The 57,671-nt window shown below is 57.1% G+C and carries 51 protein-coding genes and 1 tRNA gene (1 of these 52 running past the window's edge); 18 read left to right on the top strand and 34 right to left on the bottom strand.

Features of this window, described 5'->3' with window-relative positions; genetic code table 11:
* Positions 1-239 carry the end of a class I SAM-dependent DNA methyltransferase gene (locus tag AC2FNR_RS12835; protein ID WP_496849342.1) on the top strand. The gene continues 394 nt to the left of window position 1, outside the view, so the window shows 239 of its 633 coding nt (coding positions 395-633); its start codon lies beyond the left edge, outside the window; it ends in the stop codon at positions 237-239.
* Here the strand turns inward: AC2FNR_RS12835 and AC2FNR_RS12830 are convergent.
* Genes AC2FNR_RS12830 through AC2FNR_RS12820 form a run of 3 tightly spaced genes read right to left on the bottom strand, consistent with a single transcriptional unit; the run spans position 236 to position 4,178 of the window.
* The gene (locus AC2FNR_RS12830; protein ID WP_170756133.1) at positions 236-1,015 is read right to left on the bottom strand and encodes a carnitinyl-CoA dehydratase; all 780 of its coding nucleotides are present in this window, start codon (positions 1,013-1,015) and stop codon (positions 236-238) included. The genes AC2FNR_RS12835 and AC2FNR_RS12830 overlap by 4 nt on opposite strands.
* The gene (locus tag AC2FNR_RS12825) at positions 1,012-3,021 is read right to left on the bottom strand and encodes an acetate--CoA ligase family protein (RefSeq protein WP_496849339.1); all 2,010 of its coding nucleotides are present in this window, start codon (positions 3,019-3,021) and stop codon (positions 1,012-1,014) included. The genes AC2FNR_RS12830 and AC2FNR_RS12825 overlap by 4 nt, the downstream gene beginning before the upstream one ends.
* Positions 3,018-4,178 carry an acyl-CoA dehydrogenase family protein gene (locus AC2FNR_RS12820; protein WP_480498489.1) on the bottom strand — a complete coding sequence of 387 codons (1,161 nt, stop codon included), beginning with the start codon at positions 4,176-4,178 and terminating at the stop codon, positions 3,018-3,020. The genes AC2FNR_RS12825 and AC2FNR_RS12820 overlap by 4 nt, the downstream gene beginning before the upstream one ends.
* A gap of 77 nt (positions 4,179-4,255) precedes the next feature.
* Between AC2FNR_RS12820 and AC2FNR_RS12815 the strand changes: the two genes are divergently transcribed.
* The gene (locus tag AC2FNR_RS12815) at positions 4,256-5,197 is read left to right on the top strand and encodes a GlxA family transcriptional regulator (RefSeq protein ID WP_480868791.1); all 942 of its coding nucleotides are present in this window, start codon (positions 4,256-4,258) and stop codon (positions 5,195-5,197) included.
* On the opposite strand, the gene AC2FNR_RS12810 is transcribed toward AC2FNR_RS12815, so the two are convergent.
* Together AC2FNR_RS12810 and AC2FNR_RS12805 are read right to left on the bottom strand one after the other, a co-directional pair.
* Positions 5,194-6,183, bottom strand: a complete 990-nt coding sequence (locus AC2FNR_RS12810; RefSeq protein WP_496849337.1) for a sterol desaturase family protein — start codon at positions 6,181-6,183, stop codon at positions 5,194-5,196. The genes AC2FNR_RS12815 and AC2FNR_RS12810 overlap by 4 nt on opposite strands.
* 10 nt (positions 6,184-6,193) lie before the next feature.
* The gene (locus tag AC2FNR_RS12805) at positions 6,194-6,949 is read right to left on the bottom strand and encodes a class II aldolase and adducin N-terminal domain-containing protein (protein WP_496849335.1); all 756 of its coding nucleotides are present in this window, start codon (positions 6,947-6,949) and stop codon (positions 6,194-6,196) included.
* A gap of 109 nt (positions 6,950-7,058) precedes the next feature.
* Between AC2FNR_RS12805 and AC2FNR_RS12800 the strand changes: the two genes are divergently transcribed.
* The 4 genes from AC2FNR_RS12800 (at position 7,059) to AC2FNR_RS12785 (ending at position 11,754) form a co-directional block, all read left to right on the top strand.
* The gene (locus AC2FNR_RS12800; RefSeq protein ID WP_496849333.1) at positions 7,059-7,934 is read left to right on the top strand and encodes a LysR family transcriptional regulator; all 876 of its coding nucleotides are present in this window, start codon (positions 7,059-7,061) and stop codon (positions 7,932-7,934) included.
* Between the two features lie 139 nt (positions 7,935-8,073).
* Entirely contained in the window at positions 8,074-9,876 is a 1,803-nt protein-coding gene (gene ade, locus AC2FNR_RS12795; RefSeq protein ID WP_496849331.1) for an adenine deaminase, read from the top strand.
* A complete protein-coding gene (locus AC2FNR_RS12790) occupies positions 9,873-11,336 on the top strand; it encodes an AMP nucleosidase (protein ID WP_496849329.1) in 1,464 nt (487 codons plus the stop codon). Before ade ends, AC2FNR_RS12790 begins: the two co-directional genes overlap by 4 nt.
* 130 nt (positions 11,337-11,466) lie before the next feature.
* Positions 11,467-11,754: an HU family DNA-binding protein gene (locus tag AC2FNR_RS12785; RefSeq protein WP_039533371.1), complete on the top strand. Its 288-nt coding sequence runs from the start codon at positions 11,467-11,469 to the stop codon at positions 11,752-11,754.
* Positions 11,755-11,814: 60 nt separating this feature from the next.
* On the opposite strand, the gene AC2FNR_RS12780 is transcribed toward AC2FNR_RS12785, so the two are convergent.
* Entirely contained in the window at positions 11,815-12,048 is a 234-nt protein-coding gene (locus AC2FNR_RS12780) for a hypothetical protein (RefSeq protein ID WP_496849327.1), read from the bottom strand.
* A gap of 194 nt (positions 12,049-12,242) precedes the next feature.
* On the opposite strand from AC2FNR_RS12780, the gene AC2FNR_RS12775 reads away from it, so the two are divergent.
* Positions 12,243-13,130 carry a DMT family transporter gene (locus AC2FNR_RS12775; RefSeq protein WP_496849325.1) on the top strand — a complete coding sequence of 296 codons (888 nt, stop codon included), beginning with the start codon at positions 12,243-12,245 and terminating at the stop codon, positions 13,128-13,130.
* On the opposite strand, the gene AC2FNR_RS12770 is transcribed toward AC2FNR_RS12775, so the two are convergent.
* Entirely contained in the window at positions 13,106-13,627 is a 522-nt protein-coding gene (locus AC2FNR_RS12770) for a glutathione peroxidase (protein ID WP_496849323.1), read from the bottom strand. The two genes, AC2FNR_RS12775 and AC2FNR_RS12770, sit on opposite strands and share 25 nt — an antisense overlap.
* Positions 13,628-13,767: 140 nt before the next feature.
* Here AC2FNR_RS12770 and msrB point away from each other — a divergent pair, with 140 nt between their 5' ends.
* A complete protein-coding gene (msrB, locus tag AC2FNR_RS12765; protein WP_170355545.1) occupies positions 13,768-14,214 on the top strand; it encodes a peptide-methionine (R)-S-oxide reductase MsrB in 447 nt (148 codons plus the stop codon).
* On the top strand, positions 14,214-14,723 hold the full coding sequence (gene msrA / locus AC2FNR_RS12760; protein ID WP_480506066.1) for a peptide-methionine (S)-S-oxide reductase MsrA: 510 nt from the start codon (positions 14,214-14,216) through the stop codon (positions 14,721-14,723). Before msrB ends, msrA begins: the two co-directional genes overlap by 1 nt.
* A 4-nt stretch (positions 14,724-14,727) precedes the next feature.
* Here msrA and AC2FNR_RS12755 read toward each other — a convergent pair whose 3' ends face one another.
* From AC2FNR_RS12755 to mtgA, 4 genes are all read right to left on the bottom strand, one after another.
* The gene (locus tag AC2FNR_RS12755) at positions 14,728-16,731 is read right to left on the bottom strand and encodes a hydantoinase/oxoprolinase family protein (protein ID WP_496849321.1); all 2,004 of its coding nucleotides are present in this window, start codon (positions 16,729-16,731) and stop codon (positions 14,728-14,730) included.
* A 71-nt stretch (positions 16,732-16,802) separates the two neighbouring features.
* Entirely contained in the window at positions 16,803-17,840 is a 1,038-nt protein-coding gene (gene queG / locus AC2FNR_RS12750) for a tRNA epoxyqueuosine(34) reductase QueG (RefSeq protein WP_496849319.1), read from the bottom strand.
* A gap of 75 nt (positions 17,841-17,915) precedes the next feature.
* Positions 17,916-18,581, bottom strand: coding sequence for an FtsZ-binding protein FzlA (gene fzlA, locus AC2FNR_RS12745; RefSeq protein WP_480868809.1), 666 nt, complete (start codon positions 18,579-18,581; stop codon positions 17,916-17,918).
* Between the two features lie 58 nt (positions 18,582-18,639).
* Positions 18,640-19,263: a monofunctional biosynthetic peptidoglycan transglycosylase gene (gene mtgA, locus AC2FNR_RS12740; protein WP_496849317.1), complete on the bottom strand. Its 624-nt coding sequence runs from the start codon at positions 19,261-19,263 to the stop codon at positions 18,640-18,642.
* Here mtgA and AC2FNR_RS12735 point away from each other — a divergent pair.
* Positions 19,199-19,417 (top strand): hypothetical protein, encoded by a 219-nt coding sequence (locus AC2FNR_RS12735; RefSeq protein WP_331252861.1) that lies wholly within the window; start codon positions 19,199-19,201, stop codon positions 19,415-19,417. The two genes, mtgA and AC2FNR_RS12735, sit on opposite strands and share 65 nt — an antisense overlap.
* Here AC2FNR_RS12735 and AC2FNR_RS12730 read toward each other — a convergent pair.
* The 4 genes from AC2FNR_RS12730 to AC2FNR_RS12715 form a co-directional block, all read right to left on the bottom strand.
* A complete protein-coding gene (locus AC2FNR_RS12730; RefSeq protein ID WP_496849315.1) occupies positions 19,414-20,364 on the bottom strand; it encodes a Hint domain-containing protein in 951 nt (316 codons plus the stop codon). The two genes, AC2FNR_RS12735 and AC2FNR_RS12730, sit on opposite strands and share 4 nt — an antisense overlap.
* Positions 20,365-20,543: 179 nt before the next feature.
* Entirely contained in the window at positions 20,544-25,076 is a 4,533-nt protein-coding gene (gene gltB / locus AC2FNR_RS12725; protein WP_496849313.1) for a glutamate synthase large subunit, read from the bottom strand.
* Positions 25,073-25,507, bottom strand: a complete 435-nt coding sequence (locus AC2FNR_RS12720; RefSeq protein ID WP_170355552.1) for a GFA family protein — start codon at positions 25,505-25,507, stop codon at positions 25,073-25,075. Before AC2FNR_RS12720 ends, gltB begins: the two co-directional genes overlap by 4 nt.
* A 22-nt stretch (positions 25,508-25,529) precedes the next feature.
* A complete protein-coding gene (locus AC2FNR_RS12715; RefSeq protein ID WP_496849311.1) occupies positions 25,530-26,963 on the bottom strand; it encodes an NAD(P)-dependent oxidoreductase in 1,434 nt (477 codons plus the stop codon).
* Between the two features lie 231 nt (positions 26,964-27,194).
* Here AC2FNR_RS12715 and AC2FNR_RS12710 point away from each other — a divergent pair, with 231 nt between their 5' ends.
* On the top strand, positions 27,195-27,998 hold the full coding sequence (locus AC2FNR_RS12710) for an undecaprenyl-diphosphate phosphatase (protein WP_170756114.1): 804 nt from the start codon (positions 27,195-27,197) through the stop codon (positions 27,996-27,998).
* On the opposite strand, the gene AC2FNR_RS12705 is transcribed toward AC2FNR_RS12710, so the two are convergent.
* Complete coding sequence (locus AC2FNR_RS12705) at positions 27,999-28,982, bottom strand: complex I NDUFA9 subunit family protein (RefSeq protein WP_496849308.1); 984 nt, start codon at positions 28,980-28,982, stop codon at positions 27,999-28,001.
* Between the two features lie 199 nt (positions 28,983-29,181).
* Between AC2FNR_RS12705 and AC2FNR_RS12700 the strand changes: the two genes are divergently transcribed.
* Both AC2FNR_RS12700 and AC2FNR_RS12695 read left to right on the top strand, forming a co-directional pair.
* Positions 29,182-29,268 (top strand) — tRNA-Leu (locus tag AC2FNR_RS12700).
* A gap of 84 nt (positions 29,269-29,352) precedes the next feature.
* A complete protein-coding gene (locus AC2FNR_RS12695) occupies positions 29,353-30,756 on the top strand; it encodes a DUF6538 domain-containing protein (RefSeq protein WP_170620976.1) in 1,404 nt (467 codons plus the stop codon).
* Positions 30,757-31,020: 264 nt separating this feature from the next.
* Here the strand turns inward: AC2FNR_RS12695 and AC2FNR_RS12690 are convergent, their stop codons facing one another.
* From AC2FNR_RS12690 to AC2FNR_RS12615, 16 genes are all read right to left on the bottom strand, one after another.
* Positions 31,021-31,590, bottom strand: a complete 570-nt coding sequence (locus tag AC2FNR_RS12690) for a recombinase family protein (protein ID WP_170620975.1) — start codon at positions 31,588-31,590, stop codon at positions 31,021-31,023.
* A 214-nt stretch (positions 31,591-31,804) separates the two neighbouring features.
* Complete coding sequence (locus AC2FNR_RS12685; protein ID WP_496849306.1) at positions 31,805-32,269, bottom strand: hypothetical protein; 465 nt, start codon at positions 32,267-32,269, stop codon at positions 31,805-31,807.
* Between the two features lie 1,128 nt (positions 32,270-33,397).
* A complete protein-coding gene (locus tag AC2FNR_RS12680) occupies positions 33,398-34,699 on the bottom strand; it encodes a PAN domain-containing protein (protein ID WP_170696503.1) in 1,302 nt (433 codons plus the stop codon).
* Positions 34,700-35,841: 1,142 nt separating this feature from the next.
* On the bottom strand, positions 35,842-36,201 hold the full coding sequence (locus AC2FNR_RS12675; RefSeq protein ID WP_170620973.1) for a hypothetical protein: 360 nt from the start codon (positions 36,199-36,201) through the stop codon (positions 35,842-35,844).
* Positions 36,202-37,189: 988 nt separating this feature from the next.
* Complete coding sequence (locus AC2FNR_RS12670) at positions 37,190-38,170, bottom strand: hypothetical protein (protein ID WP_496849303.1); 981 nt, start codon at positions 38,168-38,170, stop codon at positions 37,190-37,192.
* 118 nt (positions 38,171-38,288) lie between these two features.
* Complete coding sequence (locus AC2FNR_RS12665; protein ID WP_170755563.1) at positions 38,289-38,741, bottom strand: SRPBCC family protein; 453 nt, start codon at positions 38,739-38,741, stop codon at positions 38,289-38,291.
* Between the two features lie 97 nt (positions 38,742-38,838).
* Entirely contained in the window at positions 38,839-39,615 is a 777-nt protein-coding gene (locus AC2FNR_RS12660) for an XdhC family protein (protein WP_496849301.1), read from the bottom strand.
* Between the two features lie 12 nt (positions 39,616-39,627).
* Entirely contained in the window at positions 39,628-40,815 is a 1,188-nt protein-coding gene (locus AC2FNR_RS12655) for a vWA domain-containing protein (protein WP_496849299.1), read from the bottom strand.
* A complete protein-coding gene (locus AC2FNR_RS12650; RefSeq protein WP_480498461.1) occupies positions 40,815-41,681 on the bottom strand; it encodes an AAA family ATPase in 867 nt (288 codons plus the stop codon). Before AC2FNR_RS12650 ends, AC2FNR_RS12655 begins: the two co-directional genes overlap by 1 nt.
* A 103-nt stretch (positions 41,682-41,784) precedes the next feature.
* On the bottom strand, positions 41,785-44,202 hold the full coding sequence (locus tag AC2FNR_RS12645; protein ID WP_480868840.1) for an aerobic carbon-monoxide dehydrogenase large subunit: 2,418 nt from the start codon (positions 44,200-44,202) through the stop codon (positions 41,785-41,787).
* Positions 44,199-44,693, bottom strand: coding sequence for a (2Fe-2S)-binding protein (locus AC2FNR_RS12640; protein ID WP_170473684.1), 495 nt, complete (start codon positions 44,691-44,693; stop codon positions 44,199-44,201). Before AC2FNR_RS12640 ends, AC2FNR_RS12645 begins: the two co-directional genes overlap by 4 nt.
* Positions 44,694-44,707: 14 nt before the next feature.
* Positions 44,708-45,541: an FAD binding domain-containing protein gene (locus AC2FNR_RS12635; protein WP_496849297.1), complete on the bottom strand. Its 834-nt coding sequence runs from the start codon at positions 45,539-45,541 to the stop codon at positions 44,708-44,710.
* Positions 45,542-45,680: 139 nt separating this feature from the next.
* The gene (locus tag AC2FNR_RS12630) at positions 45,681-46,766 is read right to left on the bottom strand and encodes an MHYT domain-containing protein (RefSeq protein WP_496849295.1); all 1,086 of its coding nucleotides are present in this window, start codon (positions 46,764-46,766) and stop codon (positions 45,681-45,683) included.
* Positions 46,767-46,945: 179 nt separating this feature from the next.
* The gene (locus AC2FNR_RS12625) at positions 46,946-47,950 is read right to left on the bottom strand and encodes an ABC transporter substrate-binding protein (protein WP_480868844.1); all 1,005 of its coding nucleotides are present in this window, start codon (positions 47,948-47,950) and stop codon (positions 46,946-46,948) included.
* The gene (locus AC2FNR_RS12620) at positions 47,929-49,290 is read right to left on the bottom strand and encodes a sensor histidine kinase (protein WP_496849294.1); all 1,362 of its coding nucleotides are present in this window, start codon (positions 49,288-49,290) and stop codon (positions 47,929-47,931) included. Before AC2FNR_RS12620 ends, AC2FNR_RS12625 begins: the two co-directional genes overlap by 22 nt.
* Entirely contained in the window at positions 49,280-49,948 is a 669-nt protein-coding gene (locus AC2FNR_RS12615) for a response regulator transcription factor (protein ID WP_170355567.1), read from the bottom strand. The genes AC2FNR_RS12620 and AC2FNR_RS12615 overlap by 11 nt, the downstream gene beginning before the upstream one ends.
* Positions 49,949-50,056: 108 nt before the next feature.
* Here AC2FNR_RS12615 and AC2FNR_RS12610 point away from each other — a divergent pair, with 108 nt between their 5' ends.
* From AC2FNR_RS12610 to AC2FNR_RS12590, 5 genes are all read left to right on the top strand, one after another.
* A complete protein-coding gene (locus tag AC2FNR_RS12610; RefSeq protein WP_170355568.1) occupies positions 50,057-51,037 on the top strand; it encodes a Bug family tripartite tricarboxylate transporter substrate binding protein in 981 nt (326 codons plus the stop codon).
* Between the two features lie 66 nt (positions 51,038-51,103).
* Positions 51,104-51,586 (top strand): tripartite tricarboxylate transporter TctB family protein, encoded by a 483-nt coding sequence (locus AC2FNR_RS12605; RefSeq protein ID WP_170755555.1) that lies wholly within the window; start codon positions 51,104-51,106, stop codon positions 51,584-51,586.
* 1 nt (position 51,587) lies between these two features.
* A complete protein-coding gene (locus AC2FNR_RS12600; RefSeq protein WP_170755554.1) occupies positions 51,588-53,099 on the top strand; it encodes a tripartite tricarboxylate transporter permease in 1,512 nt (503 codons plus the stop codon).
* A complete protein-coding gene (locus tag AC2FNR_RS12595; RefSeq protein WP_496849291.1) occupies positions 53,089-54,276 on the top strand; it encodes a CaiB/BaiF CoA transferase family protein in 1,188 nt (395 codons plus the stop codon). Before AC2FNR_RS12600 ends, AC2FNR_RS12595 begins: the two co-directional genes overlap by 11 nt.
* Complete coding sequence (locus AC2FNR_RS12590; RefSeq protein ID WP_496849289.1) at positions 54,273-55,046, top strand: citryl-CoA lyase; 774 nt, start codon at positions 54,273-54,275, stop codon at positions 55,044-55,046. The genes AC2FNR_RS12595 and AC2FNR_RS12590 overlap by 4 nt, the downstream gene beginning before the upstream one ends.
* Positions 55,047-55,085: 39 nt before the next feature.
* Here AC2FNR_RS12590 and AC2FNR_RS12585 read toward each other — a convergent pair whose 3' ends face one another.
* Together AC2FNR_RS12585 and AC2FNR_RS12580 are read right to left on the bottom strand one after the other, a co-directional pair.
* Entirely contained in the window at positions 55,086-56,582 is a 1,497-nt protein-coding gene (locus AC2FNR_RS12585; protein ID WP_496849287.1) for a heme biosynthesis protein HemY, read from the bottom strand.
* A gap of 10 nt (positions 56,583-56,592) precedes the next feature.
* Positions 56,593-57,671, bottom strand: a 1,079-nt coding sequence (locus AC2FNR_RS12580; RefSeq protein ID WP_496849285.1) for a COG4223 family protein, incomplete at its 5' end; no start/stop codon positions are given.

Raw genomic sequence — 57,671 nt, 5'->3', positions numbered from 1 at the left:
GCCATCTGGGCCCCGAGGCTTTGATGCCCTTGCTGCGCGTCGCCCGCCCCGGAGCGCAATTCGCCCTGTCGATCAACGCGCAGCACTATGAAAAACTGGGGTTTGCCGAAGCTCTGCACAAACTGGCACAGGGCCAGATTAGGAATCTCGCCCTACCCGAGGTTCGAATCTACGGCGAACTTGCCAACGGCCCAAACAAGGACGATACGGCTTTGATCGCCCTGTTCGAACGAGTTTAGCGCCCCTTCCAGACCGGATCGCGTTTTTCAGCAAAGGCGCGAGCACCTTCCAGATTGTCCTCGGACCCGTACAGAGTATCCACGGTCGGCAACTGCCGCCGTGTGATCCGGTTCATGGCGTCCTGAAACTTGGAGTCTTCAGCCTCGCGCACAATCTCTTTGATCGCGGCATAGACCAGAGGCGGCCCGCTGGCCAGCAAACGCGCCAGTTCCCATGCGCGGTCCATCAGCTGATCGCCGGGCACGATCTCGTTGACGAGGCCCCAGGTCTTGGCCTCATCCGGGGTGAACCAGCGGCCCGTCAGTAATAATTCCATCGCGATGTGATAGGGGATGCGCTTGGGCAGTTTGACACTGGCCGCATCCGCAACGGTGCCGGATCGGATTTCGGGCAGGGCGAAGCTGGCGTGATCTGCGGCGATGATCATGTCCGCGCTCAGCGCCAATTCCAGCCCGCCACCGCAGGCAATACCGTTCACGGCGGCAATCACCGGCTTGTTCATATCGCGCAGCTCTTGCAACCCGCCGAACCCGCCCACACCATAATCGCCATCCACTGCGTCGCCATCCGCCGCAGCCTTCAGATCCCAGCCGGGGCAAAAGAACTTGTCGCCGCCGCCGGTGATGATCGCCACGCGCAGGTCCGGGTCATCGCGGAAATCCCGAAACACCTCGCCCATAACGCGGCTGGTGGCCAGATCAATCGCATTCGCTTTGGGGCGGTCCAGAGTGACCTGCAATATAGCGCCGTCGCGCTGGGTTTTGACCGGGTTCATGTGCGTGCCTTTCGGATCAGAGCATCCACTGCCACGGCACCTTCCGGCCCGCAGATAAGCGGATTGATTTCAACTTCGCTGACATGGGTTGCGTTGGCAATAACATAGGCCTGAACGGCCTCGACCGTATCCAGAATCGCGCCCATATCTGTGGCGGGCTTGCCGCGATAGCCCGTCAACAACGGCGCACAGGCCAGCTCACCCAACGCCTTTTCAACCACGTTCCGAGGCGACGGGATCAGCAGAGACACCGAGTCCCGAAGGATTTCCGTCAAGACCCCGCCCGCACCCAATGTCAGCACATAGCCATGGGCCGGATCGCAGGTGACACCGATTAGCAACTCGGCAACGCCTTCGGGCGCCATTTCCTCGATCAGAACTTCATGGGTGCCGATATGGGCCGCGACGGCCGGCAGATCGCCCGCGCTTACCCCTAACTGAACCGCCCCGTGATCCGACTTATGGGCCAGTCCAACGCCCTTGACGGCGAAAGGACCGGTCAAGTCACCCGCACAGGCGGCATCGGCCTGAATCACCAACCTTTTCGGAGTGGACACACCGAAGGCTGCAAGCTGGTCCTTGGCCTCCGCCTCGGTCAGCGTAACGTTTGGATTGGCAGTACTGGGAAGGACCACCGGATCAGAGTCCTGACCTGCAGGGCGCGCCGCCGCTTCGACAGCCGACAGTGCCTCATGCAGCCCGGCGAAGGGAATAACCCCGCCATCCATCAGTCGCTGCGCGACGTCCTTGGGCATCAACTCGGGCAGAGTTGCGGTCACTGCAAAGGGCCGCCCGGTTTGTGCCACGCAATTCAACGCGGCCTGCGTCGCACAGCTCCAATCCGTTTGATCGGTGTGCGGATAGTCCACAATGGCCATAGTCAGAGCCTGTTCCGGCCCCATCATCGCAGACCACGCGCGCGTCATCGCCTGCGTGTCGCGCCAGATATAGGTGTGGTAGTCCAGCGGATTCGCCAGCGCCACCATCGGCCCCAAAGCCGCGCGCAGATCGGTGCGTTGCGTATCCGTCAGAGGCGGAAAGTGCAGATCGCGACCCTCAGCCATATCAGCGGCCAAACTGGCCTCGCCCCCCGAGCAGCTGATCGTACCAAGCCCGTTGCTGTCCAGACGCCCGGTTACATGCAACAGCTTGAGGCATTCCAGAAAGCTGGGGATGTCATCCAATCGGGCAATCCCCAACCGATCCAGAAACGCCTGCGCACCCGCGTCTTGACCCGCCAGCGAGGCCGTATGCGAAATCGTTGCCGCTTGGGCATGGACCGACCGACCCATCTTCAGCGCGACAATCGGGACACCGCGCTGACGAGCCTTTTTAGCCAGCGCCTCCCATTTGCGCAGATCGCCAAACCCTTCGATGTGCACGCCGATGGCCGTAATGCGGTCGTCATCCAACAACGCCGAGGCAATCTGGGCTTGATGCGTCTGCGCCTGATTCCCACAGGTCAACATGAAGGCCAACGGTAAAGCGCGGCGCTGCATGGTCATGTTGATCGCAATGTTCGAGCTTTGCGTTAGGATCGCCACCCCGCGATCCACAGGTTGCATCCCGTGCTGATCGGGCCAGATCGCCACGCGATCCAACCCGTTGACGAAACCATAACAATTCGGCCCCAGAATCGGCATGTCCCCGGCGGCAGCGATCAACTGGTCCTGCAGGTCCGCGCCTGATTGGTCTTCGGCCTGCGCCTCGGTAAATCCCGAGGCGAAACAGATCGCACCGCCCGCCCCCATCGCGGACAAAACCGCAATCGCCTCGACGGTCGCGTGTCGGTTGATGCCGATAAAAGCCATGTCAGGAGCTGATGGTAAGGATTCCAGCGTCGGATAGGCCCGCTCTCCAGCCATTTCCGCCGCCTTGGGATGAACCGGCCAAATCGCACCCGTAAAGCCAAACTTGCGCGCCTGTTCGATGACCGCCGCACACCATGCCCCGCCGCCCACTACGGCAAGCGTCTTGGGGGCAAGCGCGCGCGATAGCGCCGTCATGCGCCCAGCGCCCGCAGCAAATCGCGGCTGATGATATGGCGTTGAATCTCGCTGGTGCCGTCCCAGATGCGTTCGACGCGCGCGTCACGCCAGAATCGTTCCAGCGGGTAGTCATCCATAAGACCCATGCCGCCATGCACCTGAATCGCCGCGTCCGTCACACGGGCCAGCATTTCCGAGGCGTACAGTTTGGCCGACGCGATCTCGCGGTTGGCGGGCAGCCCTTTGTCCAGACGATCGGCGGCGGCAAGGGTCAGCAGATCGGCGGCGTCAATCTCGGTGATCATGTCTGCGATCTGGAATGAGACGCCCTGAAACTTGCCGATCTTCTGGCCGAATTGCTCGCGCGTTGCGGCATAGTCCAGCGCATAGTCGAACGCCCGCCGTGCGCGACCGACCGACATGGCGGCAACGGTGATCCGGGTGGCATAGAGCCAAGTGTTCATCACCTGAAACCCGCCATCGACCTCGCCCAGAACCTGCGCATCCGGCAGGCGGCAATCGTCGAAGTCCAGCACCATGTTCTTGTAGCCGCGATGGCTGACCGACTTGTACCCATCCCGGATTGTGAAGCCGGGGGTGCCGCGATCGACCAGAAAGGCAGTGATGCGTTTCTTGGGGCCTTTCGGTGTCTGATCTTCACCGGTTGCGATGAAGACGATGATAAAGTCTGCATGTTCCGCGCCCGAGATGAAGTGCTTGGTGCCATTGACCACCCAGTCGCCCCCATCGCGCACGGCAGCGCATTTCATCCCCCGCACGTCCGAGCCCGCACCGGGTTCAGTCATCGCCAGCGCGTCCATTTTTTCACCTCGTACGGCAGGCATCAGGTAACGGTCGACCTGATCCCCCTCGCACGCCATTAGAATGTTCTGAGGCCGCCCGAAGAAATGGTTCAGCGCCATTGATCCCCGGCCCAACTCGCGTTCGACCAGTGCGAACTCCAGATGGTTTAGCCCGGCACAGCCGACGCTTTCGGGGAAGTTGCAGGCATAAAAGCCCAACTCGATCGTCTTGCGTTTGATCTCGGCGGCGATCTCGTGCGGAACCTCGCCGGTGCGCTCGACCAGCTCTTCATGCGGGTAGATTTCGTTTTCGACAAAGCTGCGAACGGTCGCGGCGATCATCTCTTGTTCGTCGGACAGGCCATATTGCATCTGGGGTCTCCACATCTGGGGTTGCGGATATCCTGACGTGGCTTGCCAAGCTGAACATGCAGAAATAGACCTAAATCATGCAAAAATGGATCAAATCGCCCGCTGCGCCGCAGCAATTCGGAGTGCTTCTGTTCGACGGCTTTTCCAACCACTGCCTGGCGAATGCGGTCGAACCCTTGCGGGCTGCGAATTCCATCGCGGGGCGCAAACTGTATGACTGGCAATTTCTGTCACTAGATCGTGCGCCCGTCACGTCATCTTCGGGGCTGCAAGTCGCACCACATGACATCTTGCAGAATGCACGGGGCGATACGTTGCTCGTCATGCCCTCTTACGGGTTTCGCGCCCATGGCGGGTGGCGGACGCTGGCGGGGTTGCGATCCGCAGCGGGGCGTTACAGTGCGCTGGCCGGGCTGGACACAGGAAGCTGGTTGTTGGCGCTGGCCGGATTACTGGACGGGCACCGTGCGACGATCCACTGGGAAGAATTGGGCAGTTTTACCGAGCGGTTCCCCGAGATAGACGCACAGCGCGAACGCTACGTGATCGACGGCGACCGCATTACCTGTTCTGGCGCGATGGCGGCGTTTGATCTGGTGCTGCACCTGATTGGGCGAGACCACGGGCAGGCTTTGGCGCTGGAGGTTGCGCAGCTTTTCATGACCCGCGATTCCGCCAGGTCTCATTCCGGCGGGGCGGGTGCGACCAGCAGCTATGTGAACAAGGCGCTGGCGCTGATGCAGGAACACCTGGAAACGCCCTTGCCCATCCCCGAGATCGCCCGCCGGGTTGGACGATCGCAAAAGGCACTGGCGGCCCGAATGCAAACCGAACTGGGCGCAGGCCCCGCACAGGTCTATCGCCGCCTGCGCCTGAACCTGGCCCGGAAACTGGCAGCCGAGACCGACCTGACCATCGCCGAGATCGCCCTGCGCGCAGGCTATGACGACCCCAGCGCCCTGACCCGAGCCTTTCGGACCGAGTTCGGGACCACCCCGCGCGCAATGCGATCCGGTTAGGTATACATCTGCTTTTTATAGGCCCGCGTCCGCGTCGTCGCCTCGGCAGACCCATCGTGATAGGTGCCAAACCACTTGTCGAAGGGGATCTCCGAGGTGCCATAGTTGCACTCGAAATACCGGTGATGAAGCTGGTGAAAAAAGTCCCCCGCACGGGCCGCTTCAGTTTCTCCGGCTTTCAGCTTTTCAAACCCTGAATGGGACAGAACCGGGCTGATCTGCTGGAAATACGTGTGAAACAGAAGATGCAGAGGGTGGGACGGCACGATCAGATGAATGAAATAGGTCGTGAAATACAGCAGGTTTTCATACCAATGGTTCGATATCCCCGACCACGGGCCGATATTGACGTTGCGATGATGCACGGCGTGGACGTGTTTATAGAGCTTTGGGTGATGCTCCAGCCGATGCACCCAATAGAAATGCAAGCCAGACCACATCGGGATGAACAACATCCAGACGATAAACCAAATCGGCGCGCTGGCCCAAGTGACTGTCGGCACATATCCGTTGGCCATCGCCCAATAGATCACCCATTGATACACGGTCGCCACGGTCATGGCGCTGCCCAGCGTCCACCAGATATTGTCCCAGACCTGATTGCGGAAGGTGAAATTGCCATTGTCTCTGGTCAGGTCGCGACGGTCGAACTTTTTGTACATGCCCTGCCCCTTGCGCATGTAAAGCCACCAATGCAGCCCGCCCGCCACAAAGATCTGAGGCACCATGTTCAGCAGCCAAATGCGGAACATCCACCCCGGAGCAAAGCTCTTGATTGACTCTAACCCAGGGAAAAATACGACATAGGCAATGACCGCCAGCCCCATACACAGGGTCAGTGAGGTAATCTGCAACCACGCCCCGCTATACCACTTCAGCACGGAGGCGGGGCGCGGAGGCCACGCGAACAGCGGGTTCAAACCCACAGGGCCTTCGGGGTGATAGTGCCAGCGGGCGGCTTCGGGGTCTTGTGCAGTATCAGTCATGGAAATCCCTTTAACTGGCGTAGTCCGAACCCTCTGCATCCAGCAGAGCCTTGATTTCCCGCAGATGCGCCTCGGCCTGATCGGGGTAGTCGTCCAGTTCCTGCGCAGTCTTTTCCGCAATCTCATCGGACAAGACACGCAGGGGCTGGCCGGTTTGCAAAGCGCGGATATATGTCTCGGCCGCACGCTCGAAGTAATAGAGGCGGTTGAACGTATCGGCCGGGTCGCTGCCAGTCACCAGCACGCCATGGTTGCCCATGATCATGACCTTCTTCTTCGGGTCCGACAGCATCGCGGCGCAACGCTCACCTTCGCTTTCGAAGGCCAGCCCGCCGAATTCCTGGTCCACCACATAGCGGTTGTAGAAGGTGGCAGTGTTCTGGTCGATCGGCGGTAGGCTGCTATCGGCCAACGAGGCCAGAACGGTTGCAAAGATCGAATGCACATGCATCACACAGCGCGCATGCGGGCAAAGGCGGTGGATCGAGCCATGCAAGCCCCAAGCGGTCGGGTCGGGCGCGCCCGGCTGATCCATCACATCGGGATCATTGGCATCCAGCAGCAACAGATTCGACGCCTTGATCCGTGCGAAATGCATCTGATTGGCGTTCATCAGGAACTGCGTTCCGTGCTCGTTGACGGCTAAACTGAAGTGGTTGGCCACGGACTCGTGCATGTTCAGGCGTTCAGTCCAGCGGAAGGTGGCAGCCAGGTCGACCCGCTCGGGCCAGTGGTCGATATTGGGACGCAATTCGGTGACGGTCATGGCGGGCTCCTCCATCTGGTTTCTCAAGAAGGTGGCGACGCAAGGCAGATTTGACCAACGAAAAATTCTCGCCTATCCCATAAGCTCAGCTAATGGTGAGGTTATGCCAATGCAGACATCGCTTCCTCCGCTGGGCTGGCTGCGCACGTTCGAGGCCGCCGCGCGACACTTGTCCTTCACGGGCGCGGCGCGTGATCTGAACATGACGCAAAGCGCGGTCAGTCAGCAGATAAAATCGCTTGAGGGCTATCTGGGCCAACCCCTGTTTCTGCGCCGTCCCCGCGCACTGGAACTGACCGAGGCCGGAATCACCTATCTGCCCGTAGTGCGTGAGGCGTTTCGCACGCTGGTGCGCGGCACACAGGCCGTCACCGGCGCGCAGCAAAACGCGGTGCAGGTTCAGAGCAACATCACCTTTGCGGTGAACTGGCTGGGACCTCGCCTGCCCCGGTTCCGGGCGGCGCACCCGGATGTGCAATTGAACATCTTCACCGAACTCTGGGAGCCGCGCGAAATGGCCGAGGGCGCTGCGGTCGAAATCCGCTATTCCCTGCGCCCGTCCGACACGGTGCGCACCGAGTTACTGCGCACCGATCACTATTACCCGGTCTGCGCGCCGGGCTATGAAGTGCGGCTGGAAGATATTCAGGAACAACCCCTGTTTGACTGCTCGAACCTGCTGTCGAACTGGCAGAACTGGATCAGTGAACAGGGTCTAAATTGGGAAAATTCGCCCATAACCTATTCAACAACCTATCTGGTTAGCCTGTCTGTTGCGATGGCCGGGGGTGGGTATTGCCTGACCCATGACACCATAGCTCGCGACCTGATCGAGCGCGGACAACTGGTGGCTCCGTTTGAGTATCGCGCGGAGATGCCCGAGGCTTATTACCTGCTACTGTCGCCTCAGGCCGAGGAAACGCCGGGTGCCGTCCTGTTCGCCGATTGGGTAAGGCGGGAAATTGCCCGCGATCTGTCGGGGTAGGCGCTCCCGCCCATCGTCAGGGGCGCTTGCGCGCCCCCTCCTTTGGTTGGGCCGGGCAGCGCTGACGCGCTGCGTGACGGTTTGATGATAGATGTTCGGCAGGGGTTGCACCTTCGGACACATTCAGAAAAGTTGAGCCATGGAATATACGCCTTTCCCAAGTTGGCCCGATACCGCCCCTCGATTGATCGCTGTTGCCGCTGGACGTGATCCAGCCGACATGGTCGTGCGCGGAGGAACTTGGGTGAATGTCCATACCCGCGAGGCACTGCCTGATCACGACATTGCCATCGCCGTAGGGCGCATTGCCTTTGTGGGGCGGGATGCCACGCATTGCATCGGTCCAAATACGCAGATCATCGAGGCCAATGGGCGCTATATGCTGCCCGGTCTGTGCGACGCGCATATGCATATCGAATCAGGGATGCTGACCCCGGCGGAGTTTGCCCGCGCGGTCATTCCTCATGGCACGACGTCGATGTTCACCGACCCGCATGAGATTGCCAATGTGCTGGGACTGGACGGCGTGCGCATGATGCATGACGAGGCGTTGATGCAACCGGTCAACATCTTCACCCAGATGCCGTCCTGCGCGCCGTCGGCCCCAGGGCTTGAAACAACGGGCTATGAAATCACCCCCGAGGACGTGGCCGAGGCGATGAACTGGCCCGGCATCATCGGATTGGGTGAGATGATGAATTTCCCCGGTGTGATCCACGGCGACCGCAAGATGCTGGCCGAGATCGCGGCGACTCAGAATGCGGGCAAAACCGTGGGAGGACACTATGCATCACCCGATTTAGGGCCTGATTTTGCGGCTTATGTTGCCGGCGGCCCCGCTGACGACCACGAGGGAACTTGCGAAGCCGACGCCATAGCTCGGGTGCGGCAGGGGATGCGGTCTATGATGCGGCTGGGCTCGGCCTGGTATGACGTGGAAAGACAGATCACGGCGGTGACCGAGAAAGGGTTAGACCCGCGCGGCTTTATTCTGTGCACGGATGATTGCCACTCGGGCACATTGGTGAATGAGGGGCATATGAACCGCGTGGTGCGCCACGCGATTGCCTGCGGATGTGACCCGCTGATCGCACTGCAAATGGCGACGATCAACACAGCCACCCATTTCGGGCTGGAACGCGAGATCGGGTCAATCACACCGGGCCGGCGGGCGGATATTATCCTCAGTTCTGATTTGCGCGAGCTTCCAATTGAGGTGGTGATCGCCCGCGGCCAGATCGTCGCCGAAAATGGTGCGATCACCGTGGACTGCCCACATCTGAACTGGCCGGACAGCGCGCGCAATACGGTGCATCTGGGCCATGCCCTGACAGGCGAAGATTTCGAAATCAAAGCCCTCGAGGGCGCCAACCGTGTGCGGGCCAATGTGATCGGCGTGGTGGAGAATCAGGCCCCGACCAAGGCGCTGAAGGCGGAATTGCCCATCATCGGCGGGCTGGTCGAGGGCGAAGGCGATGTCTGCCAGATTGCGCTGGTCGAACGCCACCGCGCGACCGGCGGGGTCACGAACGCATTTGTTTCGGGTTTTGGGTATCAAGGGCGCATGGCCATGGCCTCGACCGTGGCGCATGACAGCCACCATATGATCGTGGTGGGGACCGACCGCGAACAGATGGCACTGGCGGCGAACCGGCTGGCCGAGGTGGGCGGCGGCATTACCGTGTTCCGCGACGGCGAGGAACTGGCGCTGGTGGAACTGCCGATCGCTGGCCTGATGTCCGACAGTCCCGCCGCCGATGTCGCCGCCAAGGCGGACCGGTTGGTTCAGGCGATGCAGGACTGCGGCTGTCAGTTGAACAACGCGTATATGCAGCACTCGTTGCTGGCCCTTGTCGTGATCCCCGAACTGCGGATTTCCGACCTTGGGCTGGTGGATGTGCGGACATTTGAAAAGATCGACCTTTTGGAACCCCTCGCATGACAATAATAAGAACACCCGACGTCCCAAACCCTGAGAAGTTCACTGATCCTGCCGCAGCCGTGGCGCGTCTGGAAGAGCTGTACGAAAAGGCCACAAGTTTTCTGTGCGAAAACTTCGCCAAAGCGATGGAGGCGGACACTCCGTCCGAGCGATTCAGAGCTTATTACCCAGAAATTCGCATCAAAACGACCTCCTATGCTCATGTGGACAGCCGTCTGAGCTTTGGTCACGTCGCCGAACCCGGCACCCACGCCACAACGGTCACGCGGCCCGATCTGTTCCGGGCCTATCTGACCCAACAAATTGCCCTGCTGATCAAGAACCATGACCAACCTGTGACGATTGGTGCCTCGGATACACCCATCCCGGTGCATTTCGCCGTGGCCAATAACCCTGACCTTGTGGTGCCGCATCAGGGCGCGGCGGGGTTCACCTTGCGCGATGTGTTCGACGTGCCGGATTTGACGACCACCAATGACGATATCGTCAACGGAGTGCATGACCACGAAACCGAGATTGGCCCGCTGGCGTTGTTCACCGCCCAGCGCGTGGATTATTCGCTGGCCCGTCTGGCGCATTACACTGCCACCGATCCCAGCCATTTCCAAAACCATGTGCTGTTCACCAACTACCAGTTCTATGTGTCCGAGTTCGAGAACTACGCCCGCGAACAACTGGCCGACCCCGAAAGCGGATATACCAGCTTTGTGTCGACAGGGAATGCGCAGATCACCTCGGCCGATGGCGTGTTGGAGCAACCGCTGAAGCTGCCTCAGATGCCGACCTACCACCTGAAACGCGCCGATGGGTCGGGGATCACGTTGGTCAATATCGGGGTAGGGCCATCCAACGCAAAAACCGCGACCGACCATATCGCAGTTCTGCGACCACATGCGTGGCTGATGGTTGGCCATTGCGCCGGCTTGCGCAACACGCAGGCGCTGGGGGATTTCGTGCTGGCCCATGCCTATCTGCGCGAAGACAAGGTTCTGGACGATGACCTGCCGGTCTGGGTCCCGATCCCGCCCCTGGCCGAAGTGCAGGTGGCGCTGGAGCGCGCCGTGGCCGAAGTGACAGAACTGGACGGCTACGAGCTGAAGCGCGTTATGCGCACTGGCACTGTCGCCTCGGTCGACAACCGCAACTGGGAACTGCGCGATCAGTCCGGTCCGGTACAGCGCCTCAGCCAGTCTCGCGCGATTGCGCTGGATATGGAAAGCGCCACGATCGCCGCCAATGGATATCGGTTCCGGGTGCCCTATGGCACTTTGCTCTGTGTCTCGGACAAACCGCTGCACGGGGAATTGAAGCTTCCGGGCATGGCCTCGGACTTCTATACCACACAGGTCAGCCGCCATCTGGCGATCGGAATTCGCGCGATGGAACACCTGCGAGGCATGCCGCTTGAGCGTCTGCACAGCCGGAAATTGCGTTCTTTCGACGAAACAGCCTTTCTCTGACGCAAAAAAGCAACGTTTTCCCCCTATTTTTAGGGTTTTCCGCGCTACTATTCGTTGTGTTCGCCCACAATATCCCGTTACAGTTACGCGGTGAGGCCCAAGACATCGGGCACGTTAAGGAGACCAAGAAATGGCAAAGCCTATGACAAAGACTCAGCTGGTTGCTGCTCTCGCTGAGGAAATGGGGACTGACAAGAAAGCCGCGAATGCCGCGCTGGAGGCCATGACCGGCCTGATCACCCGCGAAGTATCCGCCGGCGGCGCAGTGACCCTGCCCGGCGTTGGCAAAATCTACTGCCGCGAGCGCCCCGAGCGCATGGTGCGCAACCCCGCCACCGGCGAGCAGTTCAAGAAAGAGGCCGACAAGGTGGTCAAGATGACCATTGCGAAAGCTCTGAAAGACAGCGTGAACGGCTGATCTCAGCTGTCGCAATGATACGATCAAGGGCCGCCGGTTGGGGGCCCTTTTTCTTTGGGATCAGTGCAAACTTAACAGCACTTCCAGATCACGACGGCTGAGCCGGTTCATCAAGACCCGATCGTCTGCAGATAGTTTTGCTTCCTTACGAATATACGTTTCAAGGTACGTCGCGATCTCACTGGTCGGGCGATAGTACAGATCAGGCGAAGATTGGCTGAGTTCATCCACAAGCCGAAACAGCAGCTTTTTCTGCCGCTCTGAATCCAAGTCTTTTCGCTTCTCTTGCAACATAACAAGCTACGCCTTTGTCATCGACACTTATAATCTAGCGTGCCGAAAAGTAACTCCAACTCCGGTAAGAAATAAATTGTGCGCCGCGCGTGTAGTGCCCCTATGAGATTCCTAGTTAATACGGCCAAACGGTACGTCTTGCGACCCCTGCCGATTTAAGGAACAGTGCCCGAAACCAACGAAGGGGATGGGCGATGGATCTACGCGCCATGGCCATGGGGCTGACATTTGCACTGATCTGGTCGTCGGCCTTTACTTCGGCGCGGATCATCGTGATGGATGCTTCACCGTTGTTTTCGCTGGCACTGCGCTTTTTGATTTCCGGGTTGATCGGCGTGGCCATTGCGCGCGCAATGGGACAGAGCTGGCGGTTGACGCCGCAACAATGGTACGCGACCATCCTGTTTGGAATCTGCCAAAATGCCCTGTATTTGGGTCTGAATTTCTACGCAATGCAAACGATTGAGGCGTCAGTAGCGGCCATCATCGCCTCGACCATGCCGCTGCTAGTGGCGCTGGCAAGCTGGCTGTTTCTGGGTGATCGTCTGCGGCCCATGGGCGTGATCGGCCTCCTGGCAGGGTTTGCAGGCGTCGCCCTGATCATGAGCAGCCGCATCAGCGCGGGCGTTGATATGTTCAGCGTGATGCTCTGTGGTGTTGGAGCCTTGGCGCTGACCTTCGCCACCTTGGCGGTGCGCGGGGCGACCTCGGGCGGGAATTTCATGATGGTCGTAGGGTTGCAGATGCTGGTGGGTTCAGCCGTTCTGTTCGTCGCGGCTCCCCTGTTCGAGGTGATCCATATCCACCTCACCGTTCCGCTGGTGCTGGCTTTCACCTACACAACCCTGTTCCCCGGCTTGTTGGCCACGCTGATATGGTTCCTTCTGCTGGATCGGATCGGGGCGACTCGTGCAGCCACCTTCCATTTCCTCAACCCCGTATTCGGCGTGACCATCGCCGCGATTCTGCTGGGTGAGAAACTGGGCCCACTGGATGCCGTTGGCGTACTGATCACCACAGCCGGGATTTTGGCCGTTCAGTTATCGCGGCAACCTGCTCAGGGCAGCAAAGCCTCGACCTGAGACAGAACTTGCCGGGAATCGGGGCGCGCGGTCGCGCCATAGGTCGCTACAACTTCGCCTTCAGTGTTCAGAAGGATTTTGTTGAAGTTCCAACTGGGCTCAAACCCGGTCAGCGCCGCAACCTGTTGATAGAAAGGATGCGCTTTTGCGCCTCGAACCGGGGTGATGTCGGTCATTGGCAGGGTCAGGTTATAGTTGAGGTCACAGAATTCCTTGACCTCTTCCGCCGAGCCCAACTCCTGATTGAAGGAATCCGAGGGCACTGCCAGCACCACCAGCCCACGCGGGCCATAATCCTCATGCACCTGCTGCAGCGCGCTATATTGACCGGTAAAGCCACAATGCGAGGCCGTGTTGACCACCAAAACCGGCTGCCCCCGCCAATCCGCGATCGACAGGGTGCCGCCGTCGATGGACGGAAACTCTCCGGTCAGCGGCGCGGCCTGCACGGTGCGCCCGGTCAGAATCAAAGCGGTCAACAGCAAGATGCGGAACATGGTGAACTCTCCTCTGCCACAGTATACGCGCCAAATCGCCCATCGGATCAACGCACGAGCACGCGAGGTGCGTGAATCAGGCTTTGATTTCTGCGCCCCAGCCCCCAAATAATGGTGCAAACCAACCGACCGGAGGATCCATGACTCAATACACCAAATCCCCCGAGGCCATCGCCGCCCTCTCACCTGAAGAATATCACGTTACGCAGAACAGCGGGACAGAACGCCCGGGCACTGGCAAGCTGCTGAACAACAAGGAACCGGGGATCTATGTGGATATCGTCTCGGGCGAGCCGCTGTTCGCCTCGACCCACAAATACGAATCCGGCTGTGGCTGGCCCAGCTTCACCAAACCCATCGTGCATGAACATGTGGAAGAGTTTCACGACGCCACTCACGGCATGATCCGTACCGAGGTGCGCTCGAAATACGGCGACAGCCATCTGGGCCACGTCTTCCCCGACGGTCCGCGCGAACATGGCGGGCTGCGCTATTGCATCAACTCAGCCTCCTTGCGGTTTGTCCACCGCGATGACATGGAGGCAGAAGGCTATGCCGACTATCTGATCCATGTGGAGGAAATCTGATGACCGAAGAACGCGCTGTCCTGGCCGGAGGTTGTTTCTGGGGAATGCAGGACCTGATCCGCAAGCTGCCGGGTGTGTCCCGCACCAGCGTCGGCTATACCGGCGGCGATGTCCCCAACGCCACCTACCGCAACCACGGCACCCATGCCGAAGGGATCGAGATTTTCTTTGATCCTGCGCAGATCAGCTATCGTGAGTTGCTGGAGTTCTTCTTCCAGATCCACGATCCGACCACGGTAAACCGTCAGGGCAATGACCGCGGGATGAGCTATCGTTCGGCCATCTACTATGTGGATGACGATCAGAAACAGGTGGCGTTGGATACGATTGCCGATGTGAACGCTAGCGGTATCTGGCCCGGCAAAGTCGTGACCGAGCTGGAGCCCGTCGGTGATTTCTGGGACGCCGAGCCCGAGCATCAGGACTATCTGGAGCGTATCCCCAACGGCTATACCTGCCATTTCCCGCGGCCCGACTGGGTTCTGCCCAAACGCGACGCGGCGGAATAAGCGATCAGCCGGCGGCAACCCTTGGGCGGCCGCTGGCTTCAACCGTGATCATGGCTTCGACAAACACCTCCTGCGCCTCGACGCGGGCAGTGCGGATGTCGCGGTCAACGATCACGCGGATATCCTCGGCCCCGGCGTCACGCACCGCGCCTTCGGCCTCGGATCTTAGCACGGATTCCAGCAGGGTTAGCGCCGCCTCTGAATCGTTGAAATCTTGCGGCCCGTCCTCAAGATGCACTCGGAACTTGCCCTCGGACGGCGACGTGACTGTCCCCGCCCGGCGCAAAGTCAGGCGACCGACGACCGCACCGATGGCATTGGCCACGCCGGTATGTTCGGGCAAGATCATCTTGCAATGCAAACGCTCCCCGACCGCCGGGTAATAGCTAGGGGCCGACGCACCCAACCCGATCACATCCACGTTCAGCGCCGCATCCAACGCCAGCAGGCCCCGATGCCCGGCCAACCCCTTGCGGGTCAGAACATGCCGCGCCAGATCGGCGGAAGGGATACCAAAATCCTCGGCTTCTTCGGCAAAAGCAGTCTCTAATAAGATCAATGAGGTCTGCTCGGTCAACTGATCCACGATCATCTGCGCCAAAGCCTCGGGCGTTTTCGCCAGCACATCACCCGACCCGACCCGTTTGCGTGACACCAGTTCCAACGCCTTGCGCGCGGCGTCGGCATCCCAGGCGTCCAGCCGCCCCAAAACGTGGCTGGCATCCGACGGCGTCACGCCCGAGACCTGAACGATCCCGCGATCCACCAACCGCGTCAGAGCCCCATTCTCCATCCGTGTGCGCAACAGATCGCTCAGCGGCAAAACCTGATCGCCAAGACGGTCCAACAACACCTCTTCCCGCGCACCCAGCCCCTCGGCATGGATACCGGGCACGCGACGGGCAAACCGCGTGTCATGTTCACCTACTGTGGTCGCGCGCAGTTGTTTGTCCAACTCAGCGTGCACCACATCCGGGGCCTCGGCCGCGATCAGCGACACTGGCAATACCCTACGCGGCCCAAGGACCACGCCGCCTCCCAGCCCCTCGGTCACCACATGGACCTGACTGTCGCCGCCCAAACCATGGGTGCGCATCGCCACCGCCTCGACCATGGTGCGGAAACCGCCAACCTGCGCACCATTGGGATCAATCGCGGGCTTACCGTCGCGGATCAGCGCAATATCCGTGGTTGTCCCGCCAATATCCGATACCAAGGCATTCTCAGCCCCGGTCAACCAACTGGCCCCCACGATCGAGGCCGCAGGCCCGCTGAGGATCGTTTCGATCGGGCGCTCCCGCGCCTGCTCGGCGCTCATCAACGCGCCGTCACCGCGTACCACCATCATCGGCGCGGTGATGCCCAGCGCCAGCAACTGATCCTGCGCCCGTCCGATCAACCGGTCGATCATCCCAATGAGCCGCGCGTTCAATACAGCCGTCACCGCCCGTTTCGGGCCGTTCAACTTGGCCGACAGATGGTGCGAGCAGGTGACCGGAGCCCCCGTCCGCTCGGTAATAATCCGCGCCGCTGCCAACTCATGCGCGGGGTTGCGCGTGGCAAATTGCGCGGCCACAGCAAAGCCGGAAATGCCTTTATGAGTGTCTAAAAAGGCCTCCAACGCGGCCACATCCAACGGCGTGGCTTCGCCCCCCGCATGACTGTGACCCCCAGCAATAACCAAGGCCGGATCACCCTTCAGCGCGTCGCGCAACCCGTGCCGATCCAAATCGCCTTCCTTGAACCCGATATAGACCAGCGCCACACGCCCGCCCTGCCCCTCGACCAGAGCATTGGTGGCCAAAGTGGTCGACAAAGATGCCATGGAGATTTGCTCAGGGCCAACTGCCGCCTGTTCCAATACAGCCGAAATCGCTTTGCCCACGCCGATTGCCAAGTCTGCCCGCGTGGTCAACGACTTGGCCGAGGCGATCACCTCAGCTTCATCCCGGATCAGCACCGCATCCGTATAGGTTCCGCCCGTATCCACCCCCAAAGCCAGCGCCATCGGGTTCTCCTTCCTGTTCGCTGAATTGGGTGTAGCGGTTTGGACCGACACGTCCAGCCTGTTTGCGGCACTTATGGCAGTTGTTGCACCGCCCAGCGCGCGGCATCAGCCACGGATGCATCCGGATCTTCCACCAACCCCTGCGCCACCGGCTTCAGCGCGGGCAAACCGGAATTGCCAATCGCATAAAGCACATTGCGCACAAACCGATCCCGTCCGATCCGCTTGATTGGCGAGCCCGAGAACTTGACCCGAAACGCCGCATCATCCAACCCCGCCAATTCGGCCAGAGGCGGGGCCACCAAATCATCCCGCGCAGCATAGCGAATATCACTGGCCGCAACGGCAAACTTGTTCCACGGACAGGCCGCCAGACAATCATCGCATCCGTAAATCCGATTGCCCAACTTGCCGCGCAGCTCTTCGTCCACAGGGCCCTTATGTTCGATGGTCAGATAGGAAATACACCGCCGCGCATCCAACTTGTACGGCGCAGGAAACGCATCCGTTGGACAGGCATCCAAACAAGCGCGACACGATCCGCAATGATCCTCCTCGGCCATATCCGCAGGCAGGTCCAATGTGGTAAAAACAGAGCCTATAAAGGCCCAATTTCCCCAATCACGGCTGACCAGATTGGTGTGCTTCCCCTGCCAACCCAACCCCGCCGCATGGCCCAGGGCCTTCTCAGGCACCGGCGCTGTATCAACAAACACCTTCACCTCGCCGCCACCTTCGGCAATCAACCACCGCGCCAACCGCTTGAGGCGTTTTTTCACCAAATCATGGTAATCCTTGTTCTGCGCATAGACCGAAATCGCAGCCTGGTCTGGATGGCTCAAAACCTCGGTAGGATCATGTTCAGGCGTATAGCTCTCGGCCAACATGATCACTGACTGCGCCTCGGGCCACAAAGCCGACGGATCGCCCCGCCAATGGGTCCGCTCGGCCATCCACCCCATCTGCCCGTGATAGCCAGAGTCCAAAAACGCCTGCAACCGCGCGGGCACCTCGGGCACATCCCACGGCCGACAAATCCGACAGGATATAAACCCCTCGCTCAATGCCCGAGCGACCACCTTGCGCTTTAAATCCGATCCGCTCTTCATCTGGCTAAAAATACCTTTGGGGGGGGGAATCGCGCCCCGGCGCGATGGGGGGCAGACAGCCCCCCTTCCACCCTATCAGAAATCCAGATCCGCGTAATGCGGCGGAGGCCGGAACCCCGGCACCTGATCCGCCAGTATCGACCGGAACGCAGGCCGGGACTTGATCTTGGCATACCAATCCTTCACCGCCGCCGACCGGTTCCAATCCACATCCGAAATATAATCCAACGCCGACAAATGCGCAGCCGCCGCAAAATCCGCCAGCGTCATCTGATCGCCGGCCAACCAACGCCGATGATCCAGCAACCATGCCATATAATCCAGATGATATTTAATGGCCTTGGCACCCTCTTTCACGTTCTTGCTGTCCGGGTATCCCTGACCGGTCATCTTCTTGTTGACCCGCTCATACAACAGTTTCGACGTCACCTCGTGATGAAACTTGTCATCGAACCAACCCACCAAACGCCGCACCTCATACCGAGCTTCGGGGGTCTTCGGCATCAAAGATGGCTCGGGGCGCGTTTCCTCAATGTATTCACAAATCGCCGCGCTTTCCGCCATCACCTGACCGTCCAACCGCAGAACGGGAACTTTACCCGCCGGATTGCGGCGCAGGAAATCCGGGTCTTGCTCCCAGTATTTCTCTTCGACCAGCTCAACCTCGATCTTCTTTTCCGCTAGCGACAGACGGACCTTGCGGCAATATGGGGACAGGGGAACGTGAAACAGACGCGCCATGAGCTTCCAATCGAACCAGTGAATACAATCCAGCTTTAGCGCCGAGAGGGTTAGTATTTCAATCCTCGAAACAATCTGCGCGACCATCTGCGCGGATGGTGGCCGCCCCATCCAGGATCGAGGCCGCCCGCCTACGTGTGCGTACTGATGGATCAGTGACCGATCTGTTTCGGGGGGAGGGCAGAATTGCAGCGATCCGCGCGGACTGAACCGGCGACAGCTTGGAGGCGGGTACATTGAAGTTACGCTGAGCCGCTGCTTCGACTCCAAAAACGCCATTCCCGGTCTCGGCCACGTTCAGATACACCTCAAGGATACGTTGTTTGCTCCAAAAGATTTCGACAACCGGTGTGATCGAGGTTTCAAGCGCTTTGCGTATCCAGCTGCGCCCTTGCCACAAGAACACATTCTTCACCACCTGCTGTGTAATCGTTGACGCACCCCTTGACCCTCCGTCCTCAAGTGCATCGCGAATGGCTTCGACATCAAAGCCCCAGTGCAGACAGAAATTGGCGTCTTCCGCCGCCACAGCCGAGCGCGCCATGACCGGAGAAATCTGTTCTATCGGAACCCAATCCCGTTCGACTTTACCTAGGCGCCGCCACTCGGACCAGATCGTGTGGGTCACCGGCGGATTCACCACCGAATACAAAACCACCAGCCCAACAACACATGCGATCACCACCAAAAACCCACGCCCTACCCAGCGGCGGATTCTCGGAATAATCGGTGTTTTTCTTTTAGCGGCCTTGCGTTTCTTGCTGCTCGATTTGCGCGCTGCTTTTTTTGCCATGCTGTTGCTATACGACGCCGAAGACGGGTATGGAACGGGTTAAATCGCGATTACGCGGGCTTCGCGCGGGCGCACTACCGGACGGGCGGTATCCGGCAAAACAGGGTTTTCGCGACCAAGCTCGGGAAACAAGGTCAAAATCTCGGCCTGCGTTTGGCTGTCGGCGATTGATACGGCATGACCCGGATAAAAACTTTCGCTTTTTGCGCCATTTGCCGTCACGATCTCATGTCGTGAAAACAGCAGATGCAGATATTCGACCTCGCCACCTTCGACGCGCGTGACCGTCTTGCCGTTCACAAGACAATGCGCCGCAATCAGAACTTCGGAATGCCCAAATAGATAGGGCGCGCGCCAGTCCTCGATCAGAATACGGTGTTGCGGAGAGACGATCAGCGGTTTGTTCGTCCCCAAAACACCGGCTTCAAAGCGTACCGGGGCAAGTTTCCCCTGGGCTTTCACCGTTGTTCTGCCGACCCAAAGCAAAGGCTGTGCCCCGTTGTCAGAGGTCAGAACCAGATCACCGGGACGCAAGTCCTCGACCCGGCGAGGGCCGGATGCCGTCTCGATCATTGTGCCGGGCGTGAAACAAGGTGGGCCCAGATCGCCGGCTCCGATATCGACCGAACCAAATGAACCTCCTGTGTCGCTGGAATCAGTCGCAGATGAGCTGACGAACGTCCCGCTTTCCAAAACTTGTCCGTCGGTGGGTGTAAACACCTCGCGCCCATCGGCAAGATAGAAGGTCACACCCGTGTAGGTGATCTGAGTGCCGTCATCCAATTCTATGGTCACCATGTCATTGAAATAGGACGCCGTAATGTCTGATCCGTCGACCGAGTCGTTGTTCAGCCGGTTGATCAGGCCGTTGTCGTTCTGGTCGACGATGTCGAATTTCTGAACCGTCAGGGTCGAGCCAGGTGTCGTGCCGTTCGCTCCGGGATTGGCCGGGTCGATGACAAAAAACTGATCTGTGTAGGTTGTTGGCATGTGCCTGCTCCCTGCGACGCGTTAAATGGGCTGGCGACCAGAGCGCCGAGATAACGTTTTCGTTAGCTAGGCGTGAAACGATTAAAAACGCAAGAAAGCCGTCAAAAATGCCAAAAAATAGAAAAACCCGCGTGTTTCAGGAGACACGCGGGTTTTTCGATTAACGATCAGACGGGGTCTTATTCCGCAGGAACTGCTTCAACTTCGTTGGTCAGAGGATGGCTGAGCTTGTTCAGCATCTCCTTTGGGCAGACCTGAAGGAAGTTTGCCTTTTCCACATCCCAATGCTGCAGGATATCTGCAGCTTTGCGACTGTTGGTTTCCAAAGCATGGCGTTCAATCAGCGTTTTCATCTGATCCATCCAGTGATCCACCGTCACCGGGCAGGTCACCAGTGTTTCCATGTTCATCAACGCCTGCGCCTTGCCTTCGGGATCGTACAGGTACGCCATGCCACCGGTCATGCCCGCGCCAAAGTTGGCACCAATGTCGCCCAGAATCACAGCCACACCGCCAGTCATATATTCGCACCCGTTCGAGCCGCAGCCCTCGATCACCACTTTGGCACCCGAGTTCCGGACCGCGAACCGTTCACCTGCGCGACCTGCTGCGAACAGGTGGCCGTCGGTGGCGCCGTATAGAACCGTGTTGCCGATAATCGTGTTGTCGTCTGCCTTCAGCGGGCTGACCTGCGGTGGGCGCACGACGATCATGCCGCCCGACAGACCTTTGCCGACATAGTCATTGGCATCACCCGACACTTCCAGTTTCAGACCCGGCGCCGCAAAAGCCCCCAGCGACTGACCAGCCGAGCCCTGCAGCTTCACATGCAGATGGTCGTCCTGGAACGTGTTCCGCATCCCGAAATTCCGCACGATATGGCTGGACACGCGGGTCCCCACGGTCCGATGCGTGTTCTGGATGGCGTAGGACAGCTGCATCTTCTCACCGTCTTTCAGGAACCGCGCCGCGTCGCGCACGATCTCGGCGTCCAGCGTATCGGGCACCGCGTTGCGGTCCTTGTCGCGGTTGTAGACGATATCATGCGCACCATCGACGGTAATCAGCAGCGGGTTCAAGTCCAGATCGTCCAGATGCGCCGACCCACGGCTGACCTGCGCCAGCAGATCGGCCCGGCCGATGATCTCGTCAATCGAACGCGCACCAAGGCTGGCCAGCAGCTCGCGCACTTCCTGCGCGTAGAAGGTGATCAGGTTGACGACCTTGTCGGCATTGCCGGTAAATTTGGCGCGCAGGGATTCATCCTGCGTACACACACCAACCGGGCAGGTGTTCGACTGGCACTGACGTACCATGATACAGCCCATCGCGATCAGGGCAGCGGTGCCGATGCCGTATTCCTCGGCCCCCATCATCGCGGCCATCACGATGTCACGCCCGGTGCGCAGCCCGCCATCGGTCCGCAGAGTCACGCGATCCCGCAGGTTGTTCATCGCCAGAACCTGATGCGCCTCGGTGAGGCCCATCTCCCACGGCAGACCGGCGTATTTGATCGATGTCGCAGGCGACGCACCCGTGCCACCGTTGTGGCCCGAAATAAGGATAATATCGGCTTTCGCCTTGGCCACACCGGCAGCAATCGTGCCAACGCCCGAGGACGCCACCAGCTTCACGGTCACCTTACAGCGCGGGTTGATCTGCTTGAGGTCATAGATCAGCTGCGCCAGATCTTCGATCGAGTAGATGTCGTGATGCGGCGGCGGCGAAATCAGCGTCACGCCCTTGGTCGAATGCCGCAGGCGCGCGATCAGATCGGTCACCTTCATGCCCGGCAGTTGCCCGCCCTCACCGGGTTTTGCGCCTTGTGCAACCTTGATCTCAAGCTCTTCACACTGATTCAGGTATTCGGCGGTCACGCCAAAGCGGCCCGAAGCCACCTGTTTGATCTTGGCCGACGGGTTGTCGCCATTCGGCTCCGGCACGAAATGTGCCGGATCTTCGCCGCCTTCACCAGAGTCAGACTTAGCTCCGATCCGGTTCATCGCCACGTTCAGCGTCTTATGCGCCTCGGGGCTCAGAGCACCCAGCGACATGCCCGGCGTGACAAAGCGTTTGCGGATCGAGGTGATCGATTCGACCTCTTCAATCGGCACCGGTTTGCCCAGCGGTTTGAAATCCATCAGGTCACGCAGGTGGATCGGCGGGTTTGACTGCATCTTGGCCGAATACTGTTTCCACAGCTCATAGGATGCGCGGTTACACGCCATTTGCATCATATGCATCGAGCTCGCTTCCCAAGCGTGGGTCTCACCCGATTTGCGCGCTTTGTAGAAACCACCGATGGGAAGCACGTCCAGACCGCTGTCCCAACCTTTGGCGTGGATTTCCTCGGCCTTGGCCTGAATACCGGTGACACCGATGCCGGAAATCCGGCTGGTCATGCCCGGGAAAAACTCGGCCACCATGGCGCGGCTCAGGCCCACGGCCTCAAAGTTCAGACCACCGCGGTACGAGGAGATCACCGAAATCCCCATCTTGGCCATGATCTTCAGCAGGCCCTGATCAATCGCCTCGCGGTAGCGCGCGACATTCTCGGTCAAAGTGCCATCCAGCAAGCCGCGATCAATGCGGTCAGCCAGCGAGTCTTCTGCCAGATAAGCGTTCACAACGGTCGCGCCACAGCCGATCAGAACGGCAAAGTAGTGCGGATCAACACATTCCGCCGAACGCACGTTCAGCGAACAGAAAGTCCGCAGTCCCTGACGGGTCAGATGCGAATGAACGGCGCTGGTCGCCAGGATCATCGGCATCGCCACGCGGCCCTCGCCCGAGTTCATATCGGATAGCACCAGATGCCCCGAGCCCGAGCGCACGGCCTCTTCTGCTTCGGCTCTAACACGGACCAAAGCAGCGCTCAGCGCGCCCCGACCGGGTTCAAAGCTACAGTCGATTTCCGCCAGCGGCGAACCGAGATTTTCCACCAGCCTGTCCCATTGGGCGTTGCCTACAAAGGGGCTGTCCAGCGTGATGATCTCGGTCTGGCTGCTGTCTTCGTCCAGCACGTTTTTCAGGTTACCGAACCGGGTTTTCAGCGACATGACGCGGTATTCGCGCAGGCTGTCGATCGGCGGATTGGTCACCTGGCTAAAGTTCTGGCGGAAGAAATGGCTGAGCGGGCGGTATTGTTTGGACAAAACTGCCGACGGGGTGTCATCGCCCATCGAAGCCAGTGATTCCTTGCCGTCTTCAGCCATGGGGGCAAGGATTTGCTCCAATTCTTCAACAGAATAACCAGCCGCGATCTGGCGCTTGCGCAGTTCCTCTCCGCTGAACTTCGCGGTCTCTGTCACGCCTGACAGGCTTTCATTCAGATCGTTGATCTTGCCAACCCACTCACCAAACGGCAGAGCACGGGCCAGTTTATCCTTGATCTGCGTGTCGCGGTACAGCTTGCCACGCTTCATATCCACGGCCAGCATCTGACCCGGACCCAGCGCGCCTTTTTCCGTCACCGATGCCTCATCAATCGGCACCATCCCAGCCTCGGAGCCGGCGATGACCAGACCATCGCCTGTCACGACATAGCGCATCGGACGCAGGCCGTTGCGGTCGAGCCCGGCGCAGACCCAGCGACCATCGGTCATGGCCAGAGCGGCAGGGCCATCCCATGGCTCCATCACCGAGTTGCAGTAGGAATACATGTCGCGCCACGCCTGCGGCAGCTCAACCGCCTGTTTGGACCAGCTTTCCGGCACCAGCATGGTTTTCGCCATTGGAGCAGACCGGCCTGCACGTACCAGAACCTCGAAAACCGAGTCTAATGCGGCGGAATCCGACGATCCGCCCGCGATAATCGGCTTGATGTCCTCGGCATAGTCCCCAAAGGTCGAGGATGCCATGCGGATCTCATGGCTTTTCATCCAGTTGACGTTGCCTTTCAGCGTGTTGATCTCGCCGTTGTGGGCCAACATGCGGAAGGGCTGCGCCAACCACCATTGCGGGAAGGTGTTGGTGGAATAACGCTGGTGATAGATCGCAAAGGCGGATTCGAAACGCTCATCCATCAGGTCGGGGTAGAAGACGGCCACTTGTTCAGCCAGCATCATGCCCTTGTAGATGATCGAGCGGCACGACAGCGACGCCAGATACATTCCCGAAATCCCAGCCGCTGCCGCCGCTTTTTCGATCCGGCGACGGATCACATACAGCTCACGCTCAAAGGTTTCTTCGTCCACGCCTTTGGAGTTCGAGATCAGGATCTGCTCAATCTCGGGGCGGGTCGCGTTGGCCTTTTCCCCCAGGCAGGTCACATCGACCGGCACGTGGCGCCAGCCATAGATGTAGTAACCCATGCGCAGCACTTCGGTTTCCACTATGGTCCGGCAGCTTTCCTGCGCACCGAAATCGGTCCGGGGCAGGAAGACCTGACCGACGGCGATCAGCTCGTCCAGATTGGGCTCGTGACCGGTGCGACGGATCTGATCATAGAAGAAGGGGACCGGAATCTGCACGTGGATGCCCGCGCCGTCGCCGGTTTTGCCATCGGCATCCACAGCGCCCCGATGCCAGATCGCCTTGAGCGCGTCGATCCCCGCATCTACAACCTTGCGCGACGGCTTGCCGTCGACGGAAACGACAAGGCCCACACCGCAGGAAGAATGCTCTTCCTCTTTGGAATAGAGACCGTTTTCGGCCATCCACTGACGTTTGGCTTCTTCGGCGCGCACCCAATCGGCATCGTATTTAGTCATTGGCTGTCTCCTTCTTCCGAGGAGGCATACATGGCCTCAACCTCGGCTTTGGTCATTTGCTTGCGTTCACCTGCGAACGCGTATCCTTCGGGCTTTTTGTCGAAGTAAAGTTCAAGTTTCAGCGTGTGGCCTGTATCCTGAAACAGGCCTGCCGCGATTTGCGTGTGTCCGTGCATTTCACCTGGAAGCGTGATCCGGTACCACAGCGCCGAGCCGCAGTCAGCGCAGAAGGCGCGCTCGGCCCAATCGGACGAGGTGAAGGTTTTCACGGGGCCTAACGCGGCATAGCCCTCTTCGGCCTCAAACGTCACAAGCATCGAGCTGGTCCAGCGGCGGCACTGGTCGCAATGGCACGCGCCCAGCGCATCGCGCGCGGGAGTCGCGGTCACGGTGACCGCGCCACACATGCATTGGCCTTGCAACTCGGGCATTCCGGCGCTCCTGATTGCTGGGTTATTCGGCTGCAACCGCAGCCTTGGCGTTGAAACTGTCGATGATCGCATCGGCACAGTCGCGCCCGTCACGGATCGCCCACACGACCAGAGAGGCCCCGCGCACGATGTCACCGATGGCGTAAACACCGTCCATTTCGGTCTCGCCGGTCTGGAAGGCGGCCTTGACGGTGCCCCAACGTGTCACGGGCAGGTCGGGCTGACCGAACAGGGTGGGTAGGTCTTCGGGCTCAAACCCCAGCGCCTTGATCACCAGATCGGCGTCTTCGACATAATCCGCACCTTCGATCACCTCAGGTGCCTGACGGCCTGTCGCGTCGGGCTGGCCCAGACGCATCTTCTGCACCATCACACCCTGCACCTTGTCGTCGCCGGTAAAGCCCTTGGGCGCGCTGAGCCATTCAAACACCACACCTTCTTCTTCGGCGTTCTGAGTCTCACGCTGCGAGCCAGGCATATTCGCGCGGTCGCGACGGTACAGGCATTTGACCGAGGTCGCACCTTGACGGATCGAGGTGCGCACGCAATCCATCGCAGTATCCCCGCCACCGATCACGACGACCTTTTTACCAGAGGCGTTCAAGCGGCCATTGTCAAAGTCTTCGACCGCATCGCCAAAGCTTTTGCGGTTCGAGGCGGTCAGGAAGTCGATCGCTTTTTCGATCCCGGCCAGACCACTGCCCGGCATAGACAGGTCACGCGATTTGTAAACGCCAGTGGCAATGATAACCGCGTCATGCTTGCCACGAATGTCTTCGAATTTCGCGGCGTCGACGTCACAATTCAACTCGAATGTCACGCCGCCATCGGCCAGCAGGTCGTTGCGGCGCTGCACGATGTCCTTTTCCAGTTTGAAGCCCGGAATACCGTACATCAACAGGCCTCCGGCGCGGTCATAGCGGTCATAGACCGTCACCTGAATACCTGCGCGGCGCAGCATGTCAGCGGCCGCCAGACCGCCGGGGCCCGCACCGATGATACCAACGCTTTCGCTGCGCTCGACTGTGGGGGTGGTGGGTTTGACCCAGCCTTTGTCCCACGCGGTATCGGTGATGTATTTCTCGATTGTGCCGATGGTTACTGTCCCGTGACCGGACTGTTCAATCACGCAATTGCCTTCACACAGGCGATCTTGCGGGCAGATGCGGCCACAGATCTCGGGGAACGTATTGGTCGCCTGGCTGGTCTGATAGGCCTCTTCCAGACGGCCAGTGGCGGTCAGGTGCAACCAGTCGGGGATATTGTTGTGCAACGGGCAATGCGACTGACAATAGGGCACACCGCATTGGCTGCAACGGCTGGCTTGCTCTTCTGCTTTGGCCGAGGCGTATTCGGCATAGATTTCGTCAAAGTCTTCCTTGCGCGTGTCAGCGGCACGCTTTTCAGGCATGGCGCGATCGACTTGCACAAATTTCAGCATCGGTTGCTTGGCCACGGGTCAGACTCCATGAATTGGCTTGGTCGAGTTTCTTTAAGTGATGCAAGGTAGGATGAAAAGTCAATTATGCTGACCTAATTAGTGAATTTGCGATCAAAAATCCTAGGGTCGCATGGAAAAAAGCAAAAATTTAGATCCGAATCGGACCTATATGCGTTCTTTCCTTTTCTTCATCACGCTTATACCCATGAACCGCAAAGAACAGGTGACGATGGCACGGGCAGGTTAATGAGTCTATTTCAACTGATTCTTGCGGCGATCATTCAGGGTATCACCGAATTTCTGCCGATTTCGTCATCCGGGCACCTGATTCTGCTGCCCAACCTGACCGGTCTGGCGGATCAAGGCCTTGCCATTGATGTGGCGGTTCATGTGGGCACCCTAGGCGCGGTGGTTCTTTATTTTTGGTCTGACGTAAAATCAGCCGCAGCAGGTTTGCCAGACGCGCTGCGGGGTCAAACAGACACGCCACAGGCACGGCTTGCGCTTGGTCTGATCATTGCGACGATTCCGACGGTTATCCTTGGCGCCATTCTTTATCAAACCGGGCTCAGCCAGTCTTTGCGCTCGATGGCGGTGATTGGATGGACCATGTTGGGATTTGGTCTGCTGCTCTATTGGATGGACCAGAAAGGACAGCAAAGAAAAAAGGCAAATGACTGGGGTCTGAAAGATGCGGCCATTATGGGTTTGTGGCAAATGCTGGCCCTGATCCCCGGCACATCCCGGTCCGGCATCACGATTACGGGCGCCCGGCACTTGGGGTACACCCGAGAAGACGGCGCGCGGATCGCGATGTTGATGTCGATCCCGACTATCTTGGCATCGGGCATATTGCTTTCAGTCGATGTGATCAAAGAAGCCGACGCTCAACTGGCTATTGACGGAGCAATCGCCGCGCTTTTTGCCTTTGTTGCGGCCCTTCTGGCGCTGTCTTTCATGATGCGCTTGCTGCGCAGCGTCAGCTTTACGCCATACGTAATTTATCGCGTTGTTCTGGGCGTAATTCTGCTGGCCATTGCCTACAGTTGATCAGGTCCGCAGGTTGTCAGCGGATCTTTGAATTTCGTCATACTGACCCGAGGGGCGGAACTTCCAAAGATAGTCCGGCAGAACCGACTCCAGCGTGGCCGGCTCGATCCCAAGATCGGCAAAGCTTTTCGCCCCATCCGACACGACGTTGTCGCGGCGCAGGTTTTTCAGCTGATCCCGCGTCAGAATGCTATTCGGGAACAGTTGGAAACTGACGAACTTAACGATGTCCAGAACCCCGGCCATGATCCGCGCGGCAAAAAACGGCATCCCGATAATCACGCGGCGACGGTGGATCACGTCAAGCATCTGCTGCATGAGCGCACGGAATGTCTTGACCTCAGGACCGCCCAGTTCATACGTGCCGGCCGCAGCCTGCCCCAGAACGCCCTGAACAGCAGCTTTGGCCACATCATCGACATAGACCGGCTGAAACTTCGTTTCGGCCCCGACCAGCGGCAGGAACGGCCCCATCCGGGTCATCCCGGCAAAGCGGTTGAAGAATTGATCCTCGGTCCCGAAAATAACCGAGGGGCGCAGGATCACGGCATTGGGCATATGAGCAAGCACTCCGGCCTCACCCTGCGCCTTGGTTTGCGAATACTCACTGTCCGAATCCGCGTCTGCACCAATGGCAGAAATATGGACCATCCGCGTGATCCCTTGTTCGGCTGCGATCCGCGCGATCCGTTCGGCCCCGTCGGCCTGTACGGCGTCAAACGCGTTCTTGCCCAGCTCGTTCAGCACACCCACGCAGTTCACCACCGCATCCGCGCCCTGCATCGCCGCCGCAACCGACGCATCGTCGCGAATGTTGCACAGGATGGGTTCAACCTGTCCAACCACGCCGTAAGGTTTGACGAACATCGCTTCATTCGGGCGCCTGACAGCGACCCGAACACGCCACCCTTCGTTCGCCATACGTCGTGCGACGTACCTGCCGACAAATCCGGATCCGCCATAAATCGTGACCAGTTTTGACATAGAAGGGCTCCTGCTTTTGGCTCCTGATCCGATCTACCGCCCAAAGAGGCGCGGAACAAGGCGCAATAACGCCGCGTGTAGGGGAAAAACCCTGCCTTTTTCGGGTGCGTTTTGGATGGGGTCAAAAAACTTTTAAAAAACTTCCCGAATCCGGTTGACCCTCCTCGCCAGTGGGCTTAAACGCCCCTCCACGACACCTGCCCAGGTGGCGGAATTGGTAGACGCGCTAGCTTCAGGTGCTAGTGTCCGTATGGACGTGGAGGTTCGAGTCCTCTCCTGGGCACCATCAATCCAAATAAAAACAATCACTTCAACGGGTTGGCATCAATTTCACTACACGAACGCTACACACCAGCGAAGTGGAGTGACTATGCGAGTCGTCATCGATATGGACCACCTGACAACTGATCCCAAGTCCGGGCGATACAAGTACCGGCGTCGTGTACCCAAAGGTCTGGAGCCAGTACTTGGGAAACGAGAGTTCTCTGTTTCGTTAAAAACCAAGGACAAGCAGGATGCCGCACGGCGTTATTGCGAAGTCCATGAGGCGGTAGAGAACGAGATTGCCGCCGCCAGATTGATTGACCCTGAAATGAAGGACTATGAAGCGCAAATAGCGGTTCTTAGGAAACACGGATTGACGCAAGGACGACCCAAAACTCTCGAACCGGTCAGGTTCAACGACGACCTGAAATCATTTGACGACTTCACAAAGGCCGCGCTTAGCGCACGATCCAGCGCAGAATTCGACCAAATTGTCGAAGCGAAGTACCTTGGAGTGAAGCGTCCTGACATCCGTATTCGACAGGTTGTCGACGCCTACCTTAAGGACAGGCGGAACCAATACAACAACAAGAACCTCACGAACCAGACGTCGCTGGTGGTATCGCTGATCGCCGAAGTCATGGGTGAGGAGAACCCCGCTGTCCGAAACATTGGCATAGAAGCCGCTTATGAGTTCAGAAACGTGCTGCGTGGCAATGGTCTGAGTCATGGAACGGTCAAGCGACGAGTCGGGACAATCAAAGCGATACTGAACTATGGGGTACGCCGGTTCGAGATTGACGGGTATACGAACCCATTCAATAACCTCGAAGTCCCAAAACTAGCATCAGAACCCAACGCCAAGGATAGCAGGTTGCCGCTTTCATTGGATGAGATCAAACGGTGTAACGAATACATCCTGTCGAAGAACAAGGACATACAAGACCTTTGGTGCGTATTGGCACTTACAGGCGCTCGTCAGGGGGAAATCCTCAGCCTAGAAAGACAGGATGTGGTCTTGGACAAAAAAGTCCCTCACATTCACATACGGTTCAACTCGTTGTGGCGCGTCAAGGGCGAAGTATCTGAACGAAAAGTACCGATTGTAGGTCCCGCTCTTCGCATCCTCGAAGAGAGGTTAACGGATACTGCGGGGGCGAAGGACCACCCCTTGTTCCCACGCTATGCGCCCCCTAATGGACCAGACGCTGCTTCGACGCTTATGCGTAAAGCAATGGCTCAGGCTGGCGTGTGGGTAGAACTAAAGAAAGTGCCCTATTCACTCCGCCACTCCCACAAAGACTGGCTTGACCGGGTCGCGCCTAGAAATTTGGTTGACCGCGTTCATGGGCATCGTGCCCCCGGATCGGCTGGCATTTACGGTGGAGACGATATGCTAGACCTGTTGCACGAAACACTGGTCCGGGGCTGCACGGAAAGCGGAATAATAGACCTTATGAACAAGCAAGGGTTTGGGGTCAAAAAACTGATGGGTAATCCGTCGAGGTAAATAGCACCACCAGCGACGGGCTGCTTCCCCCCGTACCCCCTTCGAAATAGGAGATGGGCAATCAGATCGTTTTTTTGGCACCTACCCTTTGACCGTAGAGAGGCCAAAAGCCCAACCCGGTAGGTGACCCTACCAAAACTTGTTCCGCCGCTGTACGAGTCACCTGGGTACACGCTTAGGCGCAATTGCACAAAAGGACTAACGTCGGTGCGGGATGCCCAAACCATTGCGGTCCACCGAGCGACTGAAGGCACAAGCAGGGCGCTAGACGGCTGTCTCTTTGAAGCCGGACAAAATCCGGTACACGGATGCCCGACCAATGTTGAGTTGTCTGGCAATTTCTGTGGGCCTGACACCTTTTGCATTTAGGTCCCTGACCTCGTCAGCTTTGGCTTGAGCTGTGGGCTTACGGCCTTTGTACTTCCCTGCCGCTTTGGCTTTGGCAATCCCTTCGCGTTGACGTTCGAGCATAATCTCCCTCTCGAACTCAGCAACGCTGCCCAGAAGGTTGATCATCAGCTTCCCTGTCGGTGTAGAAGTGTCGAGGTTTAAGCCAATGATCTTTAGGTGTGCACCTCGTGCTTCAAGCCGCAGTCGTATGTCCATCAGATGAGCCATAGAGCGCGCCAGACGGTCGAGTTTTGTGACTACTAGGGTGTCTCCCTCTCGGACAAAGGACAACGCCTCTTCGAGGCTTTCACGCGCCTTTACGTCCACTGAGGATACCTGTTCCTCAAAAACGCGTTCGCATCCCTCAGTCTTGAGGTCCCGTAGCTGGGCTTCAAGCCCCGCTGTTTGATCCAGCGTGGATGTCCGCGCATAGCCGACAATCATAGCAACTCCCTTTTTGTCTCGCACGACTCTTAGAGCCAGGAGTCGCTTGTGTCTCAATTATCAAAGGCAACTCCAATGAGTCATTCTGACTCACCGTCTAGGACGTCTCACTGAGCCAAGGTCTAAAAAGACATCTACGACTTTTTTTCGAAACGTGAGATGCACGGCTTGGCCACCCATGCTGAAAATCCAATTGGGCCAATCTACTGGAGCTTCATAGCGGTGGTAGTATTGAAACGTTAGAAAGTTGACGGAATAGTATTTCAGCGAATGTCATACTGTCTTGCCGTCGGAGAAGAATACTGTCTGCTAGTTGACGGAGACCAATAATCTCGGCTCGATTGAAGCTGCCATCTTCACAGGACGCACTTATGCTTTCTGAAAGCTGCTTGAGGTCGCGTTCAATTTCATAATACTCTGAGAGTTCGCGAAAATTGTCGATGTTTCGTGAAAACCTACGCAACGTTTCGGCTACAGGAATACACTCGTCAGCTGAAACGGCTATGGTAGATTGGTCTCTCAAATTGGCCAGCGACAGCAACATTGATGCAGACATTGCCATTACGCCAACGTGTTCGAACTCTTCAGCTGTTTTAGCGTAGTGATCAGTGTATTGAGACGTTGCCGAGGTTGCTGAAAAAAGTGCCAAAAATGCTATTGGGAGACCTCTCTTAAGCATTGGATACGTTCCTTTCACTGTACTGCTCTGAGTTGAGTTTCCTCCGTACTTATTCCTCAAGCGTGTTGAGGTTCAATCCGAAACTAAACCCATCGCCGCAATAGTATTTAGCGGTGCCCAAAGGACGCCCTGTTTTTTGGGACAACAACTTAAAAGTACGTACACGGGAGAGGCGAAGCCCTCCCCCGAATGTTCATACCTATAGTCTACATTAGGATACTCTAGAGACAGTCTCAGGGACTCTCTAGTCTGACCCTCGATCTTACCTCTGTTACGGGGTTGTAGTAGATAATATAACCCCAACAGAAGAGTCCTCTAACTAAAGGATCGTCTGGAATCTCCCTAGCGTCTACTTAGATTGTTGGCAGGAGAATATGTCCGCCTAATTTTGCTAGGGTCGGGCTTCAGGCGATCCCAGCAGAGGTAGTGTTAATTTTACTTCAAAGAAATTGGCCCGATAGTCTCCGAGACACATCAAGATATCGATAAATATTACAATAAGGCGTAAGAGTTGATCATTTAAGTTCGATTTTGATAATTTCAGTTTAGCAAAAAATTCTTCCCATCGGCTCGACGGAGTCAAAGTCAGCAGTTTTTGCCAGACCTTGCTTCGAAGAAAACCTCAGTTCCGGTCTATCTGCGCTGACGACGATCTTTTACGACAACAATACCCGCTTTCGCCAGGATCACAGTAAACAAACCCCCCACCCAACCAACTATTGGGCCGTGAAGCGCAATTGCTGTTCCCATTAGAGCTAAGCCCATATTGCCAACCAAAAGTGTCACTGCAACTGCGCAAAGGATCGGGAAGACGAGTAGTACCTGGATAAACGTAGAGCGGCGACGAAACCAAGCCCAAATCTCGGAGCCAACGGCCTTTACTCGTTTGAACACTTTTCCTCCAATAACTCAATCCAACTTGGAGTGGAGAGTGGCTACTAGATCGACTCAAAAAATTCAGCATATTAAGCGAAGCCGGGTGTCTCTAGGTGTTGCGCCAATAGCGGCGGCTCCTAAAGCACCTACCTACCTTGTGATTTTCTGTCGAACTCTGATCAGGGTTGAAAATGAAGGTCAATCTTCATTCTGAGTTTTGAAAAACAGGAAAAATTTAATTCCCGTGTGGTTCTATTGCTTAACTCCGCTGACTATGCCCGGAGCATGGATTTGTTTTTCGACCCCATATTTTGGGAAACACCAACGTGAGGATTGGACGTAGCTATAAGTCTTACATTGGTCTGAGCCGCTACACAGTGCTTCGCAACGCTCGATTGATATGTCTTTGAAACCCTTTTTCGTGAGATCTGCTCCGAGAAAGTCCGTGTCTTTGAAACGACGGTACGAACTTGCCGTTGGCTTGGAGTACAGATTTGGGCAAGAGGATTCAATCCCGGCCATCATGTTTTTCCCTTTATTTAGGGGCATTGATCGGAAGCCCAAGAATACCGGTGCTTCATAGGTGAATTGAAAAAATACTCCCATTTCCTTGCCGTTCTTAATTTCCGACCAGTACTCGCCTGGGACACTAAAGAACGCGTTTAGCCAACCATTTACTATTTTAGGTTCCTCGATCAAATAGTCTGCGAAAGGATACTGATTTTGGTCAATTTTAATACTAATCGCTCTCATCATTTGAACTTCATCCGTACGTCCCTGCGGATCAAAAATGACATGCATGATCATGCCACGTTTTGGATCAGGGCAAAGAAACATGAGCTTATTTATGCCAAAAGATGTATCACGCTCGCCCTTTAAATACAGATAGCTGGAACCCGTGGATGCGTCTGAAGCGTTCAATGTCCATTCAGTTGTACCGACCCCGTTGTTAGCTACGCCTAGCTCCAGCATTTGATTGAATGAAAGCATCTGTAGCGAATCTGACCCAGCCTTGGTCATTTCAACGAAGAAGCCCGACGGCACATCCATCTCGGATAAGTATGAGATAATTGCAGCTGAAGCCACTTGAGCCATTGCCTCGGCGTCTTCGGCGGGTTGTTCGCTATAAAATCTGTGTACGCCGTAAAGTGTATCTTCCGAAACATACCGGAAATGACCACCTAGAAAAGCAAGTGTGCAAGACGAATAGCAGAAAGATCCTTCGCTACTGTGTTCGCCATTGGCTAGAAGTTTACCGACAGATGTATTGAATCCGTACTTTCTGAACAGGCGCCCTAATTCCATGCCCCCGAAGAGCGATCCACCGGGCGAATTCAGATAGACATTCGAATAGATGGAAACGCCTTCTTCAAGAATTTTAGTCTCCAACCTGGCTGCATCGTTGGCGCCAATAGGCCCTTCTATGTATATGGATCTCGCCGTGCCACAGATCGCTGGTGGGCAGTCTTTCTCCGGGATCACAAATTTTGCTTCAGCAGCTACTTCCGAACCCCAGAATACAACTGCTAGTGCGACAATTGTCCGAATAAGCACTAAGGTCTCCATAGTATGACACAATCACCAGGTAAATTTTGACAAGCGCCGCATCTCTCCAAACGCCTCTTCCGAAGTGATGTAGCTGATCTGGTGTGACAGTGCATTGCTTGCCACTACCAGGGTAAGAAAAGAACAAGGGTCAGCGCGGACACCAATTTTACGCATTGTTGTCGAACATTTCACCGGAACACGTAACCAGCATTTTCCATGCTTTGCTTGGCTTCTTCCGCCATGCACTGCAGGAATCTAGCGTATTCACTCGCGAAGTAGTTAACCTCATCAATGTAATAGCCCAAACTGTTGTTTGCCTGTTCCAAGTCCCCCATTAGACTTTCGTAGTCATAGGGTTCAGTTGGTTCTGTGTTCCAGAAGCTAGGGCTAGAAAAGTAGGGCTCTGAAGGCTCAATACACCAAGCGTGGGCTTTCGCCGTTGGTAGTGCCAGTGTTATTATCACAGTCAAGTTCTGTAGTATCGTCATGACATCGCTATATCACTAGACGTGGTTATTGACAGTAGCCATTTGGCTGACGTTGCTCCCCTTTTATTGTCTGGGTTGAAACGACCTCCTCGGATGCGTCACAGGCGGTCTAGAAGGTACCAAATTAAAGAATGACCGCCCGTAGTGTGTTCGAGACTAACGGACCTGTAGTTGATCTGGTGAAGACAGGATTATTTGTGGTTTGCCCTTATAGAGCTCTATGGTGCCACTGATAGCAATGGTACTTCCCTCATATGTGTGGACGCTAGGAAACTTGTCGCCGTTGTTACGGAAGATCACGGCGTAAAAAACATGATTTGGGTAGCGACCACCGAAATTTATAAAAGTCGTACCTTTACCACTTTTGGAAACTTGGCTGACAACTCCTACGACCGTAGATCGCTCACCAATGTATCCCATTGCTTCCCGAGGCGTAATTTCACCAGCACTCGCGGAAAAAGAGAGTACTATTGTCAGAACTGCTATGGAAAATAGTCTTTGTAGAATAACCATTTTGCTACTCACTTAACTCTTCTGGTTTTTGGTAGTCTTCCGTCGAAAACGATAGAAGGCGTTGGTCCGCCGAAGCTTGGTTCGAAGCTTAAAACCAGCTGATCTAGACCAGGCCAGATTTCAGGAACCAAACTTCGGTCTATGCAATTAGCTAATGGATAGTTGACCGACTTTACCATTAGACAAACGGAAGTTGATATCTGCTTCAGCCTTTAAGCGGTCCACAGCTACCAACGCGGTTCCAGTGATGTTGTTCGAGCAAGTCATCGGCACCGAAATGACTGAATTAGTTGCATTGTTCTTCTGGGAGTTTGTCAGTTTTCCGGTGCATTGCCACCCGTTAACACTAGTGATCGTAAAGCCCTGTTCCAAAGCGTTATTCTGCCAGATTTCGCCAACTACTGGCTCACCGTCTGTCGTTTGACCTGCACCACCTCTAGACATCTCACAACCAGCTACGAACACAACTGTAGAGATTGCTGCTATGCAAGTGAGTACTTTTTTCATTCCGCTGTCCTGTTTGATTTGGTTTTTATGTTCGGGTTATCGAATAACCACGAGGACAACCGCAAGTGGATACTTCTCTACTTCAGCCGAAGTGCCCTATACACAACAGTCGCATTGGCAGGGAAGAAAAGATGGATGATCTACAAGGTAGTTTTTCATTCTCTGAAGGCGAGAACATGCTACGTAAATCGCTACACAAACACTACACACATTGACACTTGGACCCAATTCAAGTTATTGATTTTTATATAACTTGTGTAGTAATCGAGTCCTCTCCTGGGCACCAAATCCCCCGATAACGTATTAATTGTTCTCAGTTGACTTGTCCTAGCTGTGCGGTTGTAGAACATGGCGTATGACAATTCGGTCCTCTTTTTCGTTCAACAAGAACGGCATCTATTACTTTAGAGGCGGGTTCCTCGGGGTCTCCTGAAACACTACCAACGAGGACCGCGCGCTGGTAAATGGCTCGGTCCAGACATTGATCCGTAAGGATGGGGATGAAGTCGAAACCGTTCTGAGCCAATTGAACGAATGTCTGACAGCCTCTGGCAATATGGTTGGTAAATTCACACTAGAACCTGATCTTTCCGGCAATAGTCGGACTGTGCGAACTGCCTGTTACAAAGCCGAGCGCACGGACTAGAATGAAGCGCTTTCCTACTTGAGACGAGCAATGGGCTTTCAAGTTGAATGCTTGCCCTAAGTAATCAACCTTCGAAGATCCCCTCAGAGTTGGCCAAGTGGCGAATGCACCTGTTTTGAAAACCAGTGATTAAAGTCTAAGGGCTTCATGGGCACTTTTGACGCCGTTGTGACAACACCCGTAGCGGAGTTTTCTTTCAAGACGTCCGTCTTGATACTGCCCACATGACCTAACCAATTGACTATGCAGTGTTTGTGTTTCTTATCTTGGGCACCGTATCCTCCACATAGTTGAGAATTGGTATTCCCGCATGCGTATGACGGAGACGCCTGGTCTTTTTGTTCAGGATCTGCATTCCAGCTCGTTCATTTCGGCGTTTCTGGTTTTTGACTGTCGCCTGACACGCTGGTCGAACGCGGGAAATAAACTTGGACCAGAGTCGACACCAAATCTTGCACTTGTTTCGTCCCCTATAAGCTGAGCGTATCTGACCCATGTTCGGAACACAAAAACATCGCGCAGACTGATTATTGACTTGTTGTTTGTCTGCCGCCCAGGTTTCGCAAGTTTCAGATCCCGGAAATAATTCTTTTCATCTGCAGCCCAGCCTTGCGGAGTCTTAAACGGCTTCTGCTCATCCGAATCTTCGTATTTGAAATCAGGATATTCCTGTCCGAATTCGGAGCACCCGTGCGAGATTTTTGCGGGCAGACCACAGATCGCATGCTTGGTTTTCAAGTCGTCAAAAGCAGCAAGACAGCTTTTAGCTTCGGCAAGGCTCTGACAATAAATATAACCCTTGTAGGGATACTTTATGCCACTCCTCAGCTCTATCATGCATTTTCGTGCGTTGTCGTTCGGCAGGTCGAGGTTGAGTAGCATAAAATAGGCCAGAAAAAGATCATCCAGATTCTCGGGCAAAATCTGAACTTTGAAACAATCATGGCACAAGCTCGGGATAACTTTGGTTTCTTTGAAGAATTTCAAACGCACGTCGCAATGCGTATGCTGACCATTGATGGTCAAGACCCGACCAGAGAACATCTGGGCCACAGGGACAACCTGAGTTATGCCCAAGGTTTCCAGAATACTCATCCACTGACGGTAGGCATCGCCGTATACTCTGCGGTCCAACATGCCCAGTCGCCAATCAAACCCCAAAGATTCATTAATCCGGCTTTGGGCGGTTCCGAATGCGCCAAAAGCTGTCGTGCATCCTCGGGGTGTTTCCAACAGATTCACAAGCCGCCGGACACTGGCACCATCATCTGGTTTAATCGCAACCCATTGTTCAAGCTGCCTAACTTGCGCGTCGATGGACATCAAACCTCTCCTGAAACAGAGAAACTCTCTGCCAGCAAGGTGATCGCCCTCATCACGCCTGTCGTCAACTCAAATGCGCAAGAACCGGCAGTTTGTGCCGGTTCTTGACCTTTTTTGATCAGGACACCGCTTGTTCCGCTACGATTTCGCCAAATCGGGTGAAGAACTTGCCCGACAGCTTTTTGGCCGTTCCTGCAATCAGACGGCTGCCAAGTTGGGCGATCTTGCCGCCGACATCGACCTTCGCGGTGTAGGCCAGAATTGTCTCAGCCCCGTCCTCGGTCAACGTGACCTCGGCGCCACCTTTGGCGAAACCAGCCGCTCCGCCCTTGCCTTCTCCAGTCAAAGAAAATCCACTGGGAGCGTTGGAATTGTCTAGTGTGACCTGCCCGGCAAATTTCGCTTTGACCGGACCGATTTTCAGGACCACTTTGGCCTCAAGATCCTCGGGCGAGTTCTGGATCAATTCTTCACAACCGGGAATACACTCCTGCAATATCTCGGGCGTATTCAGTGCTTTGTAAACCACGTCGCGCGGGGCTGCGATGCGGATTTCGTCACTCAGTTCCATTCACGTTTCCTCTGTTCAACAGCATTTCGGAAAAACCAGAAGGGCGGTTTCCGTCGCCTGTTCCGGTGTTTGTTTCGGGCGCTCGGGCCACAGGCGCTTAAGCAAGTTTTTCATCCTGAGAAACCTCCGTCGATTTGTCCGTGTTTCGCCACATCACGATCTCGGCCAGGATTGACAGGGCGATTTCGTGCGGATCTATGGCATGAATGTCCAGCCCGGCAGGGGATTTCAGACGCGCCGCGCGGGCTGGATCCAGACCCTGACCAATCAGCTTTTCCGTGAGTGTTTCGGCTTTGCGGCGGCTGGCCACCATCGACACCCGCGCGGCTTGCGTGTTCAGCGCGGCCCCAAGGGCTGCGCCGTCTCCTTGACCTTGCGAGGCCACGACAACAAAGTCGCGCGCCTCGATACCCAAGTCTTCGACCGTCTCGGGCGTGCTGCTCGTCACCCGAAACCCGGCGAGCGTCCCGTGTTCGCCCAGCGCCTTGGCAATTAACGAGGTGCCAAAGATCACCAATCTTGGCGCGTGCTGATACGGTTCAACCAGCAAATCCACCGTCCCGCCCGAGGGACAGCCGCTTTTGAAGGTTTGCACGCCATCCGGGTCTGTCATGTCGACCACCTTGTCCGAGGGTTTCACGCGGATCATCTGCGGCGCACCGCTGGCCAGCGCTTGTATCGCTGAACTGCGCACCGCGCGCTGCACACAGGCACCGCCCAGATGACCCAATATCCGCCCGTCGCGCGCAATCGCCGCCTTTCCCCCGGCCTTGGCCGAGGTTGCATCCGCTGTGCGCAGCACCGTGGCGACGCAGAAAGGCTCACCGGTTCGGCGCAGGGTTTCGATCGTGTCGAATATGTCGAAATTTGCCATATCAGACTCCTTTCACAACTTGCGAAACTGCGGCTCAAGAGCTGCCAGCGCCTCGAGCGTGTTGGCAGGCAAATGCGCGTCCAAATGGGGTCCGGCCGCCTGCATCGCCGCTGCGATGGGTCGGTAGTCTTTCCATCCCTTCAACGGGTTCAACCAGACGATGCGCCGTGACTTGCGCCGGATGCGCGCCAGAACTGCGCTCAGCGCCTTCGGATCCGAACTGCAATAGCCGTCCGACAGGATCAGAACGATGGTCCGCCCGTTCAAAGCACGCGCGCCATAGCCGTTCAGAAAGCTTTCCAAGCTACCCGAAATGTCGGTGCCGCCGCCGAACCCCTCGGCCATCAAGGACAACCGCCCAGCCGCACGGATCGAGTCGTGATCACGCAGGGCGTCCGTCACCCGCATCAGGCGCGTGTGAAACAGATAAGCATCTGCTTCAGTCCCGCTACCGATCAAACCTTTGAGAAAGGCCAGAAACACCCGCGAATAAACAGTCATCGACCCGCTGACATCGCACAGCGCTACGATCCGCATCGGACGCGGCGGCTTGGCGCGGCGATACAAATCAATCGGCTCACCCCCTCGTGCAAGACTTGCCCGTTGTATCCTCCGCATATCCAACGTAGCGCCCCGCAACGCTTGCTTTCTGCGACGCGACCGCCGATCACGAATGGCACGTGCCAACATCAAGGCCGCCTTTTCAGCCTGCCTTAGAGCCTCGTCATCCATCAACTCGCGCAGGTCCCTGCGTGACAGGTTGACTGTGCGTGTCGCAATCAACTTGCCATCAGTCCCCTCGGCATCGCCTTCGCCCTGATCGGCAGAACCCTCTTGCTCTGCGCTTTCCGCACCCTGTTCGTCGGAATGTGCGGCATCCTGCCAAATCATGGGTTTGGCAGATTGCACCCTCACGTGGCTCGTTTGTGCGACCCCTTCGCGCTGCTTTCCAACGTTGAACCAATAGGCATCGAACAGATCATCAAAACGTCGCCAATCCTCGGCGTCGCTCGCCAGCAACACACATAGCGCCCGGCGGGCCTGATCCGCATCCGTCGCCGTGATCTGAGACAATGCAGACAACGCATCCGCGGTCTCACCCGGACCAACTTGCAGCCCGTTCGACCGCAAATGCGCGATGAACCCGGACATTCGGTCGGCAAGGCCATCGGCCCGAGAAGGAAACCGCGTGACCTGCATCACGCCACCTTGCCGATCAGCCGGTCCATCAGCTCGGGCGGAGCCGCGTCATAGTCCGCAGCCGTCTTCAACAAACATACAAGCGTCGCCTGCACGGCATCGCGCGATTGCGCCATGTCGTTAACGCCCAAACCTGACAGGGCTGCAGCCCAGTCCAACATCTCTGCAATGCCCGGCGTCTTTTCCAAATCTTCTTTGCGCAACGCCTGTACGACCCCAATGATCTGCCGTGCCAGCACGCCTTCAACCTCGGGCATCCGCGCCCGAAGGATCGCCATTTCAACCTCTTTCGAAGGGTAATCAAGGAAACTGTAAAGACACCGCCGACGTAAGGCATCCGACAAATCACGCGTCCCATTGGCGGTCAGGATCACAATGGGCCGAGTCGTCGCTTCGACCGTCCCAAGCTCGGGGATGGTGATCTGAAAGTCGGACAGTATTTCCAGCAAATAAGCTTCGAATTCCTCATCCGCCCGATCAATCTCATCAATCAACAAAACCGGAGGAATATCCTGAGAAATAGCCTCTAATAAAGGCCTTTTCAGCAAATACGCATCGGAAAACAACTGCGCCTCGCCAACCCCTCCCTGCGCCTCCGACGCCCGGATCGCAAGCAGTTGCCGCTGATAATTCCACTCATAAATCGCATGGCTGGCATCCAGCCCTTCATAGCACTGCAAGCGTATCAAACGCGCCTCACGCGACGCTGCCACAGCCTTGGCCACCTCGGTCTTACCCACCCCGGCCGGACCTTCCAGCAACAAGGGCCGCCCCAAAGTCTGCGCCAGATGCAGCGCCATCGCCAACCGATCATCAGCAACATAGCCTTGCGCGGCCAATCCGTTCTGCACATCACTCAAAGTCAAAACCAGGATCCATTCTTCATCTGGCAAAAAATACCTCGGGAGAGGTTCGGAGGGGGCTGGCCCCCTCCGTTCGGTCGGATCGGCCAAGCCGATCCGAACCCAATCACCCATGCATCCCCAGCCCATTGGCAATCTTCCAGATCCGCCAATGATCGTGCGGCATATGACTTTGCACCAACCCAAAGGGCCGGAACGCATCATGCACCGCGTTCGAGAAACAGGGCACACCACCCACATTAGGGCTTTCCCCAACACCCTTCGCACCAATCGGATGATGCGGGGACGGCGTCACCGTATAGTCGGTGATATAGTTCGGTGTCTCCCACGCGGTCGGCAGGAAGAAATCCATCAGCGTGCCAGTCTTAACGTTACCCATCTCGTCATAGGCAATCTCTTGACCCATCGCGATGGCCAACGCTTCGGTCACGCCACCATGAACCTGCCCGTCGATAATCATCGGGTTGATCCGCGTGCCGCAATCGTCTAGCGCATAGAACTTCCGGACATCCCATTCGCCAGTATCCACGTCGATCTCCATGACGCAGATATAGGCCCCGAACGGATAGGTCATGTTCGGCGGATCATAGTAGCTGACCGCCTCCAAACCGGGCTCCAGACCGGGGATTGCCTGATTATAGGCGGCGAAGGCGATCTCCTTCATCGTCTTGAACCGCTCAGGCGCGCCCTTGACCGAGAACCGATCCACGTCCCATTCGACATCGTCATCATGGACCTCCAGCAGATAGGCCGCAATCATCTGCGCCTTGGCGCGGATCTTACGCGCGGCCATTGCCGTTGCCGCACCGGCCACAGGAGTGGACCGAGACCCGTAAGTCCCCAGACCATAGGGTGCTGTGTCGGTATCGCCTTCCTCCAGCGTGATGTCATCGGCTGGCAACCCGATCTCACTGGCGATGATCTGTGCAAAGGTCGTGGCATGACCTTGACCCTGAGAGATCGTCCCCAGCCGTGCGATAGCCGACCCTGTCGGGTGAATGCGGATTTCGCACGAGTCGAACATACCCAGCCCAAGGATATCGCAGTTCTTCACTGGCCCCGCGCCCACGATTTCTGTGAAATGCGTCAGGCCAATGCCCAGCAGTTTGCGAGTCTTACCGGCTTTGAACTCCTCGACCCGTTGCGCCTGTTCCGCCCGCAGACCCTCGTAGTCGACCGCCTTCAATGCCTTGTCCCAAGCGGTGTGATAATCACCCGAGTCGTATTCCCAGCCCAGTGCCGACTGATAGGGGAACTGGTCGGCCTTGATGAAGTTGATCCGGCGCAGCTCGGCCGCGTCCATGTTCAGCTTGATGGCTAGAACCTCGATCATCCGTTCGATGAAATAGGCCGCCTCGGTCACACGGAAGGAACAGCGATAGGCTACCCCGCCGGGAGCCTTGTTGGTATAGACCCCATCCACGGCCAGATAGGCGGTCGGGATGTCGTAGGATCCGGTGCAGATGTTCATGAACCCAGCCGGGAATTTGGTCGGGTCCGCACAGGCGTCAAAGCCGCCGTGATCCGCCGTCGTGTGACACCACAGACCGGTGATCTTACCGTCCGTCGTTGCCGCGATTTTGCCCTGCATCCAGTAGTCGCGGGCAAAGGCGGTGGACATCAAATTCTCCATCCGGTCCTCGACCCATTTCACTGGCTTGCCGGTGACAATCGAGGCCACGACCGAGCAGACATAACCCGCATAGGCCCCAACCTTGTTACCAAAGCCACCACCGATATCGGGACTGATGACGCGGATATTGTGCTCGGCAATGCCCGAGATCAGCGACACAACCGTCCGGATCGCGTGCGGGGCTTGGAACGTACCGTAGAGCGTCAGCTTGCCGGTCACTTTGTCCATGCTGGCCACCGAGCCGCAGGTCTCCAGCGGGCAAGGATGGGTACGGTGGTAATAGACCATCTCTTCAGCCACCACATCGGCCTCGGCCAGAATAGCCTCGGTCGCGTCTTTGTCGCCCTGTTCCCAGGTGAAGATGTGATTGTGATGCTTGCGCGGCCCGTGCGCACCTTCGGTCTGACCCTCAAGGTCTTCACGCAGGACCACATCGGATTTCAGCGCCTCGAACGGGTCGGTCAGAACAGGAAGTTCCTCGTATTCAACCTCGACCAGTTCAGCAGCATCCGCCGCGATATAGCGATCCTCGGCCACAACGAAAGCGACCTCCTGACCTTGGAACAGCACTTTGCCATCGGCCAGCACCATCTGTTTATCGCCTGCCAGTGTCGGCATCCAATGCAGGCCCAGCGGCGATAAGTCTTCGGCAGTCAGAACAGCGATCACGCCGGGCAGCGCCAGCGCGGCTTCTTTGTTGACGCTGACAACGCGGGCATGTGCGTAGGGGGAGCGCACAAAGTCGCCGAACAACATGCCATCCAGCTTGATGTCGTCGACGTAGTTGCCCTTGCCTTGGGTAAAGCGCACATCCTCGACGCGTTTGCGCGAGCTGCCCATCCCTTTGAGATTGGCGGCGCGTTCTTCGGGGGTCAGAGTCTGGTCGTTCATTCCGCAGCCTCCTTCTGAGCGTTCAGCATGTCAGCCGAGGCCGAGATCGCCTTGACGATGTTTTGGTAGCCGGTGCAGCGGCAGAGGTTCCCAGCCATACCGAAACGGATGTCTTCTTCGGTTGGGTTCGGGTTTTCTTGCAACAAGCGATGCGCGCGGGTGATCATGCCCGGCGTGCAAAAACCGCATTGCAGGCCATGATGTTCACGGAACATCTCCTGCAATACACCAAGGCTGCCGTCGTCATTGGTGAGGCCTTCGACCGTGGTGATATCGGCGCCGTTCACCTGCGCCACGAAGGTGGTGCAGGACTTGACAGACTTGCCATCGATATCAACGGTGCAAGCGCCGCAGTGGCTGGTTTCGCAACCGATATGGGGGCCGGTGATTTTCAGATCTTCCCGCAGGAAGTGGATCAGCAACGTGCGCGGCTCGGCCAGACCTTCGACCTCTTTGCCGTTCACGGTGAGTTTGACGTGCATTTTTGACATGGGTTCTCCTCCCCTCAACCCGCGCGGCTTTGGGCGCGGTCGATGGCGCGGCGCAGCATGACGCCTGCCACATGTTTCTTGAACTCGACGGGGCCACGATTGTCGGCAACCGGATCAATCGCATCCAGCATGGCAGCAACGCAGCCATTCACATCACCGTCCGCCAGCGCAGCGCTTGCGCCTTCGGACCACACAGGTGTGTCAGCCAGATTGGTCATCGCGACCGAGGCCGTTCCGTTACCCACCATCACAGCAGCCGCAGCCGTGGCATAGTCGCCAATCTTGCGCTTTTGCTTTTCATACGCCTGACCGACTCCCGCGCTGGGCACCGGGATCGAGATACGGGTCAGGATTTCCTCATCCTCGCGGGCGGTGAAATACGCGGCCTCGTAAAACTCACGCGCGGCGACGCTGCGATTGCCATCGGGACCGGACAGATCAAATGTGGCGTTCAGGCATTGCATCAACCCCGGCATGTCATTGCCCGGATCCCCATTGGCCACATTGCCTCCGACGGTGCCCACATAGCGCACCTGCGGATCAGCGATCTGCAATGCCGCCTCGCGGATCAGCGGAATTGCAGCGGCCAGACCGTCATGCGTGATCAATTCGTGCTGCGTGACCATCGCACCCAAGGTCACGGTGTCGGAGCCGACCTCGATGCCCTTCAATTCGTCGATGGCTTGCAGATCAACCAGATGGCCCATCTCGGCCATGCGCAGCTTCATCATCGGGATCAGGCTGTGCCCGCCCGCGATCACGCGCGCTTCGTCTCCGTGTTCTTGCAAAATGCCGATGGCCGAGGCGATATCGCCTGGCCGGTGATACTCAAAACCGGCTGGTATCATGTTTTTCCTCCCTGGGTCCGAGCAATATGCCTTGGGGGACCTGACGTCAGGAAAGAACGCCCTCGTCAGCCGTGCCAGTCAACGAGAACGGGGCGCGCAGCTTGTTTCACGAAATACGAATAGGCTGCACGAGTTGCGATCAAAGGCCCAGCGCGTCGCGAATGTCAGGCAGGCGTGACCGGCTGACCGGCACCTTGGTCAACGCGTCCACACCGTCGAAATAACAAGTGCCATTGTCCTTGTGACGCTCAAAACTGGAGACATGTTTGGGATTCACCAGATAGCTGCGATGGGCGCGCAAAAACCCGTCCGGCGTCAGGCGGGTTTCAGCCTCGGTGATGGACCAGGGACAGAACAGTTTCTCGGCCCCGATATAGAGCACGGTATAATGCCCTTCGGCCCGGATTGCGGCGATCTCGGTCGGGGTGGCGAAAAAGGTCTGGCCTTCGCGCTCAAACGGAATGCCTGCCCGCAAGGTCGCAGGTTCAGGCCTGGGTGGAGCAGGTGCCACAACAGCAGCAGGTTCAAGGAAGCTAACGCCAGTCAACAGGAACGCTCCACAGATCAGGAACACCGCCACGGTGACACCCATCGCCAGCACCTGATTGTTCAGTGCCGGACCGGCCCCGCCGGTGCTGTCGCTGACGGTGAAATCGGTCAGACCGGTGGCCACGAAGTGCATTGTAAACACCGCCAATCCGAAACAGGCCGTTCCCAGCAAGATGTTACGCTGCGTGCGGTTGTCGTAGGCCACCCAGATCGCCACAACCGACAGCACGACCGAGGCCAGCGTTGACAACAGTACGTCCCACACGTTGTAGACCGGGCGACACAACTCCATCCCGGCCATGCCTATATAGTGCATCACAACGATGCCAAGGCCCACGATCACGCCCGCCCCCACTATGGTCTGCACCGAACGTGGCCGGAAATGCAGCAACAGCAGCGCCAAACCTACCATCAGGATCGCCACAAGGGCCGAAATCAGTGTGATCAGCGCGTCATAGTAGAACAGGATCGGAAGTTGCAGGCCCAGCATGGCGACGAAATGCATCGACCAGATGCCGCCGCCCAGAACCACCGCAGCCAGCGCCACGATGATCTTACGGCGCTGGTCGTCCAGCTTCGATGCGCCATGTGTAAGATAAAGGCCGGTAAACCCCGCCATGAGCGCCACAGCTAACGAGGCTGCCACAAGCCAAGCGTTATGCGAATAGTCCAGCATTTTTGGTTTAGGCGCCCTCCCCGACGCGTGGACGACGTTAGCAAACGGATTTGATTGGGACAATTGGCTCTTGAACACGAATTCGGTGCTCGCCTCGGCCGTAACCTTTTTTCGTTTGCGACTTAGAAATTCAGCGCGTTACAAGTTCGCGCTCAGATCTACTTGATGGTCTCCGCTGCCTATTGAATCACCGCATTTTCCCATGCGGAAAGAAACTTTTTACGCTTAAGGTCATCCAAAAAAGTCAGCAAAGCCGGGTTCAATCCAATCGTTTCTCTGTCAGTCACCCCTCCCGGAGACGTCAGCGGCGGGAGGGAGGACTGCGTTTCCTGCGCGGCAGACTTTTCGGCAACGAGATGGCGGATGAAAGCTTCTGCTGCGTCTGGTTCCCGAGTTGCATTAGAAACCAAAGCTGTACGCATCATAATCGTTTGAAAATCAGTCGGAAAAATAACTTCAAGCGCATCTTTACCTTCGGCTCGGACAGCGGCGTAGCTGCCCAACACGTTATATGCGACCAAAATCGTGCCATCGGCCAGATCATTGATCATTTCGCCCGAACAACAATACAGCCGCACATCAAGCCCGCCCATAACTTCCATCAAGCGCCAATAGGTTTCCGAAGCTCGCGCATCCTGCGTTGCAAAGAGGTAACCCAAACCGGACTGGCGAACATCATAAGTGCCTACCTTGCCACGGAATTCCTCCGGACGTTTCCGTAAAGCTTCGATCAACATTTGGCGCGTTACGGGAACTTGCTGGCCTTCAAATGCCGCCCTGTTGATCACAATGGCCGCCGGCTCAGTGGTGAACGAGAAAAGGCTGTTGTGCCATTGTGCCCAGTGCGGTGTATCGATGTCGTCGATTGGTAGGGCATACCCATCATTGGCCAGTTTGAGTTGCAGATCCATCGCACTGGACACTACCACGTCAAATGCATCAGCAGCGGCTCGGACCCGCATGTTGATATCGGCCGTGCCCGAGACCAGGTATTCGACACTAATTGAGGGATTCTTCGCCACAAACTCCTCGATCAGTGGCGCAAATAGAACTGTGTCCGTGCTCGAGATTACCCGCAGCCTGGGACCCTCTGCACCCTCGTTGAAAATCAACTGATCTTCCCAGTCTTCTGCCCATCCAGCGCCGGGCAGAAAAGCCAGCATCAAAGCGATAATGTAACGCATGCGCCCCCCATTGGCCGGTTCGACAGAACCAGCATTCCCCCATGTGCAGTCGCCACATCCTTTGCAATGGTTAGTCCCAGTCCAGAGCCAATGGTTCCTACAGCGTTTTTCCCACGCTCAAATCGCCGGGTCAGTCTGTCAACTTCGCTGGGAAGAAAGCCGGGCCCGGTGTCGCTGACCTTAATCTCGGGTTTCGCTGTGACCTCTATTTCTACGATGCTGTCTGCAGGTGCATATTTCAACGCGTTGTCGATCATGTTTCTGACAGCGTTTTGAATAAGAATAGGATCTCCAGAATACGGAACCGATTTATCGCCCGTCAGACAGAGCGACAGTTCCTTCATTTCAGCGATAGGCGTCAAACGCTGAACCAGCTCTTGGATCAACTCGACAAGGTCAACATTCTCGCGCTCTAGCCGGTCCGCGCGAGACGTAATCATGGCGTGATCCAAAAGCTGACCTGCTGCGCGCGAGCTTTCGTCGATCGCGCGAACCATAGCACGCAGCGCCTCGCGGTTTTCTTTTCTTTCCACGCGGTGGAGCGTGGCTTCAGCGTATGATCTGACAGTCGCCAAAGGTGTCCTGACGCGGTGGGCCGCTTCGGCGATAAAGTCCTCGGATTGGCTAAGCGACTGATCCAACCGGCCCATCAAGGAATTCAAGGACATGACAAGCGGCGCCATTTCTCGTGGCACTGGTTTTTTGAAAGGACTCAGATCCTGCGGCCCCCTTCGGGTTACCGAAGTCGTCAACTTGTTGAGCTGACCAATGGTTGTCGACGTGATCCAGAAAGATAAAGCTGCGGTGAGTAGAAAGAACCCCAACCCAAGAAAAGCAGCATTGCGCGAAATCTGATCAAGAGTTTCGGAAAGCGCATCCTGAGTTTGACCCAGTACGACTTCGACCTCGGTTTGTCGGTCAAGTCCAACAAGAGTCCGGCTGGCGCTGACCTGTCGGATAAGTTCTTCGCGAACTTCGCCGGTTTTGAACGACCAATCGCTTTCTCCGAGCCCACCAGCAAACCGAAGGTCTTCGTAGCCCGATAGGAACTCACCGTCCTGAAAGATCGCATAGAACACTCGGTCATCTGACGGTGTACTCAGCATTGAAAATGCTGCGTACGGGATATCTACCTCGAGTGCACCATCTCTGAGCGCCGCAGCATCCAGTATTGATGTCACTGAAGCTTCAAGTATGTTGTCCTGACCTTGTTGTGCCACCTGCGCCGCGTAATTGCGAACTGTGAAAAACAGAAGAATTGCAAGAACAGCCGCACCGCCAATCAACGCGAGCACCAGCCTGTTTCGCAATGACCCTGAAACGGTCGGATTAGTTGTCATGATCCAGCCTATACCCCAGACCGCGCAGAGTAGTTATCTTGAGGTCCGACTTTTCAAGATGCCTGCGCAATCGGCCCACATAGACCTCGATGGCGTTGTCTGAAATGTTGTCATCGTAGGAAAACAGCCGATCTGCCAGCTTCTGTTTCGAGAACACATGACCGGGTGCGTTGATGAACAGCTCCATCATACGCAATTCACGATTCCGCAAAGAAACGATGTCCCCGGCGACGACCAAATGCCCCGCGACCGGATCGAAGACAATGCCGCCCATCTCGATCGTCGTTTTTGTGATGCCTGACTTGCGACGCAAAACGGCACGGCATCTAGCCTCGAGTTCAGCGTGATCAAATGGCTTTGTGACGTAATCGTCGGCCCCAAGATCCAAAGAACCGATTCGATCAGAAACCTGACTGCGCGCGGTCAATACAATCACGGGAGTGTCCAGTCGACTTGCCCGATGCCGTTTCAGAAAGTCTCGGCCATCCCCATCTGGGAGCATGATATCCAACAGAATCAGGTCGTATTCTTCGGTTTCGACAAAGGCGGTTGCGTCCTCCAAATTCGCTGCGTGATCAATGACATGACCGTCCAGACGCATGCGCGAACTGACCGCGTTCGCGAGGTCCAGGTTGTCTTCGACAAGTAGAAATTTCATCAGGCTTTTTCAGTATTTTGCCGCGTGACAGGTTGATGTCAGGTTGGTGTGTTTTTGTTCCATCCAATCTGAGCCGCCATGCGGCCGGTTGTCAAACGGGAGGAAATCATGACAACGATTAAACTGGGCCGTCGCGCCCTAATCGCAGCTGTGGCCGCAATCGGCCTGACCGGCCCGACATTGGCCGAAGATCAAGTCGTGGACAGCATCCACTTTCTGATCCCCGGCGGTGCCGGTGGTGGCTGGGACGGAACTGCCCGCGGCACGGGTGAAGCCCTTACGAATGCGGGTCTTGTTGGCACTGCATCCTATGAGAACATGTCAGGTGGCGGCGGCGGTAAGGCCATCGGCTTTCTGATTGAAAACGCTGACAGCAATCACGGCACATTGATGGTGAACTCAACTCCCATCGTTATCCGTTCGCTGACTGGTGTTTTCCCGCATAACTTCCGCGACCTGACTCTGGTTTCAGGCACTATTGGTGACTATGCGGCGATCGTCGTAGGCAAAGACAGCCCGATCAACTCGATGGACGATCTGTTGGCAGCTTTTGACGCAGATCCTTCGGCCACAGCAATTGGTGGTGGCTCGGTACCGGGCGGCATGGATCACTTGGTTGCAGCCATGGTCATGGAAGCAGCTGGCAAAGACGCTCTGGGCGTAAAGTACATTCCGTATGACGCAGGCGGCAAAGCCATGGCGGCGCTTCTGTCCGGCGAAATCGCGGCTCTGTCGACGGGTTTCTCGGAAGCTGTTGACCTGTCGAACGCGGGCGAAGTCAAAATCATCGGTGTCACATCGGAAGAACGCGTTGACGCCGCTCCTGATGCGATGACCATGAAGGAGCAGGGTATTGATACCACCTTCGTCAACTGGCGCGGATTCTTCGCAGCACCTGGTCTACCGGAAGACAAGCTGGCGGCATATCAAGACGCAATCGCCAAGATGTACGACACTCCTGAATGGGAAGAGGTTCGGGCGCGCAACGGATGGGTCAACATCCACAACTCGGGCGCTGACTTCCAGACGTTCCTTGAGCAGCAGGAACAGCAGATCGGTGATCTGATGAAGAAGCTGGGCTTTCTCTAACTGAAAATCGGCAGAGCGGACCGCCGCTCTGCCTTCCCCAAAGACAACAAAAAAGGAGGGGGCATCATGGCGTTGGATCGCTGGATCGCGCTCGTTCTGCTGGGTGTTTGTTTAACATATGGCTACGCCGCCTGGTTCACGATGGACGGTAGCCTTCCCCCCTTCATGCAAAGAAATCCCATCTGGCCAAGCACCTTCCCCAAAGTGCTGTCCATTCTGGGTATCGTCACGACGACAATTATCCTGCTGGGCTTTGAAAAGTCCGAGATCAAGGAAGCCGACATCGATTATCGCCGGCTGGGTGATTACCATCTGGATCAGGCGCTAATGCTGCTGGCTTTGATGGTGATCTACGCTTTGTGCCTGCGTCCTGTCGGTTTCCTGATTTCCACATCGGCATTCCTGATCCTTGGCTCTTTCATTCTGGGTGAGCGCAAGTGGCACATCATGCTGCCTGTTGCCTTCATCGCTACTGGGGCCGTCTGGTATCTGGTTCAGGAAGTTCTTGGCATTTACATGCGCCCCCTGCCGGGCATTTTCGGAGGCTGACATGCTTGAAGGACTTCTGATCGGCCTGCAAACGGCATTCTCAATCCAAAACCTACTGATGGTTATAGCTGGGTGCCTGATCGGCACGTTCATCGGGATGTTGCCCGGTCTTGGACCGATGTCGATCATCGCCATCATGATCCCGGTTGCGATCTCGATGGGCGACCCATCCGCCGCACTGATCCTTTTGGCTGGGGTGTATTACGGAGCGATCTTTGGCGGTTCCACGTCATCCATCTTGCTGAACGCGCCGGGCGTCGCCGGTACGGTGGCCTCAAGTTTTGATGGCTATCCGATGGCCCGCCAAGGCAAGGCTGGGAAAGCACTGACAATCGCCGCAATCGCCAGTTTCGCAGGCGGTACGCTGGGTGCCGTCCTGCTTATGGTGTTTGCACCGGCTTTGTCTTCTGTTGCGCTGCTGTTCCACTCGGCCGAGTATTTCGCCCTTATGGTCGTTGGTCTTTCAGCCATCGCTGCCTTCGCCGGAAGCGGTCAAGTCGCCAAAGCTGTCATCATGACGGTACTGGGGCTGATCATGGCTACCGTTGGTGAGGGCGCGTTGTTCAACCTGCCTCGGTTCACCATGGGAATCATGGACCTGCAATCGGGCTTCGGCTTCATCACACTGGCCATGGCCATGTTTGCCTTGCCCGAAGCGCTGTTTCTGGTCCTGAAGCCAAAAGATCTGAAAGGTGATGATGGCGAGATCAAGGACCTGCGCATCACCAAGGAAGAAGCCAAGGCAATTGCACCAGTTGTGGGACGGCAGTCCGTACAAGGTTTCTTCATCGGCGTTCTTCCTGGCGCCGGTGCGACGATCGCCAGTTTCCTCGGCTACGCCGTTGAACGCAACATCGCTCCGAAAGAGGAACAAGAAGAATTTGGCAAAGGCTCGATCAAGGGTCTGGCAGCCCCGGAAACAGCGAACAACGCGGCCTGCACAGGATCATTCGTTCCACTGCTGACTTTGGGTATTCCAGGTTCCGGCACCACGGCGATCCTGCTGGGCGCGCTGATTGCTCTGAACGTGACACCCGGCCCGCGTCTGATGCTGGATGAGCCTCAGATCTTCTGGGCTGTGATCATGTCCATGTTTATCGGAAACCTTGTCCTGTTGATCCTGAACCTGCCGCTTATTCCTTACATCGCAAAGGTGCTATCCGTTCCGCGCAACTACCTGATACCGTTCATTTTGTTCTTTACGTTGATGGGCGCTTATATTGGGCAGAACAATGCAACGGAGTTGTTGATCCTTGTGGGTTTCGGCGTCTGCGCCACGGCTTTGAAGTTTGCCGACTATCCGCTGGCCCCGCTTCTGATCGGGTTCATCCTTGGCGGAATGATGGAAGACAACTTTGCAAGGTCCATGCAGCTTTATGACGGGATCTCGTTTATCTGGGAACGTCCCATGACGCTGGGCCTGCTGGTTATCGCCGCGCTGCTGGTGTTGCTGCCCAGCTATCGCGCGCGTCGCGCACGGGCACGGGCTGCCGGTATCGCCGATGGCGACTGAGCCTTTGGCAGGAATACGGGTTCTTGACCTGACGAATGTTCTGGCGGGCCCGTATTGCTGCTATCAGCTTGCCCTGATGGGGGCCGAGGTGATCAAGGTCGAACGGCCTGAGGGCGGCGACCTTGCTCGGGTGTTGGGGGCAGACCCAGACCGCAACAAGGCCGGAATGGGCATCAGTTTTCTCGCCCAGAACGCGGATAAGAAATCCATCACGCTGGATATGAAGCCCGCAAAGGGCAAAGACTTGCTGAAGAAGCTGGTTCAAACCGCCGACGTGCTGGTCGAAAATTTCCGGCCCGGCGTAATGGACCGGCTTGGCCTTGGCTATGACGTTCTGCGCGCTGAAAATGCCAACCTGATCTATTGTGCAATCAGCGGTTTTGGGCAGGACGGTCCTCGCAAAAAAGACCCGGCCTACGACCAAATCGTTCAGGGTATCAGCGGTGTCATGTCGATCACCGGAGCAACCGATACAGCGCCCTATCGCGTCGGATACCCGCTGGCCGATACCGTCGGGGGGCTAACGGCCGCTTTTGCGATCAGTGCGGCCCTGAACGCCAGACCACGCGGCACGTTTCTGGATATCGCAATGTCTGAGGCGGTGATCTCCACCATGGGCTGGGTGGTGTCGAACTACCTGATCGGGGATGTCACACCGGCAGCGCATGGCAACGAAAACACCACATCCGCCCCGTCAGGAACCTTTGCCACTGCGGATAACCCGATCAACATCGCGGCCAATCGTGACGAACAATGGCAGGCGCTTGCTCGACACCTTGGACGGGAAGATTTGCTGGGCAACCCTGACTATGCCTCGCGTGAAGATCGCAAGAGGAACCGCCATACCCTGAGGGACGATCTTGAAGCCACGCTGCGCACCCGACCCTCCCGGGAATGGGTTCGCGAGTTGAACGCGATTGGCGTTCCGACCGGGCAGGTGATGACCGTGCCCGAAGCGTTGGCTGACGAACAGCTTACAGGCCGCGGATTGATTGGATCTTTGCCGTCCCACAGCGACGAGCTGAAACTGACCGGCAGCCCTGTTGTGATGGATGGTCAACGCAGAATGCCCCGGACCGCCCCACCGGATTTGGGGGCAGATAATGCCGTGATCTGGTCTGAGCTTGGTCTGAGCCGTGACGAAATAAACGCGTTGACGAAGGAGGGGATCATATGAGCGATGTCGCTGACTGGTGGTCAACATCCATCATCGACATGGAACCCGGACGAATAGACCTGCGGGGCACACCTATTCAGGACCTTATCGGCAACCTTGGTTTCGCAGAAATGATCTGGTTCATGGTGCGCGGAGACAGGCCATCCGCCGCACAGTTGAAATTGTTCGAGGCCGCCTTAGTTGCTGCCGTGGATCACGGGCCACAAGCCCCTTCGATCGCTACGGCCCGCATGGCAGTAACGTGTGGACTGCCGCTCAACAATGCCATGGCAAGCGCGGTGAACATGCTAGGGGACATCCACGGCGGTGCTGGCGAGCAAGCGGTGACCCTGTATCAGTTTGTCAATGCTCACCCATCCGCCGTTGGCCCGGCGCTGGATGACTGGATTGCCGCGCAAGGGAAAATTCTGCCCGGATTCGGCCACCGCTTTCACACCCCAGCGGATCCACGCGCACCACGTTTGATGAGCCTTGTGGACGAAGCGATTGAGGCAGGTGCCTGTGATGGGCGCTACAAATCTGTCGCGATCGACATCGAAGGCGAATTGGCGCAGCGTAAAGGCAAACCCATTCCGATGAATATCGACGGAGCCACAGCGGTGATCTATGCCGAGCTTGGTTTTGACGCGCCGCTGGCACGCGGCCTGTTTTGCCTGTCCCGTTCTGTCGGCATTCTTGCACATGCGTGGGAACAGTCTCAGCAGGGTGGCCGAAACAAGGGACCGACCCCGCCAAAGTATCGCTGGACGTACTTGCCCAGCGACACGTAAGTGGCATCAAGGTTCTAAAGTGTCCGTTGATCCGAGTCCTCAGACCTTCTCTTCGATCGCAGGCTCGACATCGGGGCGTACGGGTTCGGCCTCCATTTCGATCACGTCGGGCGCAACTTCTTCTTCCGGCTCTTCAACCTCCGGCTCGACCTTGTCTTCAAGCGCGCCAACGATCAGGGGCAGCATGTGAACACCGGTCGCCGAGGCGATCTCGGGCGTTTGCGGAGTTTGCCAGCTCAGCGTGTCAAAGCTGTGGCAGTTCTGGCAGACCGGAGCCCATTCGGGTTGGATATCATGACAGTTGTCGCAGACCCATTGCGGCCCGCGCGGCGCGTTCAGCGCCTTGGCCAGCCATCCCTGCACCACCGCGTCCGAGGCGCCCTCGCCCCGTTCAATCGCCGCCATCAGCGTATAGGCACGGGCATCGGCCTGTTTTTCTACCACATCGCCCAGCGCACGGCGAGCTTCGGGGAAATCCTCGGCCACGATGTTCAACTCGGCCAGGATCAGGCGCGTTTCAGGGTTTTCCGGGTGGATACGGGTCAGGGCGGTGAACCGCTTGATCCGCGCATCCGGCGTTTCATCCGGCGCGATTTCCGCAAAGGCATGGGCCAGATCGGGATGCGGCTGCACCTCCCACGCTTTTTTCAGGATCTTGGTCGCGGCGCGCGGCTTGCCCTTTTCGATATAGGCCCGCGCGGCCATCGCAGCGGCAGGAACCAGATCAGGCGACAAGCGGTTGGCCTCGATCGCGTGTTCTTGCTGTTCGACCGTGGCGCCTTCGTCCAGAATGCCCTTGGCTTCGGACAGCGCCAGCACTGCATCACGGCGTTTGAACACGTCGCGCGGCAGATGACCAGCCTTGAGCTTGGCCGTCAGAGTCGAACGCGCGCCCGTCCAATCCTGCGACTTGGTCTGCAAACCCAGCAGAATATCCTGCGTTTCGGCGTGGCGCGGCTTGATCGCCAACGCCTTTTCGGCCAGCTTCCGGGCGGTATCGTCATCACCCTCGGCCAGTTTCTGCTTCAAGATACCACGCACGCCCACAAACCGGGTGGCGTTGTTCGTCACCAGTTTCTTATAGGTGTCCGAGGCTTTCTTGGTGTCACCATTCATCTCGGCCGCCTGTGCCACCAGCAGATTGGTTAGTTCAGGCTTGTTCAGCAGTTTTTCGGCCTTGGTGGCCTTGGACATGGCAATGCGCCCCTCGCCCGAAGCCAGTGCCATCAGCCCATCAGCCAGCGCCTGATAGCCGCGCTGTTCACGGCTGCGGTCGAAATAGCGCGACAGGGCGGTTTCATCGCCATTTAGGAATTTCAGCGTGGCGATCAGAAGGGTCAGCAGTTTGAAGAACAGCCAGATCGCAAAGACCAACACGCCCAGCGCAATAACCGATTGCAAAGGCCCCAGAGTGTATTCCGTGCCACCCGCCGTGATCTGAATACCGCCGCTGGTTTCCATCAGGAACCCGGCACCAATAGCCAGAAGGCCAACAATGGCAACAAATACAAGGATTTTTATCAGTGACCACAGCATGGCAGGTCCTTCAGTTCGAGTTCGCGCCAGAAGCAAGCGCATCTGCGGCATCCACGGCAGATACCCGTGTCTGCGCCGCTTTTTCCCATTCAGCCAGCGCATCACGGGCCGCCTCGGGCAGAGATTTCAGTTCGTTCAAAGCCCCAGCCACATCACCGGCGGACAGCGCCGCTTGCGCACGAGACAAGATCGCATCCGGATCATCACCCTCTTGCGGTGTTACCGAACGCGCACCCGTCTGGCGCTGGAGGAACGCGACGATCCCCGTGCCTTTCTCCGCCTCTCGGGCGTCGGCAAGAGCAGCGCGGGCGGCTGGCGCAAAATCCTCACGCAGGGCCGAAACCGTCGCAACTCCATTGTCGGCCGCCGTGGACAGCGCACCCGGGATTTCGACCCCGCCAGCTGACAGCTCGGAAAGAAGGTCGGAATAGGGTTGCCCTGCATCCAACTGCCCGTGGAGCTTAGACAGTATCGCTGCATTGGTCGCGGCCAAAGCCTCATCCGAAGCTTTTGCTTCCAGAGCCTGAGCTTCCGCAACCATCTTTTCAACCTCGGCGCGTTGGGCAGCCAGCGAGTCCTGCAGTTTTTTCAACTCGGCTTCAAATGCGGCTGTGGTTTCGGGGGTGGCTCCTTGGGTCAGCGCGCCGCTTTCCAGCGCGGCCAAACGATCAGCCAGAGGCTGGATCTGTCCTGACAAACCATCAAGGCCGGATTGGACGGCGTCCAGATCCGAAGTGATCGGAGCCAACTGTTCTGTCAAAGCAGCAATCTTGCTTTCCAAGTCCGAGCCATCGGACAGAGATTTCGAGAGCGCGTCGATTTGGTTGGCTTGATCGGTCAGCTTTGCCTCGAGCGTGGTCAACGCGTCCGAGCTGCCGGAGTCGAACAAACCAGCGCTGCCCGCCGCGAACCCGATTGCGGCTGCAATCGCACCGCCGATCAACGCCGGAACAAAGCCACCTTTCTTTTCCGAATGACGTTCGGACAGGTTCTCCTTGAAACGTTCAAGATTGGCTTCGGCTTCGGCTTCGGCTTCGGCTTCGGCTTCGGCTTCGGCTTCGGCTTCGGCTTCGGCTTCGGCTTCGGCTT

Source organism: Ruegeria sp. SATB045, from assembly GCF_059613525.1.
The sequence above is the reverse complement of the archived record's forward strand: the minus strand, read 5'-3'. Positions and strand labels throughout refer to the sequence as shown.

Excerpts from the sequence above, each read along its gene's own strand:
- AC2FNR_RS12830 (WP_170756133.1), bottom strand. The coding sequence starts at position 1,015 with ATGAACCCGGTCAAAACCCAGCGCGACGGCGCTATATTGCAGGTCACT.
- AC2FNR_RS12825 (WP_496849339.1), bottom strand. The coding sequence starts at position 3,021 with ATGACGGCGCTATCGCGCGCGCTTGCCCCCAAGACGCTTGCCGTAGTG.
- AC2FNR_RS12820 (WP_480498489.1), bottom strand. The coding sequence starts at position 4,178 with ATGCAATATGGCCTGTCCGACGAACAAGAGATGATCGCCGCGACCGTT.
- AC2FNR_RS12815 (WP_480868791.1), top strand. The coding sequence starts at position 4,256 with ATGCAAAAATGGATCAAATCGCCCGCTGCGCCGCAGCAATTCGGAGTG.
- AC2FNR_RS12810 (WP_496849337.1), bottom strand. The coding sequence starts at position 6,183 with ATGACTGATACTGCACAAGACCCCGAAGCCGCCCGCTGGCACTATCAC.
- AC2FNR_RS12805 (WP_496849335.1), bottom strand. The coding sequence starts at position 6,949 with ATGACCGTCACCGAATTGCGTCCCAATATCGACCACTGGCCCGAGCGG.
- AC2FNR_RS12800 (WP_496849333.1), top strand. The coding sequence starts at position 7,059 with ATGCAGACATCGCTTCCTCCGCTGGGCTGGCTGCGCACGTTCGAGGCC.
- ade (WP_496849331.1), top strand. The coding sequence starts at position 8,074 with ATGGAATATACGCCTTTCCCAAGTTGGCCCGATACCGCCCCTCGATTG.
- AC2FNR_RS12790 (WP_496849329.1), top strand. The coding sequence starts at position 9,873 with ATGACAATAATAAGAACACCCGACGTCCCAAACCCTGAGAAGTTCACT.
- AC2FNR_RS12785 (WP_039533371.1), top strand. The coding sequence starts at position 11,467 with ATGGCAAAGCCTATGACAAAGACTCAGCTGGTTGCTGCTCTCGCTGAG.
- AC2FNR_RS12780 (WP_496849327.1), bottom strand. The coding sequence starts at position 12,048 with ATGTTGCAAGAGAAGCGAAAAGACTTGGATTCAGAGCGGCAGAAAAAG.
- AC2FNR_RS12775 (WP_496849325.1), top strand. The coding sequence starts at position 12,243 with ATGGATCTACGCGCCATGGCCATGGGGCTGACATTTGCACTGATCTGG.
- AC2FNR_RS12770 (WP_496849323.1), bottom strand. The coding sequence starts at position 13,627 with ATGTTCCGCATCTTGCTGTTGACCGCTTTGATTCTGACCGGGCGCACC.
- msrB (WP_170355545.1), top strand. The coding sequence starts at position 13,768 with ATGACTCAATACACCAAATCCCCCGAGGCCATCGCCGCCCTCTCACCT.
- msrA (WP_480506066.1), top strand. The coding sequence starts at position 14,214 with ATGACCGAAGAACGCGCTGTCCTGGCCGGAGGTTGTTTCTGGGGAATG.
- AC2FNR_RS12755 (WP_496849321.1), bottom strand. The coding sequence starts at position 16,731 with ATGGCGCTGGCTTTGGGGGTGGATACGGGCGGAACCTATACGGATGCG.
- queG (WP_496849319.1), bottom strand. The coding sequence starts at position 17,840 with ATGAAGAGCGGATCGGATTTAAAGCGCAAGGTGGTCGCTCGGGCATTG.
- fzlA (WP_480868809.1), bottom strand. The coding sequence starts at position 18,581 with ATGGCGCGTCTGTTTCACGTTCCCCTGTCCCCATATTGCCGCAAGGTC.
- AC2FNR_RS12730 (WP_496849315.1), bottom strand. The coding sequence starts at position 20,364 with ATGCCAACAACCTACACAGATCAGTTTTTTGTCATCGACCCGGCCAAT.
- gltB (WP_496849313.1), bottom strand. The coding sequence starts at position 25,076 with ATGACTAAATACGATGCCGATTGGGTGCGCGCCGAAGAAGCCAAACGT.
- AC2FNR_RS12720 (WP_170355552.1), bottom strand. The coding sequence starts at position 25,507 with ATGCCCGAGTTGCAAGGCCAATGCATGTGTGGCGCGGTCACCGTGACC.
- AC2FNR_RS12710 (WP_170756114.1), top strand. The coding sequence starts at position 27,195 with ATGAGTCTATTTCAACTGATTCTTGCGGCGATCATTCAGGGTATCACC.
- AC2FNR_RS12705 (WP_496849308.1), bottom strand. The coding sequence starts at position 28,982 with ATGTCAAAACTGGTCACGATTTATGGCGGATCCGGATTTGTCGGCAGG.
- AC2FNR_RS12695 (WP_170620976.1), top strand. The coding sequence starts at position 29,353 with ATGCGAGTCGTCATCGATATGGACCACCTGACAACTGATCCCAAGTCC.
- AC2FNR_RS12690 (WP_170620975.1), bottom strand. The coding sequence starts at position 31,590 with ATGATTGTCGGCTATGCGCGGACATCCACGCTGGATCAAACAGCGGGG.
- AC2FNR_RS12685 (WP_496849306.1), bottom strand. The coding sequence starts at position 32,269 with ATGCTTAAGAGAGGTCTCCCAATAGCATTTTTGGCACTTTTTTCAGCA.
- AC2FNR_RS12675 (WP_170620973.1), bottom strand. The coding sequence starts at position 36,201 with ATGAAAAAAGTACTCACTTGCATAGCAGCAATCTCTACAGTTGTGTTC.
- AC2FNR_RS12670 (WP_496849303.1), bottom strand. The coding sequence starts at position 38,170 with ATGTCCATCGACGCGCAAGTTAGGCAGCTTGAACAATGGGTTGCGATT.
- AC2FNR_RS12665 (WP_170755563.1), bottom strand. The coding sequence starts at position 38,741 with ATGGAACTGAGTGACGAAATCCGCATCGCAGCCCCGCGCGACGTGGTT.
- AC2FNR_RS12660 (WP_496849301.1), bottom strand. The coding sequence starts at position 39,615 with ATGGCAAATTTCGACATATTCGACACGATCGAAACCCTGCGCCGAACC.
- AC2FNR_RS12655 (WP_496849299.1), bottom strand. The coding sequence starts at position 40,815 with ATGCAGGTCACGCGGTTTCCTTCTCGGGCCGATGGCCTTGCCGACCGA.
- AC2FNR_RS12645 (WP_480868840.1), bottom strand. The coding sequence starts at position 44,202 with ATGAACGACCAGACTCTGACCCCCGAAGAACGCGCCGCCAATCTCAAA.
- AC2FNR_RS12640 (WP_170473684.1), bottom strand. The coding sequence starts at position 44,693 with ATGTCAAAAATGCACGTCAAACTCACCGTGAACGGCAAAGAGGTCGAA.
- AC2FNR_RS12635 (WP_496849297.1), bottom strand. The coding sequence starts at position 45,541 with ATGATACCAGCCGGTTTTGAGTATCACCGGCCAGGCGATATCGCCTCG.
- AC2FNR_RS12630 (WP_496849295.1), bottom strand. The coding sequence starts at position 46,766 with ATGCTGGACTATTCGCATAACGCTTGGCTTGTGGCAGCCTCGTTAGCT.
- AC2FNR_RS12625 (WP_480868844.1), bottom strand. The coding sequence starts at position 47,950 with ATGCGTTACATTATCGCTTTGATGCTGGCTTTTCTGCCCGGCGCTGGA.
- AC2FNR_RS12620 (WP_496849294.1), bottom strand. The coding sequence starts at position 49,290 with ATGACAACTAATCCGACCGTTTCAGGGTCATTGCGAAACAGGCTGGTG.
- AC2FNR_RS12615 (WP_170355567.1), bottom strand. The coding sequence starts at position 49,948 with ATGAAATTTCTACTTGTCGAAGACAACCTGGACCTCGCGAACGCGGTC.
- AC2FNR_RS12610 (WP_170355568.1), top strand. The coding sequence starts at position 50,057 with ATGACAACGATTAAACTGGGCCGTCGCGCCCTAATCGCAGCTGTGGCC.
- AC2FNR_RS12605 (WP_170755555.1), top strand. The coding sequence starts at position 51,104 with ATGGCGTTGGATCGCTGGATCGCGCTCGTTCTGCTGGGTGTTTGTTTA.
- AC2FNR_RS12600 (WP_170755554.1), top strand. The coding sequence starts at position 51,588 with ATGCTTGAAGGACTTCTGATCGGCCTGCAAACGGCATTCTCAATCCAA.
- AC2FNR_RS12595 (WP_496849291.1), top strand. The coding sequence starts at position 53,089 with ATGGCGACTGAGCCTTTGGCAGGAATACGGGTTCTTGACCTGACGAAT.
- AC2FNR_RS12590 (WP_496849289.1), top strand. The coding sequence starts at position 54,273 with ATGAGCGATGTCGCTGACTGGTGGTCAACATCCATCATCGACATGGAA.
- AC2FNR_RS12585 (WP_496849287.1), bottom strand. The coding sequence starts at position 56,582 with ATGCTGTGGTCACTGATAAAAATCCTTGTATTTGTTGCCATTGTTGGC.